General features: G+C 38.1%; 54 protein-coding genes, 3 tRNA genes and 1 pseudogene (2 of these 58 cut by a window edge). 18 read left to right on the forward strand and 40 right to left on the reverse strand.

Annotated elements, in window-relative coordinates:
* The 3 genes in view from ACNHOZ_RS17305 to ACNHOZ_RS17315 are tightly spaced (each overlapping or abutting the next) and all read right to left on the reverse strand, a layout consistent with a single transcriptional unit that may run on beyond the window.
* Positions 1 to 152, reverse strand: the beginning of a protein-coding gene (locus ACNHOZ_RS17305; RefSeq protein WP_255900830.1) for a hypothetical protein. The gene continues 469 nt to the left of window position 1, outside the view; 152 of the gene's 621 nt are visible here — the first part of the coding sequence; its start codon is at positions 150 to 152; its stop codon lies beyond the left edge, outside the window.
* A complete protein-coding gene (locus ACNHOZ_RS17310; RefSeq protein WP_308012831.1) occupies positions 149 to 856 on the reverse strand; it encodes a cobalamin B12-binding domain-containing protein in 708 nt (235 codons plus the stop codon). The genes ACNHOZ_RS17305 and ACNHOZ_RS17310 overlap by 4 nt, the downstream gene beginning before the upstream one ends.
* The gene (locus ACNHOZ_RS17315) at positions 850 to 3384 is read right to left on the reverse strand and encodes an AAA domain-containing protein (RefSeq protein WP_033578940.1); all 2535 of its coding nucleotides are present in this window, start codon (positions 3382 to 3384) and stop codon (positions 850 to 852) included. Before ACNHOZ_RS17315 ends, ACNHOZ_RS17310 begins: the two co-directional genes overlap by 7 nt.
* A 301-nt stretch (positions 3385 to 3685) precedes the next feature.
* On the opposite strand from ACNHOZ_RS17315, the gene ACNHOZ_RS17320 reads away from it, so the two are divergent.
* Complete coding sequence (locus tag ACNHOZ_RS17320; RefSeq protein WP_255900826.1) at positions 3686 to 4723, forward strand: LysM peptidoglycan-binding and 3D domain-containing protein; 1038 nt, start codon at positions 3686 to 3688, stop codon at positions 4721 to 4723.
* Positions 4724 to 4743: 20 nt separating this feature from the next.
* Here the strand turns inward: ACNHOZ_RS17320 and ACNHOZ_RS17325 are convergent, their stop codons facing one another.
* From ACNHOZ_RS17325 to ACNHOZ_RS17340, 4 genes are all read right to left on the reverse strand, one after another.
* Positions 4744 to 5220 (reverse strand): GNAT family N-acetyltransferase, encoded by a 477-nt coding sequence (locus tag ACNHOZ_RS17325; protein WP_098112586.1) that lies wholly within the window; start codon positions 5218 to 5220, stop codon positions 4744 to 4746.
* 2 nt (positions 5221 to 5222) lie between these two features.
* Positions 5223 to 5429 carry a zinc ribbon domain-containing protein gene (locus tag ACNHOZ_RS17330; RefSeq protein ID WP_047751005.1) on the reverse strand — a complete coding sequence of 69 codons (207 nt, stop codon included), beginning with the start codon at positions 5427 to 5429 and terminating at the stop codon, positions 5223 to 5225.
* A gap of 165 nt (positions 5430 to 5594) precedes the next feature.
* Positions 5595 to 6416, reverse strand: a complete 822-nt coding sequence (locus tag ACNHOZ_RS17335) for an MBL fold metallo-hydrolase (RefSeq protein ID WP_028413406.1) — start codon at positions 6414 to 6416, stop codon at positions 5595 to 5597.
* Between the two features lie 290 nt (positions 6417 to 6706).
* A complete protein-coding gene (locus tag ACNHOZ_RS17340; RefSeq protein WP_014460174.1) occupies positions 6707 to 6916 on the reverse strand; it encodes a cold-inducible protein YdjO-related protein in 210 nt (69 codons plus the stop codon).
* 144 nt (positions 6917 to 7060) lie between these two features.
* On the opposite strand from ACNHOZ_RS17340, the gene ACNHOZ_RS17345 reads away from it, so the two are divergent.
* Positions 7061 to 7510 carry a MarR family winged helix-turn-helix transcriptional regulator gene (locus ACNHOZ_RS17345; RefSeq protein WP_014460175.1) on the forward strand — a complete coding sequence of 150 codons (450 nt, stop codon included), beginning with the start codon at positions 7061 to 7063 and terminating at the stop codon, positions 7508 to 7510.
* 63 nt (positions 7511 to 7573) lie between these two features.
* On the opposite strand, the gene ACNHOZ_RS17350 is transcribed toward ACNHOZ_RS17345, so the two are convergent.
* Both ACNHOZ_RS17350 and ACNHOZ_RS17355 read right to left on the reverse strand, forming a co-directional pair.
* Positions 7574 to 7993 (reverse strand): organic hydroperoxide resistance protein, encoded by a 420-nt coding sequence (locus tag ACNHOZ_RS17350; RefSeq protein ID WP_016764045.1) that lies wholly within the window; start codon positions 7991 to 7993, stop codon positions 7574 to 7576.
* Between the two features lie 156 nt (positions 7994 to 8149).
* Complete coding sequence (locus tag ACNHOZ_RS17355; protein ID WP_047751006.1) at positions 8150 to 9358, reverse strand: DNA polymerase IV; 1209 nt, start codon at positions 9356 to 9358, stop codon at positions 8150 to 8152.
* A gap of 164 nt (positions 9359 to 9522) precedes the next feature.
* Here ACNHOZ_RS17355 and ACNHOZ_RS17360 point away from each other — a divergent pair, with 164 nt between their 5' ends.
* Positions 9523 to 10101 carry a DedA family protein gene (locus ACNHOZ_RS17360; protein WP_048020980.1) on the forward strand — a complete coding sequence of 193 codons (579 nt, stop codon included), beginning with the start codon at positions 9523 to 9525 and terminating at the stop codon, positions 10099 to 10101.
* Between the two features lie 48 nt (positions 10102 to 10149).
* Here the strand turns inward: ACNHOZ_RS17360 and ACNHOZ_RS17365 are convergent, their stop codons facing one another.
* From ACNHOZ_RS17365 to ACNHOZ_RS17380, 4 genes are read right to left on the reverse strand one after another with little or no spacing between them, the layout of a single operon-like run.
* The gene (locus tag ACNHOZ_RS17365) at positions 10150 to 10629 is read right to left on the reverse strand and encodes an RNA polymerase sigma factor (protein WP_028413409.1); all 480 of its coding nucleotides are present in this window, start codon (positions 10627 to 10629) and stop codon (positions 10150 to 10152) included.
* Positions 10630 to 10645: 16 nt separating this feature from the next.
* Positions 10646 to 12658: a DUF6449 domain-containing protein gene (locus ACNHOZ_RS17370; RefSeq protein ID WP_063248032.1), complete on the reverse strand. Its 2013-nt coding sequence runs from the start codon at positions 12656 to 12658 to the stop codon at positions 10646 to 10648.
* Positions 12633 to 13532, reverse strand: coding sequence for an ABC transporter ATP-binding protein (locus ACNHOZ_RS17375; RefSeq protein ID WP_048020984.1), 900 nt, complete (start codon positions 13530 to 13532; stop codon positions 12633 to 12635). Before ACNHOZ_RS17375 ends, ACNHOZ_RS17370 begins: the two co-directional genes overlap by 26 nt.
* Positions 13525 to 13914, reverse strand: coding sequence for a GntR family transcriptional regulator (locus ACNHOZ_RS17380; protein ID WP_013083081.1), 390 nt, complete (start codon positions 13912 to 13914; stop codon positions 13525 to 13527). The genes ACNHOZ_RS17375 and ACNHOZ_RS17380 overlap by 8 nt, the downstream gene beginning before the upstream one ends.
* Positions 13915 to 14258: 344 nt before the next feature.
* Here ACNHOZ_RS17380 and ACNHOZ_RS17385 point away from each other — a divergent pair, with 344 nt between their 5' ends.
* Positions 14259 to 15131, forward strand: a complete 873-nt coding sequence (locus ACNHOZ_RS17385; RefSeq protein WP_047751008.1) for a selenium metabolism-associated LysR family transcriptional regulator — start codon at positions 14259 to 14261, stop codon at positions 15129 to 15131.
* Positions 15132 to 15166: 35 nt separating this feature from the next.
* Here the strand turns inward: ACNHOZ_RS17385 and ACNHOZ_RS17390 are convergent, their stop codons facing one another.
* The 4 genes from ACNHOZ_RS17390 to ACNHOZ_RS17405 form a co-directional block, all read right to left on the reverse strand.
* On the reverse strand, positions 15167 to 15373 hold the full coding sequence (locus tag ACNHOZ_RS17390; protein ID WP_162200721.1) for a hypothetical protein: 207 nt from the start codon (positions 15371 to 15373) through the stop codon (positions 15167 to 15169).
* Positions 15374 to 15493: 120 nt separating this feature from the next.
* Positions 15494 to 16693 carry an MFS transporter gene (locus ACNHOZ_RS17395; protein ID WP_048020987.1) on the reverse strand — a complete coding sequence of 400 codons (1200 nt, stop codon included), beginning with the start codon at positions 16691 to 16693 and terminating at the stop codon, positions 15494 to 15496.
* A 220-nt stretch (positions 16694 to 16913) separates the two neighbouring features.
* Positions 16914 to 17291, reverse strand: coding sequence for a PH domain-containing protein (locus ACNHOZ_RS17400; protein WP_014460184.1), 378 nt, complete (start codon positions 17289 to 17291; stop codon positions 16914 to 16916).
* A 64-nt stretch (positions 17292 to 17355) separates the two neighbouring features.
* Positions 17356 to 19503, reverse strand: a complete 2148-nt coding sequence (locus ACNHOZ_RS17405) for a YhgE/Pip domain-containing protein (RefSeq protein WP_048020988.1) — start codon at positions 19501 to 19503, stop codon at positions 17356 to 17358.
* 110 nt (positions 19504 to 19613) lie between these two features.
* Here ACNHOZ_RS17405 and ACNHOZ_RS17410 point away from each other — a divergent pair, with 110 nt between their 5' ends.
* Positions 19614 to 20789 carry an alanyl-tRNA editing protein gene (locus ACNHOZ_RS17410; protein WP_048020990.1) on the forward strand — a complete coding sequence of 392 codons (1176 nt, stop codon included), beginning with the start codon at positions 19614 to 19616 and terminating at the stop codon, positions 20787 to 20789.
* A 41-nt stretch (positions 20790 to 20830) separates the two neighbouring features.
* Here ACNHOZ_RS17410 and ACNHOZ_RS17415 read toward each other — a convergent pair whose 3' ends face one another.
* The 8 genes and pseudogenes from ACNHOZ_RS17415 to recQ form a co-directional block, all read right to left on the reverse strand.
* Positions 20831 to 21751 (reverse strand): 1,4-dihydroxy-2-naphthoate polyprenyltransferase, encoded by a 921-nt coding sequence (locus ACNHOZ_RS17415; RefSeq protein ID WP_048021477.1) that lies wholly within the window; start codon positions 21749 to 21751, stop codon positions 20831 to 20833.
* 273 nt (positions 21752 to 22024) lie between these two features.
* A pseudogene (locus ACNHOZ_RS17420) lies at positions 22025 to 22225 on the reverse strand (hypothetical protein).
* 145 nt (positions 22226 to 22370) lie between these two features.
* Positions 22371 to 24983, reverse strand: coding sequence for a helicase-related protein (locus ACNHOZ_RS17425; RefSeq protein ID WP_048020992.1), 2613 nt, complete (start codon positions 24981 to 24983; stop codon positions 22371 to 22373).
* A 210-nt stretch (positions 24984 to 25193) separates the two neighbouring features.
* Positions 25194 to 26555 carry a purine-cytosine permease family protein gene (locus ACNHOZ_RS17430; RefSeq protein ID WP_048020994.1) on the reverse strand — a complete coding sequence of 454 codons (1362 nt, stop codon included), beginning with the start codon at positions 26553 to 26555 and terminating at the stop codon, positions 25194 to 25196.
* A gap of 20 nt (positions 26556 to 26575) precedes the next feature.
* Positions 26576 to 28024, reverse strand: coding sequence for an aldehyde dehydrogenase family protein (locus ACNHOZ_RS17435; protein WP_447697257.1), 1449 nt, complete (start codon positions 28022 to 28024; stop codon positions 26576 to 26578).
* Between the two features lie 82 nt (positions 28025 to 28106).
* The gene (gene speB / locus ACNHOZ_RS17440; protein WP_048020998.1) at positions 28107 to 29090 is read right to left on the reverse strand and encodes an agmatinase; all 984 of its coding nucleotides are present in this window, start codon (positions 29088 to 29090) and stop codon (positions 28107 to 28109) included.
* A 217-nt stretch (positions 29091 to 29307) separates the two neighbouring features.
* Positions 29308 to 30690 (reverse strand): sigma-54 interaction domain-containing protein, encoded by a 1383-nt coding sequence (locus tag ACNHOZ_RS17445; protein WP_048020999.1) that lies wholly within the window; start codon positions 30688 to 30690, stop codon positions 29308 to 29310.
* Positions 30691 to 30798: 108 nt separating this feature from the next.
* Positions 30799 to 32934: a DNA helicase RecQ gene (gene recQ, locus ACNHOZ_RS17450; RefSeq protein ID WP_048021000.1), complete on the reverse strand. Its 2136-nt coding sequence runs from the start codon at positions 32932 to 32934 to the stop codon at positions 30799 to 30801.
* Between the two features lie 270 nt (positions 32935 to 33204).
* Between recQ and ACNHOZ_RS17455 the strand changes: the two genes are divergently transcribed.
* From ACNHOZ_RS17455 to ACNHOZ_RS17475, 5 genes are all read left to right on the forward strand, one after another.
* Positions 33205 to 33624, forward strand: a complete 420-nt coding sequence (locus ACNHOZ_RS17455; RefSeq protein WP_033578925.1) for a hypothetical protein — start codon at positions 33205 to 33207, stop codon at positions 33622 to 33624.
* A gap of 337 nt (positions 33625 to 33961) precedes the next feature.
* Positions 33962 to 34288, forward strand: coding sequence for a general stress protein (locus ACNHOZ_RS17460; protein ID WP_013056955.1), 327 nt, complete (start codon positions 33962 to 33964; stop codon positions 34286 to 34288).
* A gap of 111 nt (positions 34289 to 34399) precedes the next feature.
* On the forward strand, positions 34400 to 34666 hold the full coding sequence (locus tag ACNHOZ_RS17465) for a hypothetical protein (protein WP_230683508.1): 267 nt from the start codon (positions 34400 to 34402) through the stop codon (positions 34664 to 34666).
* A gap of 264 nt (positions 34667 to 34930) precedes the next feature.
* Entirely contained in the window at positions 34931 to 35485 is a 555-nt protein-coding gene (locus ACNHOZ_RS17470; RefSeq protein WP_048021002.1) for a DUF3231 family protein, read from the forward strand.
* 64 nt (positions 35486 to 35549) lie between these two features.
* Positions 35550 to 35843 (forward strand): hypothetical protein, encoded by a 294-nt coding sequence (locus ACNHOZ_RS17475; RefSeq protein WP_028413425.1) that lies wholly within the window; start codon positions 35550 to 35552, stop codon positions 35841 to 35843.
* Between the two features lie 27 nt (positions 35844 to 35870).
* Here ACNHOZ_RS17475 and ACNHOZ_RS17480 read toward each other — a convergent pair whose 3' ends face one another.
* On the reverse strand, positions 35871 to 38048 hold the full coding sequence (locus tag ACNHOZ_RS17480; protein WP_063248041.1) for an FUSC family protein: 2178 nt from the start codon (positions 38046 to 38048) through the stop codon (positions 35871 to 35873).
* A 186-nt stretch (positions 38049 to 38234) separates the two neighbouring features.
* Positions 38235 to 39050 carry a hypothetical protein gene (locus ACNHOZ_RS17485; RefSeq protein WP_048021006.1) on the reverse strand — a complete coding sequence of 272 codons (816 nt, stop codon included), beginning with the start codon at positions 39048 to 39050 and terminating at the stop codon, positions 38235 to 38237.
* A gap of 178 nt (positions 39051 to 39228) precedes the next feature.
* Between ACNHOZ_RS17485 and ACNHOZ_RS17490 the strand changes: the two genes are divergently transcribed.
* A complete protein-coding gene (locus ACNHOZ_RS17490) occupies positions 39229 to 40167 on the forward strand; it encodes a VanW family protein (protein WP_048021008.1) in 939 nt (312 codons plus the stop codon).
* Positions 40168 to 40240: 73 nt separating this feature from the next.
* Here the strand turns inward: ACNHOZ_RS17490 and ACNHOZ_RS17495 are convergent, their stop codons facing one another.
* From ACNHOZ_RS17495 to ACNHOZ_RS17505, 3 genes are all read right to left on the reverse strand, one after another.
* Positions 40241 to 40363 (reverse strand): YjcZ family sporulation protein, encoded by a 123-nt coding sequence (locus tag ACNHOZ_RS17495; protein WP_013083059.1) that lies wholly within the window; start codon positions 40361 to 40363, stop codon positions 40241 to 40243.
* A 188-nt stretch (positions 40364 to 40551) separates the two neighbouring features.
* Positions 40552 to 41064, reverse strand: a complete 513-nt coding sequence (locus ACNHOZ_RS17500) for a GNAT family N-acetyltransferase (RefSeq protein WP_048021010.1) — start codon at positions 41062 to 41064, stop codon at positions 40552 to 40554.
* Positions 41065 to 41142: 78 nt separating this feature from the next.
* Entirely contained in the window at positions 41143 to 41370 is a 228-nt protein-coding gene (locus ACNHOZ_RS17505; RefSeq protein ID WP_048021012.1) for a hypothetical protein, read from the reverse strand.
* Between the two features lie 145 nt (positions 41371 to 41515).
* Between ACNHOZ_RS17505 and ACNHOZ_RS17510 the strand changes: the two genes are divergently transcribed.
* From ACNHOZ_RS17510 to ACNHOZ_RS17520, 3 genes are read left to right on the forward strand one after another with little or no spacing between them, the layout of a single operon-like run.
* Positions 41516 to 43138, forward strand: a complete 1623-nt coding sequence (locus ACNHOZ_RS17510) for a spore germination protein (RefSeq protein WP_048021014.1) — start codon at positions 41516 to 41518, stop codon at positions 43136 to 43138.
* Positions 43128 to 44351 (forward strand): Ger(x)C family spore germination protein, encoded by a 1224-nt coding sequence (locus tag ACNHOZ_RS17515; protein ID WP_048021016.1) that lies wholly within the window; start codon positions 43128 to 43130, stop codon positions 44349 to 44351. Before ACNHOZ_RS17510 ends, ACNHOZ_RS17515 begins: the two co-directional genes overlap by 11 nt.
* A 20-nt stretch (positions 44352 to 44371) precedes the next feature.
* Positions 44372 to 45472 carry a GerAB/ArcD/ProY family transporter gene (locus tag ACNHOZ_RS17520; protein WP_048021017.1) on the forward strand — a complete coding sequence of 367 codons (1101 nt, stop codon included), beginning with the start codon at positions 44372 to 44374 and terminating at the stop codon, positions 45470 to 45472.
* A gap of 198 nt (positions 45473 to 45670) precedes the next feature.
* Here the strand turns inward: ACNHOZ_RS17520 and ACNHOZ_RS17525 are convergent, their stop codons facing one another.
* The 6 genes from ACNHOZ_RS17525 to ACNHOZ_RS17550 form a co-directional block, all read right to left on the reverse strand.
* Positions 45671 to 47071 (reverse strand): Na+/H+ antiporter NhaC family protein, encoded by a 1401-nt coding sequence (locus ACNHOZ_RS17525; RefSeq protein WP_255900801.1) that lies wholly within the window; start codon positions 47069 to 47071, stop codon positions 45671 to 45673.
* Positions 47072 to 47286: 215 nt separating this feature from the next.
* Positions 47287 to 47358 (reverse strand) — tRNA-Gly (locus ACNHOZ_RS17530).
* Between the two features lie 20 nt (positions 47359 to 47378).
* A tRNA-Leu gene (locus tag ACNHOZ_RS17535) sits at positions 47379 to 47460 on the reverse strand.
* 26 nt (positions 47461 to 47486) lie between these two features.
* A tRNA-Trp gene (locus ACNHOZ_RS17540) sits at positions 47487 to 47560 on the reverse strand.
* Between the two features lie 240 nt (positions 47561 to 47800).
* Entirely contained in the window at positions 47801 to 49195 is a 1395-nt protein-coding gene (locus ACNHOZ_RS17545; RefSeq protein WP_048021019.1) for a phospholipase D-like domain-containing protein, read from the reverse strand.
* A 366-nt stretch (positions 49196 to 49561) separates the two neighbouring features.
* Entirely contained in the window at positions 49562 to 49831 is a 270-nt protein-coding gene (locus ACNHOZ_RS17550; RefSeq protein WP_014460213.1) for a hypothetical protein, read from the reverse strand.
* Between the two features lie 296 nt (positions 49832 to 50127).
* On the opposite strand from ACNHOZ_RS17550, the gene ACNHOZ_RS17555 reads away from it, so the two are divergent.
* From ACNHOZ_RS17555 to ACNHOZ_RS17570, 4 genes are all read left to right on the forward strand, one after another.
* Positions 50128 to 50313: a hypothetical protein gene (locus tag ACNHOZ_RS17555; RefSeq protein ID WP_255900798.1), complete on the forward strand. Its 186-nt coding sequence runs from the start codon at positions 50128 to 50130 to the stop codon at positions 50311 to 50313.
* 22 nt (positions 50314 to 50335) lie between these two features.
* Positions 50336 to 51457, forward strand: a complete 1122-nt coding sequence (locus ACNHOZ_RS17560) for a GerAB/ArcD/ProY family transporter (protein ID WP_230683510.1) — start codon at positions 50336 to 50338, stop codon at positions 51455 to 51457.
* 96 nt (positions 51458 to 51553) lie between these two features.
* The gene (locus ACNHOZ_RS17565; RefSeq protein WP_014460215.1) at positions 51554 to 51787 is read left to right on the forward strand and encodes a hypothetical protein; all 234 of its coding nucleotides are present in this window, start codon (positions 51554 to 51556) and stop codon (positions 51785 to 51787) included.
* Positions 51788 to 51812: 25 nt separating this feature from the next.
* Entirely contained in the window at positions 51813 to 52940 is a 1128-nt protein-coding gene (locus tag ACNHOZ_RS17570) for a GerAB/ArcD/ProY family transporter (RefSeq protein ID WP_080968659.1), read from the forward strand.
* A gap of 25 nt (positions 52941 to 52965) precedes the next feature.
* Here ACNHOZ_RS17570 and ACNHOZ_RS17575 read toward each other — a convergent pair whose 3' ends face one another.
* From ACNHOZ_RS17575 to ACNHOZ_RS17590, 4 genes are all read right to left on the reverse strand, one after another.
* Positions 52966 to 54300 carry an FAD-dependent oxidoreductase gene (locus ACNHOZ_RS17575; RefSeq protein WP_048021024.1) on the reverse strand — a complete coding sequence of 445 codons (1335 nt, stop codon included), beginning with the start codon at positions 54298 to 54300 and terminating at the stop codon, positions 52966 to 52968.
* A gap of 241 nt (positions 54301 to 54541) precedes the next feature.
* Positions 54542 to 54979: a YrvL family regulatory protein gene (locus ACNHOZ_RS17580; RefSeq protein ID WP_048021025.1), complete on the reverse strand. Its 438-nt coding sequence runs from the start codon at positions 54977 to 54979 to the stop codon at positions 54542 to 54544.
* Between the two features lie 82 nt (positions 54980 to 55061).
* Positions 55062 to 57143 (reverse strand): DNA topoisomerase III, encoded by a 2082-nt coding sequence (locus ACNHOZ_RS17585; protein ID WP_048021026.1) that lies wholly within the window; start codon positions 57141 to 57143, stop codon positions 55062 to 55064.
* Between the two features lie 127 nt (positions 57144 to 57270).
* Positions 57271 to 57671, reverse strand: partial view of a DUF2339 domain-containing protein gene (locus ACNHOZ_RS17590; RefSeq protein WP_048021028.1) — the 3' end only. 1252 nt of this gene lie beyond the right edge of the window; 401 of the gene's 1653 nt are visible here — the last part of the coding sequence; its start codon lies off the right edge, out of view; the stop codon is at positions 57271 to 57273.

The raw sequence follows: 57671 nt of genomic DNA on the forward strand, positions 1-57671 counted from the left end.
ACTTTTTCTTGGCTGTCTTCATCAACTAGATCTAAAAAGTTCTGAACAGGCGGGAAATTTTTCGTGACGCTTGGTGTAAATTCAATTATTTCGTTGTCTTTATTGAGTAAAAACATTGGAACCGGAATGTGTTGAATCGGCAAACTGATCATATTTCTTCCCCCATTACTAACATTTTATCTTGCGTCGAACTTTCTTTATTGTTGATTAGAAGCCAGTCTTTAAAAGCTTGAATATGATTAATGAATATAGTTTTTGAAGATCCTGAAGCCGATAAATCATGCGTGCTGAGAAGCCTGCTGCCCACTAATACAAGAGGACTTTGCGACATGCTTTCAATCTCAGCAATGTATTTTTGTAAATCAGGCAGCAAATGCACTTGTGAGACGGACAAACATACTACATCAGGATCCCATCTTTCAATGCTTTTTAGAGCGAACGGCAGCGGCAAGTTTGCTCCTAAGTTTTTAACTTCCCATCCGTGTTCGCTCATAAGTCCTGCAATCATTTTAATGCCTAAGTAATGCTCTTCTCCTTCAATACAAAAAAGAAGTGCTCGATTACGCTGAAGCAATTGATGCTGTGATAGCTGAAAGCGAGTTAACACATAGTCACAGGTTGCAGTAGCCAAATGCTCGTCCGCGACTGAAATTTTATTTTCTTGCCACCTTTTCCCTATCTCATACATCGCTTCTGTCAGAAACGTATATACGTCAGTTGAAGAATGGCCTTCTTCTATATATATAGCAATGAGCAGCCAGCTTTTTTGAACGTCTCCTTCTAGCAAACAATCAGCTAAAGCCGCTACACTACGAGAGTAAACGATAAGATCACGCCCTTTTCCTAAAGTTACAATAGATCTCTAGGCAAAACTTCTTTTTTGCAAGATGGACAACATGCGTAGACGCCTTTATTTTCATCATACTCTACGTTCATCGGCTGCTTGCATGCTCTACATACAGCATGTACGTAGTTTAAATATTTTTCCACTAATAAACGTGTTGCCCCACTTGTTTTCCCGCAATAATAGCAAATAAACCTTACTTTTCCTTTTTTTGTTATCTCTACTTCTCGCATATGCTGACAGGATTCACAGCGATCCCAGCTACGAAGGTAATTACTCAAAGAATATTGTGGTTTATTTGTTTCTATATACATTTTTGTTTCTTGATTTCTTGTTTTATCTTCTGTAAAATCAATTGACCGAATAAGCTGTTTAGCGCCTAGCTTTGACTCAATTCTAGCTGCCATAAACGCTTCATTTTTTCCGCCGTAAGGCATATTAATCCATATAGTGGATTCATCGATGATAAGCAGTGACATCGGAACAGCAGATGAAATGACATGAGCACCGTCAATTCGAACTTCTTTTGGTTCACGAGTAAGAACGGTCACTTCACCTTTAAATGAATGTAACATCTCCCGTATTTCTTGAGGAACAAGCGAAGCATAAGGAATACACAATAAAATCTGCTGCCGAGCTTGATATAAATCTTTTTTTAACTGACTGCTGTTCGATGGATGGTACCAAATCAATTTCCGATGCTGAATGACTTCTTTTAAAAATTGCTGAGGTTGGTATACTTTTTGATTTTCGTTAAAGTGGTTGACCAACTTCCAGAACGCTCGCTCCTTTGGTACACGCTGCTGGACAAACGACTCGTCTGAAAGCATCATAAATTTTCCTTTTGAACGCGTCACCGCTACATTTACCAATCGGTCGCTATTTTCATTTGTTAAAAGTAAACCTGGTTTTGACTGCGGCTTTGTATCGACCGTATCAAAAATCATGATATCTCGTTCCGCGCCTTGAAATTTGTGTACGGTTGCTGCGATTATATCGCTGGCTGGTTCAATATCTTGAAGAAATGCATTAATCAATTTAGCTTGAGACTTATAAGGAGTCACATAGCCAATAGTAGCCGAAGAAGCTTTGCGTGCCCGCAGTATCAAACTTACCGCCAAAACAGCTGTTATCACATTATAGCGTGAACCGGAAGCGACATCTCGCATAGCGGAAGAATGCAACTGACCAATGTTAAGCATAAGCGCTGCTTCATGAGCAAACGGCCGGCTGCTTGCTACTACTTCTCGACTTGTTGTGACAGATGGATGATCCCCTACTCGATTGCTGTAAATATAGCGATTTGTAAAAGCTGAGATATCTTTATGCATTCTTCTTTGCTTTTTCAACATAAAAAGATGCGGATGGATCTCACCGCTTTCTACTTGCTCTACAAGACCCGTCTGCTCAAATAAATCTCGCTGCAGCCACTTCTTCACTTCAGCATGAGAAGATTGAGATACCGGGGGAAGCTGTTTAAAATCGCCGCATACGACAATTCGTTTTCCTAACGTAGCTGCAAAAGCAATTTGCGGTGCATATGCCATGCTAATTTCGTCTACCACAACCATATCAAATTCACTTTGATAAAGTAATCGGTCAATAGCCGCTTTTGATAAAGTAGTGCCTACAATATACGCTTGATCAAAAACATTTTTCTCCGCTTCAATCCACTTGTTACGAAGGGCGTTTAGCTTTTTATTAACTTGCTGAAGCTGGTGAGCTCTATTGGGATACCTGCTTAAGTAAACTCGTTCTTCTTGCAAATCACGCATCTCCTGAGCTAAATCCGGATCATCTTCTCCAATGACTTCTTCTACTTTTATATTTTCTAAGCCGCTGCTTTTTGTTGCGCCGTATCGAATGAGTTTTCCTTTTTTCCAAGCTTCTTTCTTTTTTAACTGACGTGCAGTTTCTTGCAGCAAACCGTCCACCGCTGCATTACTGTGAGATAATAAAAGGACACGCTTTGATTTCCGGTAATAGCTTGCCGCGATTTTGGACAGCGTATATGTTTTCCCTGTTCCAGGAGGCCCCCAAATATAAGTAGTACGGTTATAACGCGCTCGCAGCAACACTTCATGAAGAGCGTTCTTAGACGTATACTCCTTATGACGAACAGGACTATCGCCTCTCATAAGACGTTTGATTCTTACTATTTTTTGCTTGTAGTCTTTTGCTTCCGTCAGTCTATCAATGAGCGCCTGCAATAATTCCCATGGTTCGTTATATATATCGAGTTCGTCTACTTCTTGTCCAATAAACGCATCTATTTTAAGGTACAAATCAAATCCTTCCGTTCCGATAACTTCTCCTTTACTTTCTTTATGCTGGTGGACAAGGCGTACCTGAGCTCCATCAAAAAGGTATAAATCGGCTGTGCGTTCAAACCGGTAAAGATACGCATCTCCCTGCTGCCCTAAGTACTCTCCTTTTCCTACCGTATACTTTTCTCCGCCGTGTTTCTTCATATAATTAATCTCAATTGAAAGTGCGCGCACCCATGCTTTTAAATATGAAGAGATAGAGCGTTTTTCCATAGATGTCTAACTCCCTTTTTATCCGTTCATTTCTAACTTGTCTATTCTATCATGTCATTTGAATATAGCATAGCTTCTTTCTTCTTCATTTTTATAAAAGCAGAATACCTTTTTTACTAGTATATCTCTCCAGACAAATTAAGACTTTTTTCATCATAATCGTAAAAAAACTGCGTTTTTTCTATATTTTTAGACGTATTGTTACAAACTTGTAATATAAAACCTACCATTTTGTCATGAGTTTGTTACATATTGCTGATAGAATAAGAGACAACTATTGGAAATAAAGGAGAATTATTAGATGAAAAAACACATTTTTACATTAGGGGCCACAGCTTTAGTATCAATTGGAATTGCAGACGCAGCATCGGCTGACACAGACACGCATAAAGTAAAAGCTGGAGAAACGTTATTCAGCATCTCACAGCAGCATAATGTAACAGTTGAGGACTTAAAAAAGTGGAATGGTCTTTCTTCCACACTAATTTATGCAAACCAAACATTACAAATTGGATCTACATCTACTGACTCTTCATCTAGTTCAACTCCAACTACAACATCTTCAAATCATACATATACAGTAAAATCAGGTGACACGCTTTATCGTATCGCTAAAAACAACGGTACTTCTGTACAGCAGCTAAAAGAGTGGAATAACTTATCTAATCATTTAATTTATGTGAATCAAGTATTAAAAATAAACGGAACAGGAACAGTTTCATCATCACCTTCAGCACCTGTACAAGAAAAAACAAACGAAACGCAGGCATCCCCGGCTCCTAGCAACAGTAAAAGTTATAAAGTTCAGCCTGGAGATACAATGTGGAGCGTAGCACAGCGACACGGCATTTCAATTTCTCAATTAAAACAGTGGAATAACTTATCGTCTAATATGATTTACATTAATCAAGTGCTACAAGTAGGCGGACAAGCTGCAGCTCAGGCGAAACCATCAACGCCATCACCTGCTACTCCTTCAACACCGTCAACTTCAGCACCGTCGACTTCAACGCCGGCACCTGCTCCAGCGCAAGAAAGTAAGTCGGTTTCGAAAGAGATTACGGTTGAAGCAACAGCTTATACTGCTTACTGTGCGGGCTGCAGCGGAATCACTGCTACAGGCATCGACCTAAGGTCAAATCCTAATCGAAAAGTAATTGCAGTTGATCCTCGCGTGATTCCATTAGGTTCTCGCGTATACGTAGAAGGTTACGGAGAAGCAATTGCTGGAGATACTGGCGGTGCCATTAAAGGTACTCGCGTTGATTTATTTATGGCATCTCAAAGCTCAGCTTTAAATTGGGGACGCAAAACGGTAAAACTTCAAATTTTAGATTAATCATTAAAAGCAGAAGCGTGTTAGTCGCTTCTGCTTTTTAATTTCTTTTCAAACATAATCATATCGATAGCTTGCAGGCCATTCTCGTAAATTGGTGGAGCGTACTGCAAAAAGAAATTCTTTTTGACACCGCTTTGATAAAAGCCTGCCTTTTTATAAAATGCTATGTTTTCAAGACTGGAGTCCGCTGTTCCTACAATCATTTTAGAATATTGGTTACGTTCATACAGTACTTCTAACTTTTTAATGACTTTGCTGCCGATTCCTTTTCCTCTGTATGCTTCTTTTAAACCGATATTCTTTACTTCTACTACCGATTCCTCTTCATCGGTGAGGCACTGCACAACTCCTATCTCCTTCTTTTCATACACAATGGTAAATAAGGAACCTTCATTTATATACGACTTCACTACTTTTTCGTCTTCATCCCCTATTAATAGCAGGTTTAGATAGGAAGCGTGCCGGTCTTTATCAATTTCAATAAGGTCGATACTCATTTTCATCCTCCGAAAAATAAGTCAATAATATTGCTGCCTCTTGAAGATGCTTTATTATATAGCTCTGAATACCCGCAGCTCGTGCAATATACCACAGTAAATTGATTGTGCTGAACGTCTAAGTATCTAGACAGCCCCGTTCCCGTTGTAGCAATTTCTTTTGTTTTTGCTTCTGTATGTCCGCATTTTACACAACCGTTTTTCCCCATTGTCATACTCCTTTACAAATAAAATAACTTCCTATTTATATAAACGGATATAAAAGGAAAAAGTTTCATTAAATTGATAAATAAAGGAAAGTAAGAAACCGCATCTCCAACAGAAGATGCGGTTTCTTACTTTTAATATCAACGGGATGACTGTACACTCGATTTCTATAACAGCAATTCTCTTTTCATAATTTCAACGTTTTTCTGATGACATTGTGCCGTGAAATCAGATGGAAATGCCAATTTATCGTTTAGCTTATCAAGCGCTTCTTTACTGTCTTCTTTCACTGCAGCTTGCAGTTCATCTAAATAAGAGCTGGCCATCTCCACTCGTCTTTGAATTTCAGCTCGGTGATGTGTCGTTTTTCCGTGTCCGGGAACTAGCGTTAGATTTTGGTGCTTAGCTAAAATGTGTCGCGCAGTAGCAAGCGTGTCGCGGTAATCGTTTACACTTTCATATATGTACGGATATTCAAAGTCCGATAAATAATCCCCTGCGATCCATATTGAATTATCGACAATCATAAATAGTCCATCGTTTGTATGACCTTTTGCAAAATAACAGGTAATAGATGTTTCACCTAAGGTAATGTGCTGTTCATTTTCGGTTACCACAATATCCAGCTCCGGGAATATAATATCATGAGATCTTTTTATATAATAGTCATGATCAAACTGCTTAATCATTTGAACTTTTTCTTCTTTGTCCGGATGATTTTTTAAAAATTTGCTGCCGATAAAGGTGGCATTTAATTCTAAGAAAGCGCCATACCCAATGACATGATCAAAATCTCCGTGAGTAAAAAATACATACAGCTTGCGATGATTTAAGATCTCTTGAACATGCTGTTTAATTTCATTAATTTCGTGAGGAAGCCATGTTGGATCAACAACAATCACACAGTCTTTTGTTTCAATCACTGCAGATGTTGTTTGAAATAGCGCGCTTTCAAAAACCGTCATTTGCTCCGTTTTGTATTGAATCATAGAGAACAGCTCCTTATTTTTTCTATCACCCTTATTATAGCGGAAATAGAAAGATAAGGGCGCATATGACGATTTATAAAACGAAACTATGCAAGATGTGATAAAATGCGGAACCAGCCAAACAATGAAATCCAAATAGGAATACTAAATAAGGTTCCCCAAAATAAACCTTTCAAAAAGTTCCCTTGATTCATTCTGATATTCCTCACCTTCATCATATGTTGGTTCTTAGTCTAGCTAAGCTTAATGAAATTTTAGTGAAAAATAAAAAAGAAGCAGCTGCTTCTTTTTTATTTATTATAAAATTGGTGGTCGTACTTAATTTTCGGCAGCTCGCGTACTTCCTGCGACATTCCTGTTCCGCACATCGGACAGTTATAATCAACCGTAACAAAATCTTCTCTCATCCACCCATTACATGATTCAGATTGACACGCATATACAGTCGTATCCATCATTTGATCTACTTCTTCTTCTACGGCTTTTTTTGCAAAATACATGTGCACAGCTCCCTTTTTTTCTTAGTATATGTAAAATTCCCATTTTTTATTTACAGCTTGATCACTTTTTCATCCAGCGTTATTGGACACCCCTATTTAATTGTGTATAATTAAATAAAAAGCAATAGACTGGAGGCAACATGAATGGAACAACTTTATAAGCAGCTGCAGCTAGAAAATCAGCTTTGTTTCTCAATTTACGCCACGTCTCGAGAAATTACAAAGGTGTACAAGCCGCTGCTCGATAAATTAGGAGTAACCTATCCGCAGTATTTAGCCCTTCTTGTTTTATGGGAACATGAAACACTCAGCGTGAAAAAAATGGGCGAACTTCTGTATTTGGATTCAGGCACCCTTACTCCTATGCTAAAAAGAATGCAGGATCAAGAATTAGTGATTCGTGAGCGTTCTCATGAAGATGAACGCGTTGTTTTTATTAGTTTAACCGAAAAAGGAAAAAAATTACGTGATAAAGCTTGTCATATTCCAGAAGAAGTTTTTAGCATGACAAATAAGTCACAGGGAGAATTAGAAAAGCTGAAAGAAACGCTGCAGGAGTTACTGCAATCACTGCATACGTACAATCAAAAATAGACCATATAAAATTGCACATAAAAAAAACGCCTGGATTTCAGAAAAATCCAAGCGTTTTTTTATTTACTCAACCGTTGTATTTAACGTTACGTTAACATTTCCGCGCGTTGCTTTAGAATACGGGCAGAATTGATGTGCATCTTCTACTAGCTTCTCAGCTACTTCTTGTGAAACGCCTTTAATATGAGCGTTTAACACCACGCCAATTTTGAATCCATCATCAGTGTGGTCTTTTAGTAGACTTACTTCTGCAGTAATAGACGAATCAATGTCTTTTTTTTGTTTCTTAGCGATTAAATTTAAAGCGCCGTCAAAACAAGCAGAATATCCTGCTGCAAACAGCTGCTCGGGATTTGTTCCTTCTTTTTTGTTATTTGGAGAAGGATTTACAAGGGTTAAATCAATAATACCATCATCTGATTTAACTCGACCATCTCGGCCTCCAACCGCTGTTGCTTTAGATGTAAATAGTGCGTCTGACATAAGATCACCTCATAGATTATTTTATGTAATTTCATTGCAGACAATCAAAAAAGTCGCAATCAAATTCATTTTGTAATCACTTTGATTACCGTGATAGTAATGTACTTCCCCTTCTATAATGAGTGTAAACCTATTATTTTATACAAAAAAAGAGAGTTACCTCTCTTCTTTTCCTCTTTGTTTTTTTAAACCGCTTTGAATAATGTTATCTCCATATTTTTCACGCAAACTTTCGACCGCTTTGTATAAAGGCTCTTTTTTTGCTTGTTCTCCGTATGTAAACAAATCCAACTGTTCTTCTTCTTGAAGCTGGTGACTCACTTGAAGAGCAGCTACGCCCAATAAACGAATCGGTTCTCCGTTCCAATGCTTTTGAAATAATACCGCACTGTAATGAAAAAGATCGTTTGGCTCGCTAATTGCTTTAGAAATAGTTTGGCTTCGAGTAATGGTTTTAAAATCACTATATCGTATCGTTAACTGAATCGTTTTGCTTACAACTTTTTTCGCTTTCATACGAGAACTCACTGAGTGCGATAGTTTATTTAAAATAGGCAGAACTTCATGTTCATCTACTGCATTTTGAGATAGCGTCGTAGAGTTTCCAATTGATTTAAACTGTGATTGGCGATCAGGGTTCACCTGTCGATCATCTTGGCCCCACGCTCGGTCTCTCATAACTTCTCCTTTTACTCCGAGAGTTTGTTTAAGAAGACCGGGAGCGGCATTTGCTAGATCACCGATCGTCACCACCTTAATCGCATTTAGCTTTTCAGCTGTCTTCTTACCGATTCCGTGCATTTCCTCTACGGCTTTTGGCCAAAGAACTGTTTGGACATCTCTTTTTCGAAGAACGGTAATTCCTAAAGGTTTTTGCATATCACTTGCCGTTTTGGCTAAAAATTTATTCGGTGCGATTCCAATTGACACAGGAATTTGCAGCGTCTGTATTAAATGCTGCTGAATGGACTTTGCTATGTCAAGAGGAGAGCCTAATTCAGCACAGTTTGTAATATCCAAATAGCCTTCATCAATTGAAGCGGGCTCTAAAAGAGGTGAAATGGTTACTAAATAATCAAACATGTTTTTGGACACTTGGCGATATAATGGAAAATTAGGCTTTATAACAACCAGCTCGGGGCATTTTCTTTTCGCTTCCCAAAGAGGCATAGGCGCATACACTCCGCGTTTACGAGCAATATAGTTACAGGTTACAACAATTCCTCTTCGTTCTTTTGGATTGCCAGCAATAGCAAGAGGCTTATCTTTGAGCGTATGATCATGTGCGGTTTCAACAGATGCATAAAAAGCATTAGCATCAATATGAAGAATAACTTTGCCGTTTTTAGGGTACATCATTTTCATACTATCACCTCTTTCTGTATAATTAATCCCCGAAAGAAGAACGTACATTCTTATTTATTATAACTCTTTTTTCCTAAGTTGTGCGTACCTATACTTTATTTTTATTTTGAGCGAACACTGTGTGTCACTCTCTCGTATTCTAATGAAGAAAGGAGGAAGAAAACGTGATTGATCAGCTTATCGGAGCCATTAACCAATTAGGCTACGGATATTTCTTTTTTATCATTTTAGTCGGAGCCAACCTTACTCCTATTCCTGACCCAGTGTATATTATGCTTGCAGGCAGCCAGGCTACGTCTCCATCCGTTCAGTATATTCCAGCTTTTATACTTACCTACAGCGGCATGATGCTTAGCTTATACCTCAAGTTTTTGATAGCCAGTCTTTTTTCAGCTCAGGCGCTTGCGCTATTAAAACGCCCGCGATGGGAAAAGAATGTTATGAAAGTTGAGCGAACGATTCAAGAATATGGATCTCACGCCATCATCGCAAGCTACTTTTTACCAGGAATGCGACATGTGATGCCTTTTTTTCTCGGGGCAAGCGGAATGAAGCATCGTCATTACATTAAAGTCTCATTTTCTTTTGGTTTCATTTGGACGCTGGCTTTATTTATTTTCGGTTCCTTTTTTAATACGACATCTTCTTATACTGATGTGATTGAGATCACTTTAGCTTTTTGTGCGATCAGTTTGATTATCTATGTCGTTCAAAGAAGAAAAATACGAAAAAAACAGCAGTAGTTTGTGTAAAAAAGTTCTTTTCCACAAACTGCTGCTGTTTTATTTATATTAAATGACTTCATTATATCCCTTCACAAAGTATTTGCGCGCGCGGTAAAGAGCTGATTTTAACGTAGTCATCTGCATATTTAATAACTCGGCAATTTCTTCATATTTAAATCCTAATCCATATTTTAATAGAAGCAAATTGCGATACTTAGGATTCAATTGATTTAAAATCGCCTGACATTCAGCCGCTTCTTCGTTTCTGAGGACCTGCTGAATAGGCGTATACATAACGGGTTCTTCTTTGTAAGAAGACGTATAGCGGTCTTTCACTATTTTACGCCTTCCTAAATCACAGCGTTTATTTAATGCGACGCGAAACATCCAAGCTTTTATTTTTTCAGGATCGACCATCTCTTGTTTTTCTAAATATTTTAATGCTACTTCTTGCGTAATATCTTCAGCGTCTTGTCTATTCACACCATTTTTTAATAAATAAGCCAGCACCTGATTTAAATAATCTTGCAATTCCTCGCCGCACATAATAAGTTCTCCCTTGTTATTTTAGTTTTTCTTTTAGTTCTGTTGGAATCATGTTAGCATCAAACATTTGAACTTCAGGACTTGAATTTTTATAACGGAAAACAACTATATAATCCCCTTGTTCTTGAATGGTTGTATGCGAAAGAAAATAATTGATTTGTTTGGAATCTTTAATAGTTAACGCACCTTTTCTTTTAGTTAGAATAGAGGGCGTGTCTACCCATGCATTTTGAAGAATTTCGTGATCTTTATTCTTTAAAACTACAATATTTGAAACGTCTTCTGGCATCACTCGAGCATCTTCGAACATTTTTTCGTGCTTGAGCCACTTTTCAACTTCTTTATATGATTTCTCAAAAGGTATGGAGTCTACACTTCGTCCATTTCCATCCATAAAGTCAATGCTAGACCAGCTTTGTTGTCGAGTCTTAGTATCTTCATATGTTTGATTTTGTATTGATGTCCTTATTGCCTCTTTTAAACTCTCAATTTTGTTTGGATCATTAATTGTAATAGGTTCTGATTTTTTATACATTGCATCAATTTGAACTTCTGTTACATACCTCATATTTTTGTTATCAGGTTCTAAAATATAATAAGAATGGTTTTTATACTCAGGTGTTTCGATAATCCGTTTGTAAAAAGCTGCATAATCCTCTTCACGTATCCTATATTGTCGAACAACTTCTTTTCCATTTTTCAAATTATAAGCAAACGTTATTTCATGAGCATCCCCGGACTCCATTTCTCTTTTAGAAATATTAGGCTGATCTTTTATAATTTGTTTATGCAATGCTCGTATAAAATTAACGGTATTTTTATCAGAATAATAGTAAGGTGGTCTATAATAGTCACCATTCTCTGGATCATGACTTTTAGGATTATCTGTTAAGGAGTAATCATCTTCATCAAAATATACAGATTGAATATTTTCTTGACTTGGTAAGTAACTAGAGTAACCAAAAACATCCACTTTCAAGACTATACCTATAATGATGGCCGCTGCCACAAACAATAAGTAGCCCTTCCATTTATCAAACACGCGCCATGTTTTAGCTAAAATCATATGTCCAAGGAGATACCCTAATAAAGATCCAAAAACATAACCAAAAATAAGCCATTTAAAAGAATCCTTCATCTCTCCGAAGTACATCCCCCATAATAATAATGAGCACGTGGTCAGTCCATAGATAAAAATAGGTTTTAACCAATTAAAAGCGATTGCATGCGTAGCGATTTCTAAACTTCTCTTTCGATATGCAAGAAATGCAATGAAACAAAGTACACAAGCTACAATTGCATATATTACTAGACTGAGATAACTTTCTTTTCCACTATCTAATAGATCTATAATGTGGATAAAAGGAACCAGATCTTGTAAGTTTTCCCCTGAATAATATGTTGTAGCAAACCCATACCAATAAAACTTAACATTCATAATAAAAAACTGAACGAGCGCAGCCGGAAGAATGAATAATATATATATAAACGCACCTTGCAATATTGACATGCCTGTGAACATACCTGCAAATACGGCCCCAGAAAAAACAAAGATATTCAAAATAATAGTATCAATAGCCCATCGTAGAATTAATTTTAGCGTATATAAATCGTCAACATTTACTGAATCTTTAATAAGAAAAAGGACGATGGCTGAAATAATAACGGGTAAAACTAATGATACAATTCCTAATAATACGTTTTGCCAAAATAGCACACCTCTGCTTATTGGTAAGCTATGAATATAATCAGCGGCTGATTTTGTTTGGATATATCGAAATAAAAATATAGCTAGCACCACAGGAACAGTAAACATAAACAAAAATTGAAGGCTTCCAACAACTTCAAACAGATTCTTTAATTTTTCTGTATACATTCCATTTTCGTTAACTTCACCTGTATACCTCAGAATAATTTGAAGTGGCAAAATAAATAAAAGAACAAGTGTATATAGAGCACCAATCCATCCCACGTTTCTCATGGATTGAATCCACATGCCACGGTTAAACGATGATGTTTTCGATTGCATAACCCACATCCCCCATTTCATAAATAAAGATTTCTTCCAGCGTAAGTGGCAAGATGTCAAAAATTAAAGGCTTATACGATCGGACTTTGTTGACTAAGTGATTTTCTTTTCCTCGAACAATACAAAGCAAGACGCTTCCTCGTTTTTCTTGATATAAAATGTCTAGCGTGTCATAAAGCGCTAGCGGCACATCTCCTTCAAATGCAACTTGAATTTTGTGCACATCAGATTTTAAATCATCCAGCTCTTTTTCAATTAATAATTGACCGTGATGCAAGATGCCTACATGATCACACAGATCTTCCACTTCTCGCAGGTTATGTGACGAAATTAAAATCGTCATTTCCCGTTCTGCCACGTCTTGAACAAGAAGGTTTTTAATTTTTTGACGCATTACCGCATCTAAACCGTCGAGCGGCTCGTCTAAGATAAGTACATCAGGCATAGCAGACAGCGCTAACCAAAATCCTACTTGACGCTGCATTCCCTTGGACATTCTATGTACCTTTTTATGTAATTGAATTGGGAAAGCTTCTTTTAATTTTTGGAACCGTTCTTCGTTCCAAGTCGGATAGACGCTTCTATAAAAAGACGCTAATTGCTTAATCGTTGTTTGAGGGAAAAAATAAAGAGAATCTGGCATAAAAATAAGGCGTTCTTTTAAGCCAACGTTTTCAAATACTTCCTCGCCGTCTATGGCAATCTTTCCGTGATCCTGCTTGTAAATACCTGCAATGATTTTTAATAGCGTTGTTTTCCCTGCCCCGTTGGAGCCAAGCAGTCCGTAAATAGATCCTTTTTTTATAGAAAGCGTGACGTCTCTTAGAGCTTCCATTTCTTCAAACTCTTTTTTTATCGCCTTCAGTTCAATCACTATCGCTTCCTCCTTTTACTGCTTTTTCAGCCTGTGAAATAAGTGATAGAATTTCATCTTTGTCCATTCCTAAATACATAGCTTCTGCCAACAGCTTTACTAATTCTTCTTTCATCTTTTTCACCTTCTCGTTATTTAGTGTATCAACTTGAGGCGTTACAAAACTTCCTTTGCCTGGAACTGAATAAATATAGTTTTGATGTTCTAGTTCACGATACGCTTTTTGAATTGTATTTGGATTAATCGTTAATTCTTTTGCTAACAGCCGAACAGATGGAAGCTTTTGATCGGCCTTAAAGACTTCATGAATAATAAGCTCTTTCAATTTATCTACTAATTGCTCGTATATCGGCTTACGACTACGAATATCTAAATCGAACATAGTCTGCCTCCCTTCATCTACCCAAAATCATGATGTGTGTACTAGGTGTATTAACTGTATTACTTATCGCATTACAGTTAATATTATAGTATGTTTTCTGGAAAAAACAAGTACTTTTTTTACTTTTGTTACAATTAGATGACAAAAAAGTGTTTAATAGCTTTATAGATGAAACAAAAATAACTGTAAACAAATTGCGCAGACTGCCTTCGTTGCAAGCTAACATACTCCTTTAAGTCAGCACCTTGTTTTACTTTTCTTAACCAAGTGCCTCTAGTTATTACCATAATAATGTTTTATAATGTTTATAATTAATTTTTTTAATATAAAAGGAGCCATACTCTATGTACTATGATGCGTTAAAGACGTTTGTTTCTGTTGTAGAAGAGCAAAGCTTTACAAAAGCTGCGGAAAAATTAATGATTTCACAGCCAAGCGTAAGCGTACACATCAAAAATCTCGAAAAAGAATTTCAAACTTCCCTGTTCCTGCGTTCACCTAAAATGTTAAAAATCACACCCAGCGGCGAAATTTTATACGATCGTGCTAAACAAATGATTCAAATATATGAGCATACGAAACGAGATATTTACGAACACCATCACCGTGTCAAAGGAATGCTAACGATTGGCGCCAGCTTTACAATTGGCGAATATATTCTTCCTTCCTTTTTAGCAAAGCTTCGTGAACAATATCCTGATATTGATGTAGAAGTGACGATCGGTAATACAAAAGAAATTGCTCAGCTTGTTCGTCATTTCAAAGTGGATGTAGGGCTTATTGAAGGTCACACAGAAGAGTCCGATTTACATATTCAGTCCTTTATGGACGATGAGCTTGCCATCGTTGCGTCAGTGGATCACCCTTTAGCTCAGCTTAAAAGAGTAGAAATTGATGATTTACAAAACCAGCGGTGGGTAGCGCGTGAAAAAGGCTCTGGAACAAGAGAATATTTAGATCACGTTCTAATGTCCAACGGTTTAAAAATGAAAAGCATGCTAACAATCAGCAGCAATCAAGGAATTAAAGAAGCGATTGTTCACGATTTAGGAATGTCTGTACTCTCGCTTTGTGCTATTAAAGAAGATGTAGAACAAAAGCACCTGTCGATTCTCAATGTTAACACCGCTCCTTTTAAGCGCCGTTTTTCTTATATCTATCCTGCTAACAGCGCTCATAAAAAAGTAGCGGAGCTTTTTATTCAGCTTTTAAACTAGGGAATGAAATTAAGACATAACTAAATTACTTCAATCTAAAGACTAAAGTAGCTAGTATAAATTACTTGCGACACCGCAGTTGATTTCCGTGCAAGACTTCGCTTTCCGCGGGCGTCCGTTGAGCCTCCTCGTCGCTTCCGCTCCTGCGGGGTCTCACCTGTTCCGCTTTCCCGCAGGAGTCTCCGTCTTGCCCTCCAATCAGCTGCTAGAAGGAACGAAACAGATGAAACTATGTTCACCATAACAAAAAAAACGAACCACTAATCAAACATGTTGATCAATGGTTCGTTTTTCACTTGGGCTAAAATCCTTTTGTACCGACCTCTTTTTTTAAATCAATAGCTATATGTCTTTACATTTTCTTAGTGAACGTGCGTCTGCTGAGCCGGCATTTTTGATAAACGAACAGCTAAGAAAAAGGCTGTTGTAAGAAACACACCAATTAGAGCAATCACACCTTTCCAGCCGTACGCGCTCCAGCATAAGCCAGCCGCAGTCCCTCCAATACTCGATCCTGCATAGTAAAAAAATAAATATAAAGACGAAGCCTGCGCTTTGTCATGCGTTGCTCTTCTTCCTACCCAGCTGCTGGCGATGGAGTGACTTCCGAAAAAGCCAAACGTCAGCAGCAAAAGCCCGGTAATTTTTATCCATAAAACGGGATGCAGCGTAACGATTGAACCTATAAGCGTAACAGCAATCGTACATAACAGCACCTTTTTCCGGCCGTATCGATCCGCCAGCGTCCCCATCCAGACTGAGCTGAATACTCCAACAAAGAAAATAACAAAAATAAAACTTACAAGTGTATGATTCCAAGAATACGGAGGAGCAGATAAAGCGTATCCAATATAATTGTATAAAGCTACATTACTTCCAAGCAGTGCAAAACCAATAGTAAAAAGACAAAGCATCCCTTTATCTTGAAGATGACTGCGAAGAGAGCCGGTAAGCTGACGAAGTTCAAATGACCGAGAAGTAAAGTTCTGTGAATCAGGCAAGTTCATAAAAAAAACAAATGTGGCCAATAAGCTGATTGCGCTTACAACATCAAGAGCTACAGACCAGTTAAAATACTCCGTGAGCACTCCTGTCATAAGTCTTCCCGCTACGCCTCCAAAGGCGTTTCCGCTTATATAAATCCCCATCGCTTTTCCTAAACTCCCGGGTTCAATTTCTTCTCCTAAGTAAGCCATGGCCACAGAAGGCAGCCCTGCTAACACGATTCCTTGAATAACGCGAAAAATTAACAGCGTTTCAAAGGTAGAGCTAAATGCTGTCATGATACATAGCAATGACGCAAAAATTAACGATAGTCCCATCAGTTTCTTTCGTCCCCACACTTCCGATAAAGAACCTAAAAAAAGCATACTAACCGCAAGCGTGATGGTTGTTAACGAAAGAGATAAACTCGCAAAAGCCGGGGATATTCCAAATTCTTTAGAAAACTCGGGTAAAATGGCCTGTGTACAATATAAAATCGAAAATGTGTTGAAGCCTGCTGCAAAAAGCGCAACATTTGTTTTGCGAAAAGCCGATGTCCCAATTACGGTATAGCTCACAGTTGGTCACTTCCTTTTTTCTCTAAAAAAAAGCATATCACGGTTTTTTAATTCTGTATAATTCATTATGTAAATCGTTTTCATGCATTTCAGTAATGAGTAAAGTGAAAATAGGAATGGACAACAGCCTGAGTATTTTCAAACGACTGTATGCAAGACTGCTATGCTTTCTTGTTTTACACACAAAAAAAGTCGAGCCAATTTTTCATGGCTCAACTTTTTAATCCAATACATAAGATGCTAATACTTTTTGCACGTCGTAAATGCTTTTATCTTTACGAAATTCTTTTGAGATCGGCGCGCTAGAACCCGATACCCAAATATTTAATTCGGCATCTAAATCGAACGTTCCAGCCGTTTCTACGCTAAAATGTGTAATCGTTTTATAAGGAATGGAATGATAATCTGTTTTCTTTCCCGTCACTCCTTGCTTATCAACGATAATTAAACGTTTCGTCGTAAACACCATTAAATCGCGAATGACTTTATACGCTTGTTCCACTCGCTCGTTGGCAATTAAAATGTTTTGTAAATCTTTTTCAGTTCCTCTTATATCTGCTTCTGATGCATTTCCCAATAGTCCATCTAATATACCCATACTTATCACTCCTTTCTATCTACACTACCGCATTTTGTTCTGTCTGGAAACCCAAAACGTTTTTTTAATGAATTAATTTACTTTCACGCGCTTTTTTTGTTAATTCTGCACTCGTTTTACTAAGAGGTTTATGAAGAAAAATGCCAACGAGCAGCACGCCAAGCCAAATGCAAAGTAGAACCGTAACGTCTTTTCTTACAATATCCGCTAACATGCCTCCCACAACTTCTCTCATCATGCTTATTGCATACGTAAATGGTAAAAACGGATTGAGTGCTTGGAAAAAAGCAGGCACGACTTGAATCGGAAATGTACCGCCTGCAGCGGAAAGCTGAAGCACAAGCAAAACAATGGCCATCGCTTTTCCTGCATTGCCAAATATCGCAACAAGCGTATAGACAATCGTCATAAACACGAAGCTGCACAGCAAGCCTAAAAAGATAAAAGGCACTTTGTCTACGACGTACGTTTTGATTAAAAATAAATCGCCTAGCGTCACAATAAAAGCTTGCACAAGAGCAATAGACAAAAACGTTAAAAGTCTTCCAAGATAGACTTCATAGCTTTTGAACCGCTCTTCATCCGCTACTTCTACGCTTAAAATTGAAACTAACAGCAAAGCCCCGACCCACAAGCAAAGCGTTGTATAAAACGGTGACATAGCCGACCCGTAGTTCGGAATAGGATAAAGTCTTTCTTCTTTTAAAAGAACCGGCTTAGCAAAAAAATCACTTTCTTTTTGCACATCGTTTTTTAACAAATTAATAATATCTTCAATGTTTTCTTTTCGCTGAAATTCGCGTATTTTATCCGCTATATTGTGCACGTTTTGTTCAATTCGCGGAAAGTCTTTTGTTATTTTCGCAAGCTCCTGCTGTCCGAGCAAAATGCCACTCGCTGTTTTAGACAGCACGTTCGAAACATCCGGCATACTTTTATTGGCTTCATCAAGCAGTGCGTTTGCGCTTGCTGTTTTATCTTTCGCTTCTTTGATAGCTTGTTCAATAGCCGGCACAATCGTAGAAGAATACGAATTCGTTAACGTATTTAATTTAGAAACAGCTTGGTCGGTGCGAGAACTGAATTTCTCAAGCACACTTGGATCTGGTGCATCTCCATTTTTTGTTTGCTGCTGCAAGTCGTTTACATCCGACAGCTGCTGCTGTAAAAGCGTATGTACACTTTTTATTTGATTAATAACCGGTGAAAGAACGTTACCTTGAGACACCGCATTTAAATCCGTAAGAAGGGTAAGGATCTCTCCTGTGTCAGCAACTTGTTTTGTTAACTGCACTTTTAGCTGTTCCGCTGCTGCGCTGACTTCAGCCGGCGCGATATCTTTTTCCATCAGCTGATTCTTCAATTCTTGAACTCCAAGAGCTCGCTGTTGAACACGGTGCAGCGTTTCGCTGATCGTTGGCTCAGCGTTTTTTAACACTTCATCGCTTTTAGTTAAAAAAGTGTTTAGCTGCTGAGTCATCTGTGCGCCGTCAGCTGTTAATCTCTCTACTTCAGGAAGAGCGGCCTGAGCTTTCGATACAATAGCTCCAGCTTTTTGAGTGGTGTCATTCGCTTCATTAATTACTTTTTTAATTTCAGGAAGACGATTTTCAAGTTCAAAAATTCGTTGTTCAACTTGTTGAATGGTCGGTAAATCCCGCTGCAGGGTAATACCTAGTTCGTTAAAAACAGAAAAAATGGCTCCATTCGCTGTTTTGACGAATTTTTCACTAATCTGTTGTGTTAAGCTGCTGGCTCCTTTGCTTGTAATTTTAGGCGCTACGGCGTTTATTTTTTCGTTTACTTTGTAAAGAATGACCGGCTTTTCCAAACGATCTTGAAGAACGGTACCAAGCTTTTGTGAAAAATCTTTTGGAATAACAATACTTGCATAATAGTCTCCGTGCTTTACTCCGTGATCAGCTTTTTCTTTGGAGACAAACGTCCATCCAAGCGTTTTATTTTTCTTTAACGTTGCAATAATATCTTTTCCCACGTTTACGTGCTGCCCTCTTATCGTAGAACCTTCGTCTTCGCTCGTTACTGCAATGGCAATACCTTCAGTCCGCCCGTATGGATCCCAAGATGCTTTTATATTAAACCATGCGTAAAAAGACGGCAGAATCATAAGCGTCAGCACAATGATAATCATCGCCCAATTGGTAAAAATCCTTTTTAAGTCACGCGTATAAATATAAACAGTATTTTTCATATGTCCCACCCAGTTTTATTATTACAAGTTAGCTTATCCATGTTCGAAGAAACATATTTCTGATACTATAGAAAAAGTTAGATATGGTTTTAGTAGAAAGGATGATGAACATGACAGAAAGACTTTATTATAGCAATCCCTACATAAAAACGTGGGAAACAGAAGTGACAGAGACGCGCGCTCTTTCAACTGGCTACGCATTAACGTTAAAACAAACCGCTTTTTATCCAGAAGGCGGCGGACAGCCTTCTGACTACGGTACTATTGCCGGAATCGACGTAAAAGATGTTTACGAAGAAAATGGAGAAGTCTATCATCTCGTTGATACACTGCCTGCACAAACGAACGTCACGTGTGAAATTGATTGGCACCGCCGCTTTGATCATATGCAGCAGCATAGCGGACAGCACTTACTTTCGGCTCTATTAATCGATACATATGATATTCACACCGTTAGCTTTCACTTAGGAAGCGAAGCAGTCTCTATCGATTTAAATGTACCTCAGTTATCTCATGAGCAGCTATTACACATTGAAAAAGTTGTAAACAATGCTATTTACAGCAACCGCCCCATTAAAACGTACGAAGTGAAAAAGGAAGACTTACATACTCTTGCGCTTCGCAAAGTGCCCGAGCTAGAAGACGAAGTGGTACGCATCGTAGAAATTGAAGGCATTGATGTTTCTGCCTGCTGCGGTACTCATGTGAACCAAATTGGAGAGCTGGGTCTCATTAAACTTACGAAAACAGAAAAGCAGCGCGGCAATACACGCCTCTTTTTTAAATGCGGTATGCGTGCATTAGCTGATTATCAGCAGTCTCAAGAAATCGTAGCAAAACTTAGCAATAAATTCAGTACAAGCCGTGAATTAGTTATAGAACGCATTAAAAAATTGGAGACTGAACAAAAAGAGCTGCAAAAACAACTAGAAGAATTAAAAAATGAAAATGCAGCTTATTTAGCAAGGGAATTAGAAGCCAAAAAAGAAGGATCATTTCTGTACCATCACTTTGAAAATCGTACACTAAAAGATGTGCAAGCTTTGACAAAGCAGCTTCTTCAAACGCCTGATACAACGCTTCTTTTTGCTTTTTCAAGTGATCAAAAAGTCTTACTGGCTCACAGCGGCAGTGAGGTAACATGCGGAGAACTTTATAAAGAGCTGCTTCCGCTTTACGATGGAAAAGGCGGCGGCGGACCAAAACAAGCTCAAGCCAGCTTTTCATCTTCTGAAAATATGAACGCATTTCTTAGCGCAGTAAAAGAAAAAATAACTGGAGCATAACAAAAAGCCTGTCTTTAAAAAGACAGGCTTTTTCAACACAATCAGCTTACTAAATAGCCAATTAATAACCCAATTGATAAAGTAAATCCAAAAAACGTATTTGTTTGAGCAGTTGCTTTCATTGCAATAAGCTCTCCGCGTACAAATGCTTGTACGGCTTGAATGGGCTTAGGTGCACTAAGGAACACTAAGAAAATCCAAGGGCTAATATCGAAAAATACAACTAATGCAACGGTCCAAATATACGCAATGCCGAACAAAGCAGCTAAAAATCTAATCGCATTTTTAGAACCTAATAAAATAGCTAGCGTACGTCGTCCGCCTTTTGTATCTTCTTCTATATCACGAATGTTGTTAGACAAATTAATCGCGCCTACTAAAATCGCAATAGGAAGTGATACAAAGATGCTTTCAGACGTTACGGTATTTGTTTGAATAAAAAATGAAATCAACACGAACATAGCGCCCATGCACAGACCTGAAAATAATTCTCCAAACGGCGTATACGCAATCGGAAGCGGTCCGCCTGTATACAAATAACCAATCGCCATACCTACTAATCCAACTAAAGCAAGCCACCAGCTGCTGTTTGCACATATATATACGCCTAAAATAAGAGCAATTCCATAAGAAATCAGTGCTAAATTTAATACCGTTTTCGGCTTCATTCCGTGTCTGACGATGGCTCCTCCAATTCCTACGGAGTCTTCTGTGTCTAACCCGCGTTTAAAATCATAGTACTCGTTAAATACGTTCGTCGCAATTTGAATCCACAAACATGAAAAAAGCATCGCAAGGAACATCCAAACGTTCACATGGCCATAAAACATAGCTAGAACTGTTCCAATCAAAACGGGTACAAACGATGCCGTTAACGTATGAGGACGGGTTAATTGCCACAAAATTTTCCCTTTACTGTACTGCTCGACTGCAGCTTTGTTTTCTTTGTTATGACTTGTCATCATCCTCTTCCCTTCTATTACGAACCGTATCTCTATTTAAAAGTGCTGCTTTTAACATAATGAATGATAGCAAACTTACTCTAAGACAATACACGTCCGCCCAACAAAAAAATCACGGAATCCTTTAAAATATAAGTTCCATCTTATATCATAATAATTTATTGCTCTTTTTACAAGATGACCGCTTATACATTTCCGGCTTTTTTCTGCAAAAATCTGCTTTGACGCAGAAATTTATAGGAAAAAGATAAAAAACCTTTATGAAAAATGAGATTAAGACATAACTACATCAATGCCATCTAAAGAAGCACAAATGGGATACACGAGCTGAACAGCTTGTGACCCCGCAGCTGATTTCCGTGCAAGACGTCGCTTTCCGCGGGCGGCCGCTGAGCCTCCTCGTCACTTACGCTCCTGCGGGGTCTCACCTGTTCCGCTTCTCCCGCAGGAGTCTTTGCCTTGCCCTCCAATCAACTGCTAGAAGGAACGAAACACATGAAAGCTATCTTCACAATAAAAAAAGCCGAACGAATTGGATTCTCAATCGAGAATCGAACTCGTTCGGATCTTCCTTTAACTAACATACGTTCATACAAGCCTCTTTTTTTATCACTACATCTTAGTAATTAAAACCGTCGTCCCCGTGTCTTCTGCGAAATCTTTTATGAAAACATGAATCGCATATCGCATGATCATGATTCCAAGGAAGGTCTTTAGAACACGCACTGCACGTTCTTTTAAATTTTTTCATATCTTTTCTTAATACGTCATGTATTTTGTTTGTAAGCTCTTCTCGGACACGCTCCCAGTAAATAGCTTCCGGTCTTCTATCCATTCGATATAAAAATAAAAGATGCAGGCCAATCGCCTTATAAGATAGCTCTAATTTTTCCAGTGAACCTTCTATTATCCTTGGTTCAGGTAATTCTTCTCTGTTAACAATTGCATTCATGCTAGCCACCCACTGCTTTTTCAAAGAGCTTTCTTTTGCTGAAAACGGCAGCTGCAAGTAACCATATAAATCAACAATGGGCATTTTTGCTTCAATCAGCGTGTCTTTCACTTCCTCATAAAGCTCACGTTCTTGTGCCAGGTTTGATTTTTGTGTACCTTTTGGATTTTTAAATTTAGCCCACATGTCAAAAAACGTTCCGAGGTCATGATGATATTCTTTAAATCTTCTTAGCATATCTGAAGTAGGCGCAATTGAAAATTTGCTGATTTGCTCGTCTGTTGAAAATAACAGTTCTCTCATTTGCTTTGCATCTTTAGCGAATGCAACTTCTCCCACATTATAGAGACCCTTTCTTCCAGCACGACCTGCAATTTGCTTTAACTCTTGAGAAGTCAACAACCTCCGTTTTTGCCCATCAAATTTCATGTTTTCTAAAAGCACAATTCGTCTAATTGGAAGGTTTAACCCCATTCCAATTGCATCTGTAGACACAATGACAGTTGTTTCTCTATTAATGAACTGCTCAATTTGTTTTCTTCTTGTTTCAGGCGGCATACTTCCATAAATCACGCTAACTTTATGACCATCTTTTTCTAGCTTAGCCGCTGTCTGGAGCACTTTTTTACGCGAGAAAACAATTAAAGCATCTGCGGGTTTCACTTGTTCAATTTTGAAATTTCGAAGATCTACTTTTAAAGGTATATCTCTTTCGTACTCATGAATTTCTGAGATCACACCGTCTAACATCTCTTCTAACATACTTCGAATGCTTAAACTCCCGATCACATGAACTTGTTTGGCATTAGCTCGGGTGATGGCTTTATACCATGAAAACCCCCGATCTCGGTCTTGAATCATCTGTGCTTCATCAATTACCGTTACATCGCCATGTTCTAATTCACTAAACATTTCTACCGTACCGGCCATGTGCTGAGCATCTTCAACAATCTTTTCTTCTTCACCTGTTTTTAACGAACAAGCAACTCCTTCTTTGTTCAGCTTTTCAAAGACTTCTAAAGCTAACAGGCGAAGCGGCGCTAAGTAACTACCCGAAGCAGCTTTCTTTAATGACTTTAATGCCGTATACGTTTTTCCTGTGTTTGTATCACCGAGATGAAGAATGTATTCCGTTTCTTTTCTTGGATCCATTTCGTATTCTGCACCAAAAATATAATTTAACTGTCGCTGTTCTTCTTCAATCAGCTTGTTCTTTTCTTCACGTTCACGTTCTTGTTGTAATCGTCTTTCTTCCAGCTGCTGTGCATATCGCTTTTTATGCTCTTCGATCGTTAAGTTGTGATCTGAAACTTCTAGTACATCGGAAAGCTTTTCTTCTACAAGCATTCTTTTATATTCATAGACTAAATCCGATAAATCACTTCTGAGTGCTTTTATAATATCCATTCGTGTTACCGAATCATTTGTATAAGATTTATACCCTTCTTTAAATGAAGCAGGAAGGTCATCCATAATCATAGTTGGAATGATTTCATAAATTTTATCGGTGATAAATACCTCGTATACATCTTCATACGTTTCAAACAAGATAATCGTTGAATATCTGTCTAATTCTGAGCTTACGTTCCCAGTGAGCTCTTGAAAAAAGTCATGAACCGTTTCATAATCATGGCGTGTTAAATCACCGTTTTCTATTAATTCATCTTCAAGCTCAGTATGCGGCGCATAGTTTTCAATATACTTTGAGTTTGTTTCAATGTCTTTTGATAGCTGATGTGAAAGCTGTTCTCTTATATGTAGGTAATACAGCTCTTTGTTTACTTCCAAAATAGGAGCTGCTTCTAAATTTAACTGTAATTGATATCTGGCTTTTCGATCATTAATACTTTGCTGTCTTTCTTTCTCTTTTCTTTCTTCTTCTTTTTTGGCAAATTCAACTCTTGCTTCTCCGTATAGAGATAGCCACTCTGCTTTATTGCCCTTTCCGTACTGCTTTTCTAACCAAGAAAAAGCATCAAATTCTATACCTTTTCTCGTTTCTTTAGCAAATAACTTATCGATAGCTTGAGGTTTATATCCTTTTATCTCAAAGCCTCTTTCTGTTAAATACGATCTTCTGTTTTTCTTAGATACAGAAGAAACAACTATTTTTCTCCACGCAGTCCCCCAGGCTTTTTTTATAAAAGAGTGCCTGTCTGTTAAATACGTCTCTAAATCCGGACATTCGTCTTGTTCACCTAATACGCTTTTTATATCCTGTAGCAATGTATGCTTAGTTTTTTCAATGGCCCTGCTTTGAATAGCCTCTAATTCGAGCATAAAATTCTCCTTTGGAAAGTTTTCCTACATTTATTATAGGAAAGACCCCTTATAGAATCAAATACATTGTTACCACTTTATTTGAAGCTAGATTAAGAACTTCTCTTCCCCATGCTTTTGCTTATTTCTCACCTATTTTCAAGACAAAAAGCTCCTTTAAACAGGAGCCTTCAATATATTTTAGATAATTCAGTCTTTTTTAAATATCTATCAAGCATTTTTGTCGATTCCCTTTGAGTAAGTGATGGAGAGCTGTGAAAGCTTGGTGAACGATACGTGTAAAACACCTGTAAATAAAAAAGCTAAGATTGTTGCTCCTGTGGCTAGCGGGTGAACGTACGTAAAATAATAGGCAAATATAGCCCCCACTACGTATGATAGATACACATGAAGGTTAAATCCTTTTGTATACCAATATATTTTATTTTCCTTATCTAAAATAGCTGAAATGTCATAGTGTTTTCGGCGAATGATATAGTAATCAACAAGAACAATCGCAATAATAGGAATAAATAAGACGCCGATCATAAGCAAAAAGCTTTGAAAATTTGTCATTAACCACTCTTTTAATAAAGAACCTAGGACTGTGACAACTCCCATCGTTAGTGCCGGTATCCAAAAGCGCTGCTTTGGAAAAATAGACAAATAAGACATTGTTGCGCTATACAGTACCATTACGTTGGTTGACAACACCGATAAAAAAATAACGATGGCTGCTACTAATCCCAACAGCGGGCTATATGCGCCAATTAAATTTACCGGGTCATACGTTTGCGTCATATTTCCGAGAATTGAAAAGCCGGAAACCGTTGCGCCTAATCCCATCGCAATCAAAGTCGCAACGTTATAGCCTAAATACGTTCCCGCAATTCCCGTTTTTTCAGATTTACAGTTTCGGTTATAATCGCAAACAATAGGAATCCACGTAAAAGCTGTAGCTACTACAATATCAAAAGCTAACATTCCTGTAATACCAGGATTTTCACTTGCTTTCATTTGAATTAATTTTGCTGCATCAAATTCGATAAACAAATAGCTAAACACAACGGTTGCTAAAATGACCATTAGCGTAGCTACTAACTTTTCCGTTGCTTCAATGCCTTTGTGTCCGTATATAGAAATAGCTACTACTAGTACTTGAGTAAGAATTGTAAATAGATTGATATTGCTGTAACCGGTCAAAAAGGTGACGGCATGATTTAAACTTAGCCCTGCCATGTAGGCTTGAATCCATGCCCATCCTATTAATGTAATAAGATTAACAGCAGCAGGAAGCATAGCTCCTCTTTGTCCAAAAGCAGGTCTCATCAAAACCATGGTTGGAAGACCGGTTCGAGTTCCGATATTCCCCATCAGCACAAGCGGTATGGCACCGACTAAAGAGCCAAGCACGATAATAAATAATGCCTTTAAAAAGGTCATATCGGGTACAAACAGCATTCCCGTAAAAACGGTCGTTACTACCACATTGGCTCCTATCCACATGGAAAATGTCGAGAAGAAGCCCATACTTCTTTTATTTACTGCAATCGGCTGCACATCATCATGGGCGAGACCACTTTTTGTTGTCATCCCTTTTCCACCTTTCACTTTTATTGATACCAATTGGCTCGAGCTAGCTTGGAATTTGTATTCACATGTTTTATTTCAGTAAAAGCAGCTAATCCTGATGGACCTAGCTCCCGGCCAATGCCGCTTTCTTTAAAACCGCCCCACGCCGTTTCGATATGAGGCGTATGGTAGCCGTTGATCCAAACCGTTCCCGCTTGAAGCTGTTCAGCAACTCGCTCTGCTTTCTTTACATCATTCGTTAAAATTCCTGCAGCTAAACCAAATCTCGTACCGTTGGCAAGTGCTATGGCTTCTTCTTCACTTGAAAAAGATTGAACGGTAATGACGGGACCAAATATTTCTTCTTGGACGATTTTCATATGCTGCTCCACGTCAACGAGCACCGCTGGCGTTATATAGTTTCCACCTTCGCAGTCAATTAACGTTCCTCCTGTTAATAAATTCGCACCTTCTTCTTGACCTAGCTTAATAAAACTCTGTATTTTATTCAGATGCTCCTTGCTAATAACCGGACCCATCTCCGTTTCTTCTCTTAACGGATTACCAATTTTTATAGCAGCAACAGCCTCCGTAAGAGCAGAAAGAAACGAGTTATAAATAGATTCGTGTACGAGTATACGCGATGAAGCTACACACACTTGTCCTTGGTTAAAAAATGAGCCAAACATTGTCCAGTCTACTGCAATATCAATTTCGCTATCTTCAAAAATAAGAAGCGGAGATTTCCCTCCCAGTTCAAGCGAAACTCTTTTCATCTCTTTTGCGCACTGCTGATAAATACGTTTGCCTGTTTCTGATCCTCCTGTAAAAGAGACTTTGGCTACGTCTTTGTGTTCAACAAGGGCACTTCCCACTTCACCGTCTCCTGTAAGTAAATTAAACACGCCTTCTGGTATACCGGCTTTTTCACATAGTGAAGCTAACTTTAAAAAAGAAAGCGGCGTTAATTCTGACGGTTTAAACACCACCGTATTTCCAGCTGCTAATGCAGGAGCCAGCTTCCACATGCCAAGCAGCAAAGGGAAATTCCAAGGAACGATTAGCGCGCATACGCCAATAGGTTCTTGAATGATTTTACTGCTTGTGTCGTCGAACATGTTCTTTGTCCACGGCTGATTTTCTTCTGTTAAATTTGCGTAATATCTTAAACAATTAATTGTATCTTCAATATCTAACTGCGCTTCTTTTATCGGTTTGCCAGTATTTAATGTTTCTGTTTCAGCGAATATACTCGCTTCACTTTCTAATAAGTCTGCTAGTTTCGTAAGCACCTCTACACGCAGTGATTTATTTTTCTTCCATTCACTTTGTTCAAAAGCCTGCTTTGCTTTACCTACCGCTTCCTCTACTTGTTGAAGCGACGAATCAAACACTTCCGCTATAATCTTATTGGTCGCTGGGTTGATTATTTCTCTTTTACATGGTTTTGCTTGTTTCTTATCTATCCTTACATTTACTTGCCCGTTCATAGTCAAACACCCCTCATAGAGAACTCTTATATAAAAATGGGAAGATAATAGTACCTTCCCATTTTTACCGTCTTGCTTATATTCAGTCGCGTGCTTTCACTAACAGCGCTTCTTCTTCTTTTGCTTTTTTTCTTAACGCAATAAGTGTGATAAATTCATAGACAATATTAGCGGCCGCCGCTGCTGTAATTTGGCCATGATCATAAGCTGGCAGTACTTCTACTAAATCAAAACCGACAAAATCAATATTTGTTAAGCCTCGAACGAATTGAAGCGCATCGTCAATACTTGCACCTGAGACTTCAGGCGTTCCTGTTCCCGGCGCGTAAACTGGATCTAAAAAGTCAATGTCAAACGATAAAAATACGGGTCCTTCCCCTACACGCTCATGAATAATGTCTAACATTCTATCAACGCCCATTTTTTTATATTCATTTGTCGTATACAAAGCTAAACCTAAGTTCTTTGCATCTTCTAAATCTTCAATACCGTACAGACCGCCTCGCATACCGATTTGAATCGAGCGCGATACGTCGATTAACCCTTCTTCAATCGCTCGTCTGAATACCGTACCGTGATTGTATTTTTGTTCAAAATAACTATCCCACGTATCAGAATGAGCATCAAACTGGAGAAGCGCTACCGGTCCGTGCTTTTTCGCGATGGCACGAAGTTCACCAAGGGTCATCGAATGATCACCGCCCAGTGAGATAGGAATAATTCCTTCATTCACAACCGGTGCTAGCCCTTCTTCAATTTTTTTATACGTTTCTAAAATATACCCGGGAACCACTGATAAATCGCCGTAGTCCACGCCTGAGATGTAATCAAAAATATTAGTCTTTTGTTCTGGGTTATACGGGCGAAGCAAAATGGAGAAATCTCGAATGGCTTCCGGTCCAAAACGTGCTCCTGTGCGAAAAGATTGACCTGAATCAAATGGAATACCTGTGACAATAAAATCCATTTCTGAATTTACTTGTTCTACATACGGAAGTCTCATAAATGTACGTGGTCCGCAAAAACGCGGAGATTCAAATGAATTTTTCGGCTGATATTTTGGCATAATTTATTCCTCCTAGTGGGTTTCATTCATTAGCGCCGCATCATTATTTTAAATACTGACGCTTTTTATTTAGATACTTTTTATTAATGCAAAATGCATGCCAATTTTTATCGCCTTATTCCGCGCAATTATGGACGATTTTTAATTCATAATAGAATCAAAACAAAAAAACTGATTCAGTATTGAATCAGCTAATTCATTTTGAATTAAAGTCTCATTATTTTATATTGTACTTTCGTAAACGTCTTACGACCGTAGGCTGGCTGATTCCTAATGTGTTTGCCATTTCATACGTTGTTTGACACTGACGATAAGCGCGAATCAGCCAGTTTTTCTCCACTTCTGCAAGTGCTTGCTGAAGCGTCATTCCCTGAGAGGTTAACGTGTCAAGAGGCTCCCATTCTTCTTTTTCACTGCTGCTATTTTCTGAATAAAACGGGAGGTCTTGAGGCGAGATGCTGTTTTCATCCGTTGTTAACACGAGGCGTTCAATTGTATTTTCAAGTTCGCGCACATTTCCGGGCCACGGATGTTCAAGAAGCAGATTTAATGCTTCTGCATGAAAAAATTTCTTCATGTTATATTTTTCATTTTGTTTATGTAACACGTGATAAAGTAGTGCCGCGATGTCTTCTTTTCGCTCGCGAAGCGGCGGAATGGTAATCGGAATAACGTGTAAACGATAAAACAAATCTTCACGAAACGTTCCTTTTTTGACCATTTCTTCAAGCGGCTGATTTGTGGCTACAATCAGCCTGAAGTTTACGTGTTTGGCTCGTTCACTTCCAATTTTGGTGACTGTTTTTTCTTGCAGCACTTTTAACAGCTTCACTTGCATATCAAGAGGAAGTTCCCCTATTTCATCTAAAAAAAGCGTGCCGTTATGAGCTAATTCAAACTTTCCTATTTTCCCTTTTGTACTGGCACCTGTAAAAGAGCCTGCTTCGTATCCAAACATTTCAGATTCGAACAAACTAGCTGGAATGGCTCCGCAGTTAATTTCAATAAACGGCTCTTCTTTTCGATCACTTCCATAGTGTAAAGCACGGGCAAAAGCCGTTTTACCAACACCCGATTCACCTAGCAGCACAACCGTTGCATCGCTGTCTGCCACGCGATTAATAATCGACCATACCTTTTTCACCGATCCACTTCGTATGACCATCTCATTTGACTGTTGTTCCCGAAGCTCTTCCACTTCGAGCTGATATGTTTTCATTTTCACTTCGAGCTGCTGATAATCTTCTTTTAAGCGCTGAAGCTCTGTTAAGTCATGCGAAAAGCTAATGACTCTTTTCATACACTGATGTTCATCATACACGGGAATACCGGTTGCCATTACAACTTTTCCCGTTTCTGTTTGTTGCATCAGCTGTACTTCTTTCTTTTTCTTTAACACTTCAATCGTAACGGAAGGTGAAAAGATCCCACGGTCTTGCAATTCGTATACCGTTCGTCCCACTAACTCTGACACGTCATACCCGTATATATCACGGCAGTTTTGACTTGCTCGTAAAATACACCCTTTTTCATCAGTGATCACGATATTGTCGTGAGAAGCATGCAAAATAGCTTCAAGCTCTCGTTCAATCATCTCCATTCAGTCCTCCTTTTTATGTAATCTGATTTTTCTAACATTTACACATATTATTTTATCAGTAAACTCGCTTACTCAACACAAAAAGCTCCTTTAATAGGAGCTTTTTGTTTACGATAGCTGCTTCATTTTTTGTTTAAATAGAGCTACTTTAATCATAAAATAAGTGATGTTTTCAGGTAATTCTTCTTTGATTGGCTTTAACTTTTCATCGCCTACTGACGAAGCGGCTTGTAAAATAAGCTGTTCGTCTTCATCCGAAAGAAAAGGTGACCAGTCGATTTCTTTTTCTTCTTCCGCGCATTTAAACAAATGGTTTTCAATGGTAATGCGGCTCAGTTCACGTTCTTCAGCAATTTCATCTAACGATTTTCCTTGCTGAAATAGCTCATACGTCATTAAGTGAGAGCCTTCTTTTGATGATGCTCTTGCTTTTTTCGGAGCAGGAGCTGACACTTCTCGCTTTCGGTCTGGATGGTCTTCGCAAAACTGTTTGATTTCAGTCGTGAATCGTTCTCCGTATCGCTCTTGTTTTTGCTCTCCGACTCCTTTTACAGTGGCAAACTGTTCAAGCGTTACCGGAAGTTTTGTACACATATCATGAAGAGTGTCGTCTGAGAAAATGACAAAAGGAGGCACGCCGGCTTCGTCTGCTAGCTGCTTTCGAACGGAGCGCAAATGAGCAAACAGCTCGTCGTCTTGGACAATTTTCTTCACTTCCATTTGTTCTTTTCTCATCACTTTTTCCGTACCAAGAAGCACACCTTTTCCTTTGGCCGCTACGGATAAAGTAGGAAATGACCCTTGTCCTACTAAAATAAACTGCTCTGAAATCAAATACTCGATAAAATCGCTCACTTCTTTAGCCGACCGGTCGCTCATGACGCCGTACGTTTTCAGTTTATCGAAACCAAAATCAACTACTTTTTTATTTCGAGAACCCGTTAACACTTGAGCAATCATCATTTTACCGAAACGTTCGCCCATACGAATCATACAAGATAACACTTTTTGCGTATCGACCGTTACGTCTATTTCTACACGATCATCCGTACAGTTGCTGCAGCGGCCGCACTCATGCGCTTCACTTTCTCCAAAATAATGAAGAATATACGCCTGCAAACAGCCTTCTGTATGACAGTAGTTCACCATACTTTGCAGTTTTTCAAGTTCTTGAATTTGCTTTTTAGGATTCGACGTTGACTGTTCAATCAAAAAGCGCTGCACGCGAATATCTTGAGGTGAATAAAGCACGATACACTCACTTGGCAGTCCGTCACGACCAGCACGTCCTGCTTCTTGATAATAGCTTTCCATATTTTTTGGAAGCTGATAGTGAAGAACAAAGCGAATATTCGATTTATCAATTCCCATCCCAAACGCAGAAGTGGCTATCATTACCTGAACATCATCTTGAAGAAAGCGATTTTGCTCTTCATCACGGCTGTTTGCGTTCATACCAGCATGGTATTTTGATACGTTAACTCCTGATTTTTGCAATCTAGCGTGAAGCTCTTCAACATCTTTACGCGTAGCGGCATAAATGATGCCTGCTTCTTGATCATTTTTACGGATATACTGATCAATATAGCTGATTCGATCCTGACCTTTCACAACCGCAAACGATAAATTTTCACGTTCAAAACCAGTCATCACTGTATACTCTTCGTTAATATGAAGAGCTCGGCAAATATCTTCACGCACTTGAGGCGTCGCAGTAGCCGTCAGCCCCATCACAATCGGCGCGTTAGACAGCTTGCTGATTAGTTCATTGATGCGTAAGTAACTCGGTCTGAAATCATGCCCCCACTGTGAAATACAGTGCGCTTCATCTACCGCTACAAGCGGAATAGGAAGCATTTGAAGCTGTTCTAAAAACTGCGGAGACTCCAGTCGCTCCGGTGCTACATAAAGCAACTTATATTCTCCCAGTGCTACTTCTTCTAAGCGCTGCTGCACTTCCGTGTACGTCAGCGAGCTGTTAATATATGTGGCCGGAATACCCGCTGCGTTCAGCGTATCCACTTGGTCTTTCATCAAAGAAATCAACGGAGAAATAACCAGTGTCGTTCCTTCTAATAGCAAGGAAGGAATCTGATAACAAAGTGATTTCCCTCCCCCTGTTGGCATAATACAAGCGGTATTGTGCCCTTCTAAAACATAACGAATCGACTCTTCCTGTCCTTTTCGAAATGAATCATAGCCAAAATAGGACTGTAAATGTGTTAAAGCTTGTTCAAATTGCAAAATTTCGTCCTCCTTTAAAATAAGTAGAAATGGTAGTTGAGGGATTCATTAGAAGGAATTGAGACGTAGGATTTTATTTTATCAAATCTTAGAGGAAGTTGCACAGAATTCGTTGATTTAAGGATATAGCAAAAATGATAAGCGAAAAGCCATCAATTTATAACTCTCTTTCCTATCACAAACAATCTTTTTATGTATGTCAGGACTCCTTTCCTAAAAATCTTTCCCCATTCCATTCTTTTTTCCTGTATACTTAAGAATAGGAAAGAGGTGCTTATCACGAGACATCCTGTAGAAACGATTTATTATTTAGAAAATCCACAGCGTAATATCTCAACATATGCTTCCACAACTCAGTTAACGGTTGAGTCTGTTGTGAAAGATGTGTTTGGTGTTGCTTGCGTAGCAGATATTAAAATTATGCTTCAATATAATAAAGAATTCCGCAAAAGTATTAGTCAATTACACAATGCGATGGACGATGATCTTACGTTAGAAATGGTTTTTCGAGTTGCTTCAAAAGAAGATTTGCTTCGATTTAAAAAACGTTTACTTGAAAGTAGTTTAGATGACGCAGAAACGTCAATAGACTGTCCATTCAGCGCAACCATTCAATTACAAGATGGTCGATATACATGGAACGAGTCTACTTCTGTTTATGAAAAACAAAAAGAACGTCTTTCATCTTAAATTTCTCTATTTTTATGTATGCAAAAAGCCTAGATCTTAGCTGTTTAAGATCTAGGCTTTTTGCAGTTTGTACTGTACCTTAAAAGGTCAAAAAAAAGATGCAGGAAAAAGGCTGGCTAAAGCCTTCTTCTGCTTATTGTCCGCCAGATTCTCCTCAAAGATAACCGCGCTGTTTCCTCTTCTCCTATGTTAGACTTTTTAACTCAATTTTATGAAATAGGTTTTATCTCTTCCAATAACGTGTATACACAAAGCAAGAGGATAAGTTACTTAAACTTCTCTTCATTACTAAACATATTCTAGAAAGTTGTCTATCATACAAGGAGGTTTTTTTGAAATGGTAAATGTAAAAGTAGTTGAAAATGGCGTACAGGCAAAAGATACAATCGAACAATTTTTGCGTGAAGGATTTACAAAAGACGAAGTTTATTTACTTGCACACCATCAAGATCGCTCCGAGGATTTAACAGCTGCAACAAATACAAACAATATCGGCCTTTCTGAACAAGGTGTTTTTGATGCGATTGCGAATGTATTTCGTTCTCGAGGAGACGAGCTTCGTGCCAAAATGCGTTCATTAGGCCTATCACAGCCGGAAGCTGAACGCTATGAAGAAGAATTAGATCACGGCAAAGTAATCGTGGTTGCATCAAAAGTTGCTTAATCTAAAAGCCCTACAGCAGGGCTTTTTTATTTTTGTCTTCTGCCCTTTTTCCCCTTTCATTAAAGAAGTCATTCATACATATAATTGTGAAGATAAGAGTTGCTGTGAGGAGTGATATATTTGATTATAGGAATTGAGTACACAAAGCGTGTGAAAAATGGATTAGTCGTTAAAAATATTCCTTACAAGATACACGATAAACCTTGTGATGAAGGCTGCTGTAAAAATGATAAAACGATAGGCGTCAGAGACAAATTAAGGGTTAATTGGCTGTTAAACGTTTTTATGCCCAGTAAAAATATAACGGTATTTGATTATAAATATTGGTCAGAAGAGTTAACTTCTTTATGGAGAGAGTATCGGAGAAAAACTGTATAATACTCAAGATAAAAAATCTCCTTGATGAGCAAGGAGATTTTTTTCTATTGACTTTATCTTCTAGCACCAACCTATTTATTAAGCATTTCAACAATTTTTATACCTTTAGATGTTTGTACCATCACTATTATAAATTGCTGAATGGGATGCTTTTTCTTCCACTCATCATAATCAATTTTATATGTAACATTTCTTAGCTGTGTTTATCCTTTTCTGCTGAAGGTAATAATGAAGATGCATAAACTATATAAAGGGTGAAAAGTTATGATTAACGTCATTGAGACACTAATTGATTATATAAAGAACTCTTCTACAGATGATCCGCCCCCTCGCCCACATATCGGTGAGACTATGGGATGCTGGCTGTATTTCACTGCTTTAGCGGAAGAAATACCTGCCTTAGAAACTTGCCTTAATACAACAACCAACAGTGAACTGCTTAAGCTTGCTCAAGACTCAAAAAACCTGGCTGAATCTCAGATTGATACACTAAAAAAATTAATGATTAAAGAAGGAATTCCCCTTCCTGAAATACCGGCTACCAAACCGAAATCCGACCCTAACAGTATTCCATTAGGAGCAAAAGCCACGGATTCTGAAATTGCTAACTTAATATCTATAAAAATTGCCTCTAATATCGTCATGCGCAGCACGAATATGGGACAATCTATTAGAACCGATATTGGATTAATGTGGTTGAAATTCCACACTGAAAAGGTCATATTAGGATCAAAAATAAAAATTCTAATGCAGCAAAAAGGATGGCTCAAAATTCCGCCTTATTATTATCCACCTGGAGCCCCTCATAACTCTAATTGAAGTGTTCTTAGGTAAAACAGCATAGATAACCTTACATCCAACACATTTAACGAGGTGCTTGAACATGGATTTCCCTACAATTCATACAAATTTTTGGGACGCAGTCATTGGTGTTCCTGTCGTATTAATCGTGACGCAGCTGATCAAATGGCTTTTTCATCCTAAAAAGCAATTTGTTCCGACTATCGCTTTAGCTGTCGGCGTGCTTTTTTCAGTATTGATCAGTCACCCTCATCATATTATTGCCGGGTTGTTTATGGGGTATTTTTATGGATACGCCGCAATTGGAAGCTATGCAGGTCTTAAAACAACGTGGAGAACAATTAGAAAAGATACGTCTCCTTATTCATCAGACTAAAAAACCAGCGAAGTATTCGCTGGTTTTTTAGTCTTCATTACTTATTTCTTCTGCTCCTAGATCTTTGGCTAAGTGAACAACCGATTGATTGATTTTCCATACGTAATAAATGTTATGCAGCAGCTGCAGATGCTGTAAGTTTCTTGATTGAACGGACGTATCAAAATAATCTAAAGATTGTTCAATCTTTTGTCTTACATCTTCAAGCGTGTATACATACGTTCCTCTTTCTCCTCGTAATGCTTTTTCAAGCTGAGTGAAGTTGCTTGCCACTTTCTCTTCCACTTCCTTTACTACGCCATGAAATTCTGCTTCCTTATAAAAAGCTTCGTTTCTAGTAGAAGAAGCTACCAAATGCTTGGCGTAATAATTAATGGCGGTAAAAACGGTCAAAAATTGCTGAAGACGTGAACGGCCAACGAAACCTTTGATAATAGGATCGGAATCGACATGAAGCTGTTTTAGCTTTTTTTCTAATTCCATTCCTTTATCAGCCAAATTGGCAAATGCGTACTGCTTCGTAAAACGATGTAAATAGGTGTGAACAAATTCTTTTAAAGCCGCTACGTATTCTACTGAAGTGTCGGTTATTTTATCTCTTGTTCTTTTAGGAAACACAAGAGCAGATACGGCTAAACCAATTCCAACTCCTACGACCGTATCTAACACGCGAGCCAGTAATAAGCTCTCTGAAATTCCGCCAAGAAGCATGTCATACATAAAGGCCAGCATCATCGTAATCCAAAAACTCATAAACGAATACGTAATGGGAAAGAAATAAAAAGCCATAAACACACAGATAAAAAGCAGCGTTACTTCAAGTATTCCAGGGGAAACGTAGCTTGCAACAACAAAGCCGACAGCTGCTCCTAAAAGCGTGCCTACGCTTCGCTGCACGGCTTTTACAAACGTACTTCCTATCGTTTCTGTACCGAGAAGCACTAAATAGCCTGCTAAAAGCGCCCAATATTGGTGCGATGGAGATAAAAACGAGCCAAATACTAGCGTCGCAACAGCAGTGATGACCGCTTGAATAGACTTTTTCGTAGATGGTTTTAATCCTTTTTCTTCATCATTATCCTCTTCGTCTTCTTGTTCTTCCGCTTCTTTTTGAGGCTGTTTTTCTTGTTTCACAATTGCTTGCTGCAGCTCATACGCTTCATCAATGACATGATTTGATATCGTTTCGATACGGCGTATTAAGTAAAGCCAGTCTTTATACCTTTCGTCTTGAGGTTCGAGTTCGCTTAATTTTTGGCGCAGCTCTTGCAAATGCTGAGCTGCATCCGTTAAGGAATGAGTAGGATTTTCATTTAATACCTCTGCTTCGCGAATCGATTCCACTAGCTTTAACAGCACCTGCTGAATATCAAAATGATTAAATGCCTTTAATTCACTGAGTTTTCGGATCGCCGGAGAATATGTCTGCAGCAGCATCACTGTATCAAATACATAAAGGCGCATTTGCTCAGCTGTTACGCCAGGCCATATGTCGTGAGGATCTGTATTTCCAAGCTCTTCTGATGCTACACGGGCATACTCCGCTAGTTTTTTAATATTGCGGTTATACTGTTTGATTTGAGCTGGTTCAATTTGTTTCTTTTGAATTAACTCAATAATTAAATCAAGCACCAAATTTACTTGAATATGAAAGGATTTCATTGAAGACCTTAGCACGTTGGAAGGCCGGTCTTTAAAAATAACAAAATTATAGATAAATGCACAGCAGGCTCCTACTATAACGCCAGCTAACAGCCACGGCAGCTGAGAAAATGTAACGTGTAAAATAGAAGCAAAATAAAACGACATAAATGCTACCATCGACAGAGAGAAGTAGCGAATACCAAATTTCTGTAAATAAAAAGACAAAAACACCAATAGAACGAGAAAAACATTTTCTGCTTGTCCATATCGTGATAAAAACGAGCCAATTCCAAGAGAAACGGCGCTAGAAAGTGCTACTAAGACGGTTGTCACTTTTTTTGCTTTTGTTGTTTCATCATTTACAACCAATATACCCATCAGGCCGATTACGCCGGATAAAATAGCAGCGGTAATTTGAGAGCTTCCCGCTGCTTTTAATACAATCAGCATAATAACGACCGCTGTAATGACACTGATTGTAGCTTTAGAAGCTGTTTTGAGCCTTTTTCGTCCAGGATCTGCAGCGACTAAGCGGCTAAACCAATATGAAAAAATAAACACCCTCTCCTTTCGTGCTGTAAAGTTCTTTGTAGAAAGAGTAATATTATTACTTATACCCTTTTTAATTCTTTTCTATCGTATGTAAGTATGTTTTCACTATAACATTGCAAACGGCTAAAGAGCTAAACAAATGATTAAAAACACATCTGTTTTCTGTCAGATGTGTTTTTTAAAAATAATGGTTCATTACAGTGTAAGAGAAGAAATTTCCCACCCGTTTGTTAACGGATTTCTTTTTAAAGTAAAAACCATCGTTGTCTTGTGAGCCCCTTTATTTTCGTAATAAATAAGGCAATCTACGGAGATTTTCTCTTTTGTTTTATACTTTTTTGCATGAAATAAGTCCGTTTTATAATAAATGGTGGAGATACTATGCAGCTTTGCCCATAGCTTATGCTCTTGCGTTACGCGCAAAACCGGCTGCATTAAGGCATCGTCATCTTGCTTTAATCCGGTTAAAAACATATTGACGACTTCTGCCGGCTCAGCTTTTAATGCATATTCATCAAGCTTTCCTCCTGCTTTTAATACCATTAACTGATGACCTGGATCTACATTTTGAGACTTGTGAGTCGTACTTCCTGCAAAATGAATGCAAAAATGACCGGGGAACCCATTGTCAAGCGCACCGGCTCCATGAGGCATTCCATTCATGGAAGCTGCAAGCATTTGGCCTTTAAATGGAATAAGAACAGCTCTTCGGTTCCAGCTCCATTTTCCATTATATAAGTGCTTCATTACTTTCGTATCTTGACGTGTAAGCGGCTGAACATCTGCGTGGTGTGAGCCTGCTCTTCGCTGCACATAAAAGTAAAAACCGGTTTCTACATCGATTACTTTAAATTTTTTTCCCTTTGGCAGTAAGGTTTCTACACGTTTCCACTTTAATACTTTTCCTGTGTCGCTTACCGGAAAGTACGTAAGGTTTTCTTCTGCTTTCATCTTTTGGGGATGCACAAAAAAACTAATAAGCATAAAGACTAAAATCATTAATTTTATCATTGTCTACCCTCATTACCTTGTAGTTTCTCTATGTAATATGCGAAAGTACACATACAATTATAAATAGAAATTTTTACACGCTCGTCTCATGGAAAATAATACAAAAAAGAGCTTGTGAATCCTATACATTAAACGGTTCATTTTATTCATACTAACAGGTGAAAGCGAGGTATATGATATGAATTTCACTTGGATGATTGGACTTTTAATGCTTATTCAACCTCTTTCTACACAAGACCACCTATCTATTACTCATGACGGTAAACCAATTGAACGGATTGAACGGGACAAAGTGGCAGTACCTCTTCTTCCTGTACCCATGGTGGATCATGATCGATACAATCTTCTTCTAAAAGAATTGGATAAAAAAACATATAGAGAGCCCATAAATGCCCGCATTGATAAAAACGGACAAATTGTTCCTGAGCAAGCGGGTGTCAAACTATATCATAAAGATTTTGCCGAGAAATTTTATACTTATTTTTTTAACGGCGGTACGTCAATCTTAGAAATCCCGACGCTTCCTGTTCCGCCTCGCGTGGATAAGGAGCTGCTTGCAACGATTCGTATTAAGCAAATCGGTCATTATCATACGGTATTTAACCCCCATAATAAAAATCGTTCTCACAATATTTCTCTTGCAGCTGAATCACTAGACAGCAGCGTCATATTTCCTGGGGAAGTTTTCTCTTTTAATCAAACCGTTGGAAAAAGAACGGCAGCAAAAGGGTATATGCGTGCCCCAATCATTGTAAAAGGAGAGTATTCTGAAGGAGTTGGAGGAGGAATTTGCCAAGTTTCTTCTACTTTATTTAACGCCGTCGATAACGCTGGCGTCACGATTACGCAGCGCTACTCACACAGCCGCAGTGTTTCCTACGTACCTCCTGGGCGAGACGCTACCGTCAGCTGGTATGGACCTGACTTTCATTTTAAAAATACGTATAGTGATCCTTTGTTGATTCGAGCACAGGTTCAAGGCGGAGTCGTAAGCGTAGCCGTTTATTCTACCGATGCGATTGAATATAAGCCTCGCCGCGTGCCTTGGGCTTCTAATAACCTATTGTTGAAAGAAAAAAAAGCTGAATCACATGTTGATACTGGGCCTACCGATTAATCATCTTTTCCAGCATTTTATAATGAGCATAAAAAAGCCTAAAGGGTATCCTTTAGGCTATTCAGTGATCTACTTAGCAGCCGTAGTAGCCACCGTAACCACCGCTATAACAACTACATCCGATAATTACTAATAGGATAAATAATACAACTAATAAAGCGAAACCAGAACCAAATCCACATCCAGCATTAGACATACAAGCACTCCCTTTCAATGTGATTTTCTGTTGCTAAAACAAAGAAGGTTCAAACATGGGGGGTTTCTCATGGATAGCTTATTGTATGTCTGCCTAGACGTTTTGGTTTGCTGTTCTGCTCATTTTTTAAAAATTGGGCTTGTTTTCGTCTTTATAACTCGGAAAATGTAATTCCGTAAGAGTAAAGCTCATTTCCACTCTTCCTTTAAAATCGCGTAATAATATTCATCCCACCATCCTTTTTCAGTTGGAATACATTTTTTGAAATACCCTTCTCTTCTCATCCCGATTTTCTCCATAACACGATAAGAAGACGTATTCTCAGGTTGACAAGTAGCAATAATCCGATGCAGGTTCATTGTATTAAAGGCGTAGTCCACGATTGCTTTTGCCGCTTCTGACGCATATCCTTTCTGATGATAGAGAGAATTAAATACCCAGCCAATTTCATAAGTATGGTATCCAAAATAGTTGAAAAAGACGATATGACCAATTGGGGTTTTTTCGTTTTTTAATAAAACTGGAAAATTTTTAACGTTTTCTTCCATATTTTCATTTACAAATTTCTTCGCATCATCCTTACTAAAAACACCTTCTGGTATGTATTTCATGACATCAGCATCAGATGTATATGCGTAGACATCTTGCCAATCTTCATAGTTAAATTTGCGTATTAGTAATCTGTTAGTCTCAATATCCATGTCGATCTCCCCTATCTCAAAGCTACCTTCTATACGCTTGTTTCGATAGCGAAGAGATAAAAACCTCTTTGCAACAAATTACTGTTGTTTTTGTTGCCGCTTCTTTAAAAAAAGATAAAGCGACTCTGCAAAAAAGAAAAATAAAAGAGAAAAAAGGACAAATAATTCGGCTACTTCCATTACACGAAACGGGCTTAACGCATTGTATAGTGCCTGCAGTATGTTCGTTCCTTGAAAAAGATCAATTCCTATAGAAAGAGCGACCACAGATCCAAATAGCAGCAGGCTAACTCCAATAATTTTCATATGTCTACTCCTCACCTAATCATTACTTACCTCATAGGTTCGTCATTTTCATTTACCATCATGCAAAAGATATTTTGTTAAAAATTACATAATTATACGGTTTTTGGTCAAATTAATAAAAACTACAGTAAGGGTGCTTTCATTTATGCCTTCGTTCTTTAAAAATCAAAAATCTAAAAATAAGCTTCAACCTCAGGCAAATCAAACAAGCAGCGAACAAGCAGCTTCTTCTCTTAAGAATTTGCTGTCTGAGAACCTTACCCTCATTAAAGAGAAAACTGGAAACAGCTCAGATATTGTGATTCGTCATTTTAAACTAGGTGTCAATAACAGCTTGGCTGCTGCTATCGTCTATATAGAAGGGATTGTAGATAATCAGGCTATTCAAGATTACTTACTGCAGTCTCTGATGAAAGATAATCAAAAAAATGACCTAAACGATCAAAATGCATTAGAGTTAATCTCCGAAGACATCGTCACAATCGGCAACGTATCGTTTGCAGACAACTGGGATGATTTACTGTCTTCTTTGATGTCAGGAGACAGCCTTCTTATTGTCGATGGCATAAACCGCGTACTCAGCGTGAGTACACAAGGCGGTGAAAAGCGTGCCATTGCAGAATCTACTACAGAAATGGTAGTTCGGGGACCAAAAGGCGCCTTTACTGAGTCTATTGGCACAAACTTAGCTATGGTGCGCCGAATTATTAAAACACCTGACTTATGGCTAGAGTCGATGAAGATTGGCCGGGTAACTAAAACGGATGTCACTGTTATGTATATTCATGGCATCGCAAACGATAAAGTTGTAAAAGAAATTCGAAAGCGATTAAAAAACATTGATATTGATAGTATTTTGGAATCAGGTTATGTTGAGCAGCTGATTGAAGATCAAACAATCACTCCTTTTCCCACTATTTATAACACAGAAAGACCCGACGTGGTGGCAGGTAACCTTTTGGAAGGAAGAATTGCTATTTTTGTGGACGGAACTCCTTTTGTCCTTATTGCTCCCGCGTTGTTCATTCAATTTTTCCAATCGGCCGAAGATTACTACGCACGCTTTGATATTGCCACATCCATTCGTCTTTTGCGGGTGTTTATGTTTATGATTTCACTTATCGCTCCTGCTACGTACGTGGCGGTTACGACATTTCATCAAGAAATGGTACCTACAACGCTTATCGTAGCTCTTGCAGCACAGCGAGAATCCGTTCCATTTCCCGCGTTTGTGGAAGCTTTTTTTATGGAAGTCACCTTTGAAATTTTGCGTGAAGCAGGGATTCGTTTACCAAAAGCTATCGGATCTGCTGTATCAATCGTTGGAGCTCTTGTTATTGGGCAAGCAGCGGTTCAAGCGGGGATCGTCTCACCAGCTATGGTTATTATTGTATCGATTACAGCCATTGCTAGCTTTGCTACACCGTCTTTCGATATGGCTATTTCAGCGCGTTTAATTCGTTTTTTATTTATACTAGGATCGGCTACATTCGGTTTCTATGGCATTATCCTCATTCTTTTAATGGGAGTTGGACACCTGTGCAGCTTACGTTCGTTTGGTGTTCCTTACATGACGCCATTAGCACCCTTTATTCCTGCAAGCAATGAAGATACATTGCTGCGGTTACCTTGGTGGACGATGAGAAGAAGACCTAAATTAATTAGTGATAACAAAGTTCGTCAAAGCAAACATCAAAAGCCTGAGCCTCCTTCTTCAAGAGGTATGATTAACCAGGAACTTGAAAAAGGTGATCAAAATGAAACGTAAAAGTTTATTTTTACTGGTAATGACCATAATGATGGTATTGCTTACGAGCTGCTGGAGTAAAAAAGAATTAACAGACCTTGCATTTGTATCGGCAATGGGCATTGATAAAACGAAAAACGGACGGTATGAGCTTACCTTTCAAATTATTAACCCGGGAAACGTAGCTGGCTTACAAGGGGGCGGCGGTACCCAAAGTCCGCCTGTTACGATCTATTCTGCTTCTGGCGATAATTTAGTTGAAGCAAGCAGACGCGCTTCAGCTAGAATTTCCCGAAGACTTTATTATGCCCATACCAACTTAGTCGTGATCGGAGAAAAACTAGCGCGTGAAGAAGGAATTAACATTCTTATTGATTCTATTGATCGCGATCCTGAATTTCGAATTACGACTTCCCTAGTCATCGCAAACCAGTCAAGTGCTGCTGATTTGGTAAAAGCACTAACGCCTGTCGATAAAATTCCAGCAAACAAAATTATGAAAACGCTGGAGTTCACTCAAAGAAAATGGGGAGAAAATCTAAAGGTTTCCTTTCAAGAAGTGATGAGGTCTCTCGAATCTCCCGGAGGAGAAGCACTAGTCTCGGGTTTTCGTTTAGTTGGAAATCCTCAACAAGCAGAAAAATTAGATAACCTCCAGCAAAGCGCACCAGAAGCTACCCTTCGTGCTTCTGGCATTGCTGTTTTTAAAAATGGAAAGTTAATCGACTGGTTGTACAATAGTCCAGCCAGAGGCAGCGTTTGGATTCTTGATAAAATACAAGGAACGGATATTAATATAGATTGGAAAGGAAAAAAAGAAGCGCTTGCCTATCAAACAGTTCGTCAAAAAACGGATGTATCTGTAAAAATGAAAAAAGGAAAACCTTACGTGTCCGTTCACACTCGCGTAGAAGGCGATCTTGGAGAAGTGGAGGTCCCTGTTGATACACGTCAACCTGCCGTAATCAAAAAAATGGAAAAAGCTGCAGGTAAAGAAATAAAAAAAGAATTACAAACAGCTATTAAACACGCTCAGACAGACAAAGTTGACATCTTTGGGTTTGGAGAAGCACTGGAACGCACGCGCCCCAATCAGTGGGAAAAATTCAAATCAGAATGGGATGACGTTTATTTTCCAAAATTAGATGTAGACGTTACAGTAGAAGCTTACATTCGCCGAACGGGTCTGCGCAATAAATCGTTTCTCTCTAGCGTAAAAGAAAAACAACAATGAGGTAAGGAGGTTCTGGCTATATGGAAAAAGCAAAAATCAGCGCCACTCAATTATTCATTCTCATGGTATTATTCGAACTGGGAAGCGCTTTATTAGTTCCTCTTGCAATGAGAGCGAAGCAAGATGCATGGCTAGCTATTTTAATTGGAATGCTGTTCAGCTTTTTTTTCTTCTTAGTCTATCATAAGCTCTATTCCTACTATCCGGACCTCCTGCCTACAGAGTACATGCAGAAAATTTTAGGTAAGGTACTGGGAACGCTTCTTGCATTCGTATATATTGTTTATTTTTTATACGATGCATCACGAGTTCTAAGAGATTTCGGAGAAATGCTTCTTACTTTTGCTTATCCCGATACGCCTTTATTTATTGCCAATGCTTTATTAATGCTGGTCATTATCTATATAACACGAAAAGGAATTGAAGCGATAGCGAGGTCAGGAGAGCTTCTGTTTATTTTTATGTATTTTCTGGCTGTTGCAGGCTTCATTTTAATTATTAGCTCAGGATTAATTGATTTTAAGAACTTACAGCCGGTATTAAAAGAAGGAGTGCTCCCTGTTGCAAAAATTGCTTTAACCGAAACGCTGTATTTTCCTTTCACAGAGGCTATTGTATTTACCATGATTCTTCCTTATTTGAGCAATCCCAAAAAAGCGAGTGTCACCATGCTATGCGCAACGGGATTAAGCGGAATTAATCTAATTATTACGATGATTATTAACATTAGCGTGCTTGGAGTTGATCTGACGACAAGGTCACAGTTTCCTCTTCTTAGTACTGTCCAAACGATCCAAGTAGCTGATTTTTTAGAGCGTCTAGATGTATTTTTTATGTTCGCTATGGTGATTGGGATTTATTTCAAAGTTAGCATCTTGTTTTATGCTTCTATAATAGGTACAGCTACTTTATTTAAAATTAAATCTCCTTCACGTCTAGCGTATCCTTTAGGCATCATTGTGTTGTTTTTGTCGATTACAATCGCTAGTAATTTTCAAGAACACCTTTATGAAGGATTACACGTAGCGAGATTTCTTTTGCATATGCCGCTATTTTCTATCATACCCCTACTGCTTCTGATTATCGCCTTTTTGAAGAATAGGAAGAAGCAGCACAGATAGTGTATCTCTACTAAATAGAAAAAATGACGTTAAAATTATTGAGGTGATGTGCGTGTATATATGGTTTTATGATCATTTTGTTAATACCATCTTATTTCCGCTTACTTGTATCATGCTAGTGTGCCTGTCATTAGGACTGTATGCATACTTTAAATTAAAAAAAATGAAAAATTGATACTAGACGGCTATTTTTCTCATTCAAAATAAGAAAGATACAACAAGATAGAAAGCAACTGTTATTCCCGCTGCAATTAAAGCTGGCTTTAATTTATACTTGGCATATTCAATAACAGATAAATCTAATATTTTGGCGATGGTATTCGTATCGTCGCTTAAAGGTGAAGAAAACGCTCCAAAGGAACCGCTCGCAAACACCGCACCGATAATTAACGGCAAAGAAAGATCTGCAGAACTTGCAAGCGATACGCCAAGCGGCATTAAAATCCCCCACGTGCCCCAAGCAGATCCGATAAAGTAAGAAATAGCGGCTCCAAAGATAAACATGAACGGAGTGACAAACATTTGAGGAATCCACTTAGAATGTGCCGTCACGAAATTTGAAAAACCTAAGTCTTCTGTAACAGCGGATAATCCCCATACTACCGATAACAACAAAATAACGGACATCAAGTCATTGCCTCCTGTGATAAAACCATTAAGCAAATTCTGTAATGTAAAGCGCTGAAACAAGAAAAAAATGAGCGTAATTAACGTAGTCATAATTAAAGCTACTACCATCGCTTCTAACACGTCTGCTTTAATAAATGCTTCAAAAAAGGTGTGACTCTTACGATGTCCACTCCACCATGTTAAAAGTAAGGTAAGTGAAATCACAACAAGTAAAGGTACTAACAAATTCCAAGGCTTAGAAGGCAAATCCTTCGAGACGCAAGGATGACAATCATGCCAATCTTTTTCGTCTTCTTCCTCGAGCTTCATAGGAGCTGTAGACGTTGAATGATGAAAAAAGCTGAAATAAATCCCTACTAAAATAATCACAATCGAAAAGAAATTATAAGGAATGCTTTGAATAAACAAAGAATAAGCGTCTTGTTTTATGCCTTGATGATCAATTGCCATTTGAATGATTGAGACCATATATCCTACAAATGCCGTTGCCACGGGAATTAAGACGATAACGGGAGTAGCAGTTGTTTCAATAACAAACCCTAGCTCTGCTGTCGTCATTTTCAATTTTTTCAGCAGCGCTCTCATAATGGGCGCGATCGTCACAAAACGAAAGGTGGGAGCACTGAATGTTCCAATGGTTGAAACATAGGTTAAAATAAGAGCTTTTTTTCTTGTATCAATTCTTTCTGCAGCTGTTTCCACAAAACCTTTAACTCCTCCAGCCATCTTAATCATTCCGATAAGCCCTGAAAACGCGTATAAAAAGACAACGATTTCTATATTACTTTTATTTCTAAGAGCTTGTACAACGTAGTGAAGTAACTTTTCAACACCTCCGACAATCGAATGATCAATCAAATAAGCGCCTACTAATAAGCCTAAAAACAACCCTGGCAGCACTTGTTTGGTGAAAATAGCTATTGGAATAACAATTAAAAACGGTATAATTGAAAACCAACTAGATTCCATAGGACTCTCCCCTATCTTAAAAACCATATTAGACGTCTTCACGTATCGTTCATTAGCTTTTACTGTAACCCCAATAATATGTGTATATTCACGAAAACGATACGTATAAGCAGCACTGATTGAATAAACTATTTCTAATTAAAAACAGCATAGTAAAAATCTTTATTTCTACAACAAAAAAAGCAGTTTGCACATGCAAACTGCTTTTGAAAAGAAGCGGAAGACGAGGTTCGAACTCGCGACCCCCACCTTGGCAAGGTGGTGTTCTACCACTGAACTACTTCCGCGCCATATATAAAAGTAAAGATGCGGGTGAAGGGACTTGAACCCCCACGTCATAAGACACTAGATCCTAAGTCTAGCGCGTCTGCCAATTCCGCCACACCCGCGTGTGAATTGAAAAACAACTCCAAAATGGCAGGGGCAGTAGGAATCGAATCCACACTGACGGTTTTGGAGACCGTAGTTCTACCTTTAAACTATGCCCCTAGACATGATTTCTTCAAAAGAACCTCGTTTATTGACAACGCTATATTATAATAAAACATATATGGAATTTCGTCAATAGGTCTTTTTATGAATCATGACTAGTACTGGCGACTTCAAAAAAAACTGTGAGGCATATCACAGCTTTTCACACTTCTCACCGCCAGTTGCAGCACCTTTTACCCTCTACCATTTATTTTTAGAAGCTTTCTGTAAAAGCCCTTTTTTAGGCAAAGTGCAGAACTATACAAAATGTCTCCAAAATCGCGTGAAGACTGAAAGAATATGGAGGAGTGCAGATTTTACAGGAGGCACGTTTTTTTGAGAATCCGTATTAAAATCCACAGGTTCCCCCTCATTTCCCACAAGCGTACTGTGAGAAATTTTAGTTTCAATAGCCCCTGTTAGCTCGGCTGCAAATTCTTCACTATCTATCATAACCATAGATTCAGTATTTAAAAATACAGAACGTGAATCTAAGTTAAAAGAACCAACTGCACTCAAACGCTGGTCGTAAACAACGGATTTCCCGTGAATGGAATAAGGCTTTTGATATTCATAAAGCTTTGAAGCCGCTTTTATGACGCGATTTTTCACTCCTAAGTATGCAGAAAAAGCCATAGCATTCGGAGTGGACGTAATAGAATTCGTTAAAATAATTCTTTGCACTTTAGATTTTACTGACTTATCTATATACTGTTCCATCTCTTTTGTTGGTACAATATAAGGACTTTGAACGACAATGGATTTTTCAGCTTGCTCGGAAAGCTTAATAAACGTTTTCCATATAAAAGGGCTTTTATTCATTCTTTGAATAGGGTTTGTAATAAAAGAAACCTTTCTTGTAGGCATCGTTGATTCTCTCCATACAATATAAGGATGGACAAAGGGTTCGTTTGCTTTTTTGGCCTCTTCGTATTGATCTATTAACAATTTCTTTCCTGAAAGGCCACGAAATTGTTTAGTTTTCTTGAGCTTTGGAAAAGCTTTGCCCGTATACGGGTGGTTCCATAATTTCTCTACATACTTCTCCATTGAAAGAATGACACTATTACTTTCTTGCTTTGTATTATAAATCAGCACATCACGGTCATAGACAAAATTTTTATCCGGTTGACTGGCCAAGTATTTATCTCCAATATTTCGTCCTCCACTAATACCTAATTGGCCATCGACTACTATTATTTTGTCGTGAAGACGGTTATGCCATGTCCAAGGTTTAAGAATAGTAAAGGGCTCATAGTACTTTAATTCAATATTATTGTGGAAAGCTAGAGCATAAAGAACATTTTTTCTCTTGCCTTTTAGCCCATGAGAGATCCCGTCTAACAGCACTCGAATACGTATACCTCGGTCCGCAGCTTCGAATAAAGCACCCATAAGTAAATCCGACGAACGACCTTTGCCGATGGAAAAGTACGCAATATCGATTGTATGCCTCGCTTCTTGAATCATCTGCATCCGAACAAGCCCTGAAAAATAACCGTTTTCCAAAAGCATAACGCGGTCTGTGGATTCTTTCTTTCCGTAAAAATTCTCAGTATTCATTACTTTTAAGTCTTTTCCCTTGTGCAAAGGGACATAAAACAGTACCACTGCAGTTACGAATACATATATGAAGTACAATACGACAATCATTATTAGTATATTTATTAGCATGTTTCCTGTCACAATCCCTTTCCATTCTCATCGTTCTGTTTTTATTAGGATTCTTACTTTTTTAACTTCTATACCTTTTAAAATAAGAATGGAACGATGGATTATTTGTTACACTACTGTTGACTTCCGTGCAAGCCTTCGCTTCCGCTCCTGCCGGGTCTCACCTATTCTGTTTTCCCTATAGGAGTCTTCGCCTTGCCCTCCAAACAACTGCTAGAAGCCATTATATACACGAAACCTACATTCACTCTGCCAATAAAAAAAGCAGAAGTTCATTATCTTCTGCTTTTGCAATTTATACTCTATTATGAACCTGCTGTAAGTCTAAGTAAAACAGCTACTCTTTTATTGATTAAGGTCGTTTTCCATATCTTTTATGTCTTGCTGAAACTCAGTTAAACGCTGACGCTGTGTTTCAGAAGCATTTTCAAGCGCATTCTCAATTTGCTGAGAGGCTTCGTTCACTTCACCTATCGCTTGCTTCGCTTCATGTCCATACGATGCATCATTTTTAGCTTCATTTGCCTGTTCATATGCATCTACTGCTTCTTTATGCCCCTGCTGTGCTGCTTGAAATGATTGTTGTTTATCTTTGTTATATGGGAATTTTTTCATCATAGTGCTCCTTTCCATTTGTTCACTCTATAGTGTGGCATTTTTCCACTTATTCATACGACGTTTCAATAGCTTGAAGCTGCGTAAATATTTTGCATAACGAATTCCTTTATTATTTAAGAGCATCCAATGATATCTTTTATCCCTTGAAATACTTTCTATATTTTACATAAATGTATAATCACTTTCTTTAGCGGACATCATACGAATAGCTTATTTGAACGTCAAAATATATTGGGGTTGACTGCATGCACTTGTTTCTTTCCTTTTTGATCATTTGTGCAGGGATTATATGGATGGAAATAAAAAGATTACCTCAACCCTCTTATAAAAAGGAACGGAAAATTTTTATTTTATTCATGACAATCAGTATGATGATCGCTCTTGCAAAAATCTTTCGACTGCCTCTACCGAACCCTTCTGATTGGGCAGAAGCAATGTTTCAGCCTTTAAGTCACTTATTATTCCGTTGGATCACTTAATTCGTGTATATGGCAAAAGGATGTGCTCATTTTGCTTAATGAAATCAATATTTCGGCTACTCAATTTCGCAAGCTAGTAACTTTATATAGCATCGGGAGCACAATTATTGTTGTGCCTGCCGCTATTACAGCTGATGCTCATCAAGACGCCTGGATTGCAGCACTTTTCGGTGTAGCATCAGGAATTGGCTTAGTTTTGCTTTTTACCTCACTAGGAAAAATGTTTCCAACGCTTACGCTGATGGAAATGAACGAAAAAATTTTAGGAAAACTGTTTGGAAAGATTGTTTCTGCTGTTTTTGTATTATCCAATTTATTTATCAGCAGTCAAGTTCTTTACTATGTAGGGAATTTTCTCACTACACAAATTCTTCCCTACACGCCGCTTACAGCCATCCACATTGCATTTATGGGTGTGGTTATCGTAGGAGTACGCCTAGGAATAGAAGTTATTGCACGAAGTGCCGAGATTTTATTTCCTTGGTTTGTCGGATTATTCGGACTTCTGATTTTGTCTATGATTCCGCAAATTAAAATAGAGCATATTCAGCCTGTGCTTGAAATACATCCAAAAGCTTTTATTCGTGCTGTTTTAACGTTTTTAAGCATGAGTTCTTTGACTTATACCATTCTTCTTATGATTTTTCCTTCTCATACACCAGACACAAAAAAGTCCACTCAATCTTTTTATATAGGGAATATAGCCGGTGGGCTAGTGATGGTGACGTTAATCTTACTCGGAATTTTAGTACTTAGTCCTTATTACTCCCAAATCACCATGTTTCCAAGCTATGAATTAGGAAGAAGAATTGATGTAGGAAACTTTCTTCAAGGAATTGAAGTAGTCATTGCTATTTTGTGGTTTATTACTCTCTTTTTTAAGCTTTGCATTTACTTTTACGCTACTCTTTTGGGGTTTGCCAATGTATTTCATATAAAGGACTACAAGCTATTTTCTTTTCCAGTCGCACTCATCATGATTACACTTTCCCTTATTGTGTATCCAAGCGTTTCTTATCAAAAAGATTGGGATACAAAAACGTGGATTCCCTACAGCTTAGTTGTAGGCATCTTATATCCGCTTTTCCTTTTAATTGCAGGATTTATTCAAAACAAAAAGCAGCATTCTTCTAACAGCGACTAAAAAATCAAAAACCTTTAATAGAGAATGCACCTTCAGTATAAGTAGTTATTTTTCTGGAAAATATAACATTAATTATTCACGTATAGGAGCTAGTCTATGCTAGGGGTATTGGGGTTACTTATTGTTTGCACGCTCGTCATTTGGTTTGAAGTACCTAACTTACGGCAAAAAAAAGCGAAGAAAGAATTATGGCTATTCTATACAGTTCTTGCAATTGGAATGTCCGTAAGCATCTGTAAAGCACTGGGTTTATATGTTCCAAATCCTTCTGATTTATCAGCTGCTATCTTCAGGCCAATCAGCATATTTTTACTTCATTTATTATCTTAATACGTAAGACGAGGAAGTGAACACTGTGAAACCTGTAGTTAAAATTTCAACGATTCAATTTCGCATGCTCGTCATGCTTTATACAATTGGAAGCACAATTGTTATTGCTCCAGCGTCTATGACTATTGATTCTAAGCAAACTGCTTGGATTCCCGCTATCCTCGGAGTAGCATGCGGATTTGTATTAGTGAAAGTATATATTGCTCTCGGACTTTTATTTAAAGATAAAAATCTGGTAGAAATCAATGATGTAGTATTTGGAAAATATCTAGGAAAAGGTGTATCTTGTTTATTTGTCATATCTACTGTCATAACGTGCAGCCGTATTGTATACTACGTCGGGAGTTTTTTAAATACCCATATTATGATGGAAACGCCGCTGCTTGCTATTCACATTATTTTTATGCTTGTGGTTGTTTTCGGGGCAAGACTCGGGCTAGAAACAATTGCACGCTGCTGTGAAATCTTTTTCCCGTGGTTTGTTGGCCTTCTCGGGATTTTTATTTTTTCACTAACTCCTCAAATGAAACTTGAAAATCTTATGCCTTTAATGGACATTCACTTAAAGCCGCTGACTCATTCGGTTCTTATCTTTCTTAGCATTACTTATTTTACTTTTGCTCCTTTGATGATGATTTTCCCCCTTCATTTAAGAAAACCTGAAAAAGGAGCTAAAGCTTTAATGAGCGGCAGCCTGCTTGGTGGGTTTATTATGGTAATTGTTATTTTTTCTTGTATAATCGTTATTGGTTCTTATCATTCTTCAACTACCATGTTTCCTGTATATGAAATGGCTAAGCGAATTGAGGTGGGAAATTTTTTGCAAGGAATCGAGGTAATTATTGCTATTATATGGTTTCTTACTCTTTTCTTTAAAGTTTCTCTTTATTTTCATGCTTCCATCGCTGGACTTTGTCATATTTTTAACATCAATGAAACTCGATTTCTAACGTTACCGATGGGATTAATTGTTACGACTTTTTCCATCATTGTGTACCCAACCATTACCTATCAAAAAACATGGTTAGCCGAAACGTGGATTCCCTATAGTTTTTTGATGGGAGCTTTATATCCTTTTATTCTTCTTATCATAGGATGGATCCGTTTTAAACCTGCTAAAATAAAAATAAAAAAGATAATAAAATCCACATAAAAAAAGCAGGTAGTCACCTGCTTTTTTATTCTTGAAGCGCTTGAAGCCCTGCTTGGTTTAAGAAATGCCAAGGCTTATTAAAGTGGGGTTGAAAGAAAAAGTCCATAAAGCCAAGCTCATCGATCGTCATTTCCTGCTGTACGCATACAGACAATGTATTAATTGCTTGAGTAGCATCAATTTTAGAAATAACCTGTGCACCTACAATTCGTCTCGTTTCTTCTTCATATACTACTTTTAACGTAATATTTTCGTACGTTGGCATGAATTCTGGTCGGTTATTTTCTGATATTGTGATACTTTTCACATTCATATCAAAAAGAGAAGCCGCTGTTTCAGTTATGCCGGTAGATGCAACATTGTAATCATAAATATGCAACCCTGATGTTCCTTGTGTTCCCATATACTTAATCGTCGGTTTAACAAGGTTTTGAGCTACTAATGTTCCCATTCTAACCGCATTTGTAGCAAGCGGAATATAGGCATGTTTCTTAATCGGATTGTAGTAAATCGCACAGCTATCTCCGGCCGCAAATATATCTTTTTTGCTTGTTTGCATATATTCATCAACCACAATTGCGCCGTTTGGAAGCATGTCTACCTGCCCTTTTACTAAGTCTGTGTTTGGACGAAAGCCAACACACAAAATAACAAGATCCGCTTCATATTCACCTGCAGTTGTCACTACTTTTTCAACAGATCCATCGCTGCCTGCAAATTTAGTAACCGCTTGGTTTAATGCTAATGTGACTCCGCGCTTTTTAAATTCAGTTTCCATCAAGCTTGTAAACTCTGGATCAAGATATTTATTTAAAATACGATCAGCACTATCAATGAACGTGACTTCTTTTCCATACACTTCAAAGGCTTCTACTAATTCTGCACCAATATAACCCGCACCAATTACGGCAATTTTTTTTGCTTGTTTTGCTTTTTCAATAATGTGATTAGCATGCTGATAGTTTTTACAAAGCACAACATTATTTAAATCGATGCCTTCAAGGTTTGGAATAATCGGCCATGATCCAGTTGTCATCACTAATTTATCAAATGTATCTTCAAATTCTTCGTTTGTTTCTAAGTTTCGCACCGCTACTTTTTTGTCTTCTGTATCAATATTCGTCACTTCATGTTTCATTTTCATATTTACACCCATCTCTTGCAATTCAGACGGTGAAGAGTAAAATAAACCATTTGCATCTTTCACGACCCCGCCTACATAGAGCGCAATTCCACAAGACAAAAATGAAACATTATCATTTCGCTCATAAACTGTAATTTTAGCTTCTGGATAAAGTTCTGCCATATTTTTTACTGCTGCTGTTCCTGCATGTGTACACCCTACTACTGCAATTTTCATAGATGATATCCCCCTTAGGATTATAGAAAATACGATATTGTGAAGTTATTCACATATATTGTGAAATATTTCACATATCTTTTACAATTCTTATTATACAAACATGTTTGTTCTTTTTCAAGAGATATGTGAAAAAAATCACATACTTTTTTAAAAAAATATGTTACAGAGTTCTTTAAATAGCATTGAAGCTTGATATGATGCGCTTTTTTTGTTGATGCGCTGCTGATGAACAATTTCATCAGCTTGTTTTTTTACGTAGAAACTCACTATCCAATGCACTCTCTAACAAAAAAAATAAACCGGATAAAATAATCATCGCTAAAATAGATACACGGATTCCGCTTACAAGCAAGTCTGCTATATAAACCGATAGAAAAGTAAAAAATATGTCCACAAAAGCTGCAGATGCTACAAATAATACTCTGTTCATCCTAGCATTCTTCATTAAAAAAATAAGCGCCTTTGAAAAAAGCTCTGTGATAGAGCCAAACACAAAAATAAAAAATAGAAATAAACATATGGCCCAGTAAGAGTCATACTCCACTCCCATCACTCTAAGGAAGCCTATAAAACCAAAAAAGTAGCTTCCCATTAAGATAGCTAAAATGATTAGTACCATCGTTCCTACTATAAAGAACGCGATTAACCGATTCATTCCCCTGCTTTTTCTTTTCATTGTTCCACGCCACCTTGCTTACTCATCACTTAATCCATATTATACCAAAAAAAGTGCGATACCATGGTATCGCACTTCTACTTTACTTATCTTTTTTATCTTGAAGAGCTTGTTTTAAAGCATCTCCCAAGCTTGAACCAAATGCTCCGTCATCGTTGTATTTGTTAAGAAGCTTTCGTTCTTCTCGTTTTGAAATCTTTTTCTTTTTGTCCTCGGCTTTTTCCACTACTTGACATGAACGGCATTGGAAGTACGTACCTGCTTTTCCTGAATGAATTTCCATTCGTTTATGACACTGCGGACAGCGTCGGTTCGATAGTTTAGGGTCTTTTGCGCGTCTATAGCTGCACTCAAGGCTTGAACAAACGAGCACTCTTCCTTGCTTTGTTTTCTTTTCTTTTAAGAACGAACCGCATTCCGGACATTTAGAGCCCGTTAAATTATGAGGTTTGTACGTTTGATTACTTGTTTTTACTTGCTTGACAAGCTTTTCTGTTTGTTCGCGAATATTCGTTAAAAACTCTTTTGCATTTCCTTTTCCTTTAGCAATTGCTTCTAAGTCACGTTCCCATTTAGCCGTAAGCTCAGGAGACTTTAACTCGTCTGCTACTAAGTCAATCAGCTGCTTTCCTTTTTTTGTTGCGTGCAGACGGTTATTTTGGCGATCAATGGATTCGTTTTGCAGAAGTTTTTCAATAATATCTGCGCGTGTTGCCGGCGTACCTAAGTTGTGTTTTTCCATTTGTCCAAGAAGATCGGCTTCTGTATAGCGCTGCGGCGGCTCTGTAAATGCACTTTTCATCGTTACATTTTGAATGAGTAGCTTGCTGCCTTCTTTCATATCAGGCAGCTTCACCGTTGCTTCTGAGTCTCCACCAGAAATTTTTTTGAAGCCTGCATTCACGACTTGCTTTCCGCTCGCTACCAACAGTTCCCCGTTTACTTCAAGCTCTGCTTTAACCACTTCATACTCATATGCAGGATAAAACAATGAAATAAATCGCTTTGCAATTAAGTCATACAGCTTTCGTTCATCAGCTGATAAGTCCTGTAAAAACACAGGCTGATCCGTTACGATAATCGCATGGTGATCACTTACTTTTTCATTATTAACCACTCGCTTTGGCAGCTGTGCATTTTTTAAAATTGGACGAACTTCTTCTTTATATACAGCAGAGATGCTTTCCAAGCGCTCTTTCATAGTGGAAACCATATCTGTTGTTAAATAACGAGAATCTGTACGTGGATACGTGACTAACTTATGCTGTTCATATAACTTTTGAAGTACATTCAATGTCTTCTTAGCAGAGAAGTTAAAGCGTTTGTTAGCGTCGCGCTGCAGTTCATTTAAGTCATAAGGAAGCGGCTGCGCTTCTTTATGCATTTTACGCTTGATTGTTTTCACAACTGCTTCACCTGATAATTTTGAATGCAGCTCTTTTGCACGTTTTTCATCAAAAATGCGCTTTTCATTACCCTTTTGCCAAGCTGCTTCAAACGACGAAAACTGAGCTGTAAGCGTCCAATATTCACTAGGTTTGAATGTGTTAATTACTTGTTCACGCTCAATTATCATCGCAAGCGTCGGTGTTTGTACACGTCCCGCTGATAATGGTTCTTCGTATTTAGTCGTTAACGCTCTCGTTACGTTTAAACCGATAAGCCAATCGGCTTCTGAACGGCAAACCGCTGAATCATACAAGCGATTAAATTCTTTTCCTGGTTTTAACTGTTTAAACCCGTCACGAATTGCTTTATCCGTTTGAGACGAAATCCAAAGGCGTTTAAACGGCTTGTTCCAGCGTACCTTTTCCATAATCCAACGTGCTACAAGCTCTCCTTCACGCCCTGCATCAGTCGCAATAATTAACTCTCCAATATCCTTTCTTTTTGCTAAATCAGATACTGTGCGAAACTGAGAGCTTACTTTACGAATTACTTTTAGTTTCATTTTCTCAGGCATAATTGGCAGATCTTCTAATCGCCACGTTTTATATTGGTTATCATAATCCTCTGGTGTTTGTAATTCAACTAAATGGCCGAGTGCCCATGTTACGACATACTTTGGCCCTTCAATATACCCTTTTTTTGTTTGTGTGCTGCCAAGCACGCGCGCAAGATCACGTGCTACACTTGGCTTTTCTGCTAATACAAGTGATTTCATTTTATGTATACCTCCAATTCACTTGTTCCATTATACATGATTGGATACCTTTTGTACGACTTCAAGGCTAAGTTTACATAATCATATTATAATAAAGAAAGCTGAAGAATTTCTCTTCAGCTTTTAGCTACTTCTTTTTATAAAATAGGCGCGAAATAATTAAACCGATGGCTCCTAAGACGATAAATAGTAAGGCACGTATAGCCATTGGAATAAAAGGTAAATCATATAAAACAAGTTTGAAAAGTGTTAAAAATAACAGGCCGACACCGATATACGTGGCTGTTTTAAAGGTTCGAAGTAATCCTATTACGAATGCAGCAATGGCCAAACATAGCCAAACAGCCGTCATAATAAGCGTTTGCGTATTAGCGGAAAGATCATTGGTGCCAGCGGCCGTCACTTCCGTTGCAAAAATTAAAGAAAGAATAGAAAAAACAATACTTCCTCCAATTTTGAACGTATCGTGCTCATCTTTTTCTGTTTTTTGAATACTGATCCATACAAATACTAGAATAGAAGCTAACA

This window comes from Priestia sp. D51, assembly GCF_053345675.1.

What these genes read in the sequence shown, in the direction of transcription:
- ACNHOZ_RS17315 (WP_033578940.1), bottom strand. Translation starts at nt 3,384, where the DNA reads ATGGAAAAACGCTCTATCTCTTCATATTTAAAAGCATGGGTGCGCGCA.
- ACNHOZ_RS17320 (WP_255900826.1), top strand. Translation starts at nt 3,686, where the DNA reads ATGAAAAAACACATTTTTACATTAGGGGCCACAGCTTTAGTATCAATT.
- ACNHOZ_RS17325 (WP_098112586.1), bottom strand. Translation starts at nt 5,220, where the DNA reads ATGAGTATCGACCTTATTGAAATTGATAAAGACCGGCACGCTTCCTAT.
- ACNHOZ_RS17330 (WP_047751005.1), bottom strand. Translation starts at nt 5,429, where the DNA reads ATGGGGAAAAACGGTTGTGTAAAATGCGGACATACAGAAGCAAAAACA.
- ACNHOZ_RS17335 (WP_028413406.1), bottom strand. Translation starts at nt 6,416, where the DNA reads ATGATTCAATACAAAACGGAGCAAATGACGGTTTTTGAAAGCGCGCTA.
- ACNHOZ_RS17340 (WP_014460174.1), bottom strand. Translation starts at nt 6,916, where the DNA reads ATGTATTTTGCAAAAAAAGCCGTAGAAGAAGAAGTAGATCAAATGATG.
- ACNHOZ_RS17345 (WP_014460175.1), top strand. Translation starts at nt 7,061, where the DNA reads ATGGAACAACTTTATAAGCAGCTGCAGCTAGAAAATCAGCTTTGTTTC.
- ACNHOZ_RS17350 (WP_016764045.1), bottom strand. Translation starts at nt 7,993, where the DNA reads ATGTCAGACGCACTATTTACATCTAAAGCAACAGCGGTTGGAGGCCGA.
- ACNHOZ_RS17355 (WP_047751006.1), bottom strand. Translation starts at nt 9,358, where the DNA reads ATGAAAATGATGTACCCTAAAAACGGCAAAGTTATTCTTCATATTGAT.
- ACNHOZ_RS17365 (WP_028413409.1), bottom strand. Translation starts at nt 10,629, where the DNA reads ATGTGCGGCGAGGAATTGCAAGATTATTTAAATCAGGTGCTGGCTTAT.
- ACNHOZ_RS17370 (WP_063248032.1), bottom strand. Translation starts at nt 12,658, where the DNA reads ATGCAATCGAAAACATCATCGTTTAACCGTGGCATGTGGATTCAATCC.
- ACNHOZ_RS17380 (WP_013083081.1), bottom strand. Translation starts at nt 13,914, where the DNA reads ATGTTCGATTTAGATATTCGTAGTCGTAAGCCGATATACGAGCAATTA.
- ACNHOZ_RS17385 (WP_047751008.1), top strand. Translation starts at nt 14,259, where the DNA reads ATGTACTATGATGCGTTAAAGACGTTTGTTTCTGTTGTAGAAGAGCAA.
- ACNHOZ_RS17390 (WP_162200721.1), bottom strand. Translation starts at nt 15,373, where the DNA reads ATGGTGAACATAGTTTCATCTGTTTCGTTCCTTCTAGCAGCTGATTGG.
- ACNHOZ_RS17400 (WP_014460184.1), bottom strand. Translation starts at nt 17,291, where the DNA reads ATGGGTATATTAGATGGACTATTGGGAAATGCATCAGAAGCAGATATA.
- ACNHOZ_RS17405 (WP_048020988.1), bottom strand. Translation starts at nt 19,503, where the DNA reads ATGAAAAATACTGTTTATATTTATACGCGTGACTTAAAAAGGATTTTT.
- ACNHOZ_RS17410 (WP_048020990.1), top strand. Translation starts at nt 19,614, where the DNA reads ATGACAGAAAGACTTTATTATAGCAATCCCTACATAAAAACGTGGGAA.
- ACNHOZ_RS17415 (WP_048021477.1), bottom strand. Translation starts at nt 21,751, where the DNA reads ATGACAAGTCATAACAAAGAAAACAAAGCTGCAGTCGAGCAGTACAGT.
- ACNHOZ_RS17425 (WP_048020992.1), bottom strand. Translation starts at nt 24,983, where the DNA reads ATGCTCGAATTAGAGGCTATTCAAAGCAGGGCCATTGAAAAAACTAAG.
- ACNHOZ_RS17430 (WP_048020994.1), bottom strand. Translation starts at nt 26,555, where the DNA reads ATGACAACAAAAAGTGGTCTCGCCCATGATGATGTGCAGCCGATTGCA.
- ACNHOZ_RS17435 (WP_447697257.1), bottom strand. Translation starts at nt 28,024, where the DNA reads ATGAACGGGCAAGTAAATGTAAGGATAGATAAGAAACAAGCAAAACCA.
- speB (WP_048020998.1), bottom strand. Translation starts at nt 29,090, where the DNA reads ATGCCAAAATATCAGCCGAAAAATTCATTTGAATCTCCGCGTTTTTGC.
- ACNHOZ_RS17445 (WP_048020999.1), bottom strand. Translation starts at nt 30,690, where the DNA reads ATGGAGATGATTGAACGAGAGCTTGAAGCTATTTTGCATGCTTCTCAC.
- ACNHOZ_RS17460 (WP_013056955.1), top strand. Translation starts at nt 33,962, where the DNA reads ATGGTAAATGTAAAAGTAGTTGAAAATGGCGTACAGGCAAAAGATACA.
- ACNHOZ_RS17470 (WP_048021002.1), top strand. Translation starts at nt 34,931, where the DNA reads ATGATTAACGTCATTGAGACACTAATTGATTATATAAAGAACTCTTCT.
- ACNHOZ_RS17475 (WP_028413425.1), top strand. Translation starts at nt 35,550, where the DNA reads ATGGATTTCCCTACAATTCATACAAATTTTTGGGACGCAGTCATTGGT.
- ACNHOZ_RS17485 (WP_048021006.1), bottom strand. Translation starts at nt 39,050, where the DNA reads ATGATAAAATTAATGATTTTAGTCTTTATGCTTATTAGTTTTTTTGTG.
- ACNHOZ_RS17490 (WP_048021008.1), top strand. Translation starts at nt 39,229, where the DNA reads ATGAATTTCACTTGGATGATTGGACTTTTAATGCTTATTCAACCTCTT.
- ACNHOZ_RS17495 (WP_013083059.1), bottom strand. Translation starts at nt 40,363, where the DNA reads ATGTCTAATGCTGGATGTGGATTTGGTTCTGGTTTCGCTTTATTAGTT.
- ACNHOZ_RS17500 (WP_048021010.1), bottom strand. Translation starts at nt 41,064, where the DNA reads ATGGATATTGAGACTAACAGATTACTAATACGCAAATTTAACTATGAA.
- ACNHOZ_RS17505 (WP_048021012.1), bottom strand. Translation starts at nt 41,370, where the DNA reads ATGAAAATTATTGGAGTTAGCCTGCTGCTATTTGGATCTGTGGTCGCT.
- ACNHOZ_RS17510 (WP_048021014.1), top strand. Translation starts at nt 41,516, where the DNA reads ATGCCTTCGTTCTTTAAAAATCAAAAATCTAAAAATAAGCTTCAACCT.
- ACNHOZ_RS17515 (WP_048021016.1), top strand. Translation starts at nt 43,128, where the DNA reads ATGAAACGTAAAAGTTTATTTTTACTGGTAATGACCATAATGATGGTA.
- ACNHOZ_RS17520 (WP_048021017.1), top strand. Translation starts at nt 44,372, where the DNA reads ATGGAAAAAGCAAAAATCAGCGCCACTCAATTATTCATTCTCATGGTA.
- ACNHOZ_RS17525 (WP_255900801.1), bottom strand. Translation starts at nt 47,071, where the DNA reads ATGGAATCTAGTTGGTTTTCAATTATACCGTTTTTAATTGTTATTCCA.
- ACNHOZ_RS17545 (WP_048021019.1), bottom strand. Translation starts at nt 49,195, where the DNA reads ATGATTGTCGTATTGTACTTCATATATGTATTCGTAACTGCAGTGGTA.
- ACNHOZ_RS17550 (WP_014460213.1), bottom strand. Translation starts at nt 49,831, where the DNA reads ATGAAAAAATTCCCATATAACAAAGATAAACAACAATCATTTCAAGCA.
- ACNHOZ_RS17555 (WP_255900798.1), top strand. Translation starts at nt 50,128, where the DNA reads ATGGAAATAAAAAGATTACCTCAACCCTCTTATAAAAAGGAACGGAAA.
- ACNHOZ_RS17565 (WP_014460215.1), top strand. Translation starts at nt 51,554, where the DNA reads ATGCTAGGGGTATTGGGGTTACTTATTGTTTGCACGCTCGTCATTTGG.
- ACNHOZ_RS17575 (WP_048021024.1), bottom strand. Translation starts at nt 54,300, where the DNA reads ATGAAAATTGCAGTAGTAGGGTGTACACATGCAGGAACAGCAGCAGTA.
- ACNHOZ_RS17580 (WP_048021025.1), bottom strand. Translation starts at nt 54,979, where the DNA reads ATGAAAAGAAAAAGCAGGGGAATGAATCGGTTAATCGCGTTCTTTATA.
- ACNHOZ_RS17585 (WP_048021026.1), bottom strand. Translation starts at nt 57,143, where the DNA reads ATGAAATCACTTGTATTAGCAGAAAAGCCAAGTGTAGCACGTGATCTT.